We start from the raw sequence: 57,671 nt of genomic DNA, 5'->3' as shown, positions 1-57,671 counted from the left end.
GCGTCGACCGCGTCAGCGAGCCCTTCCCGACCGGGGCGCGCTTCACGCCCCGCGAGCTGCCGGGCGGTGACGCGGCCCAGATGCTGTCGCACTCGGCGGCGGGCTCCCGCGCGGAACACGAGCTCGACGTCACCTTCGCGGCCCCCGCCTCCTTCGTGGCGTCCCGCCTCCCCGACCACCTCGCCCCCACCCCGACGGGCCCGGACACCTGCCGCCTGCGCGCCCGCTCCGCCGACGCGGTGGAGTGGCTCGCGGTGCGACTGGCCCTGGTCGACTGCGAGTTCACGGTCCACGGGCCGGAGGCGTTGGCGTCGTACGTCGGAGACCTGGCGGCGCGGCTGGCGCGGTCGGTGGGCGCTGCGCCCTCTTCCGCCGCTACGCCGTAGGAGGTTCAGGTACGGCGGGCCAGACGGCAGGCCCGGCGGGTGTCCGCCTCATGGGCGCCGTGACGGCCGAGGCCGGTGATCGCAGGGGCACGGCGCCGGCCGCACCGGCACGATCTCCCGGCCGGTGAGGCCCATCGAGCTCGTGCCCGTGCAGGCTTCATGACTCCCGCCGAAGATGCGGGCACCGCAGCAGGGCTCGCACGGCAGGAGGAGGGTGCCCAGCACGAAAAGACGCTGCCCGGCGGGGGGTTCGGTCATCGCGGTCCGATCATGGCGTCGAGCTCCGCCGCGAGGGTGGCGTGCAGCAGCGCCGGGTCCGTGAGGCAGCGCGTCGTACTGAACGGCACGGCCCAGCGCAGGCCGGGGCCCTCCGTGCGCGTCACGGGCGGCACGGCGACGTACGTCGCCGTCCCCCGGACGGTCACGTAGGACTGCGGCAGCTCCCACGCGTCGGCGGCGCCGGGCCCCACGAACCAGTAGAAGGTGGCTCCGAACCCGTCCTCGATCACCGCGCCGCTGTCCTCGCCCAACCGCGCGAGGACGCTGACCCCGACGCACGAGGGCGCCCTCACGGCGTCCCACCAGCGACCGGCGGGCACCAACTCGACGTCGGGGCCCTGTGGTGGCGTCCACGGCTCCACGCGACTCGACGTCACCGCCCCGCCTCCAGGAGACCTCGCGCGCGTGCCCGCTCCCGCGGGTCGAGCACGTAGAGCCGTACCGGTACGGTCGCGGGCGGAGGGGCGTTGAAGGCCCGGCGCAGCCGCGCCCGGGTCAGGACGGCTCCCCATTCCTCCGGCGGCCGCCGCCAAGGCTGCGGGCCCGGCTGCTGCGCGGCGGGGCTGCTCTGCATGCCTGGCTTGGGCGGCCCGACCAGCAGCGCTCTCACCCGTTCGAGTGCTCGTGATAGGAAACGCACGTCGGTCTGCTCCGTTCAGATCGGCCACGCCCCGGGGCCGTTCGCGCGGTCGCCGGGGCCCTCGCATGGAATGAAATCGCTGCGGGAGAACTCCGGGAGGAGCCGGACAGGGGGCCAGGGAGGGGCCAGACTTGGCGGGGGAAGGGGGCTGCCATGGTGCGGGAGCGGAGGCGGCAGTTCGGCGCGTACCTGGCCCGGCTGCGGAAGCGCTCGGGGGTCAGTCAGCGCCGGTTGGCCGACATGCTGTGCGCCCTGTCCGGCGTCCAATCGGTCACGCGGAACGAGGTCTCCCGGTGGGAGCGCGGCGCACGTGTCCCGGAGGCGTGGCTGCCCTTCATCGCCCAGGCCCTGAGCGCACCGCTACCCGATCTTGCGCGGGCCGCCGCTTACGCCAGGGGCGAGGAGCACGGCCGCCTTGCCGGACCCACCGCGACCCTTGCCGAGCTGCTCCCTCCCGGCGACGCGCTCGAGTCGCTGAGGGCGCGCACCGGGCGTCGCATCGGCCGCGACGCCGTGAGCGTCCTCGCGGCGCGCGTTCACGGACTCAGGCTCGCCGACGACGTACTGGCGGGAGGTGACCTCATCGCGCCCGCGTTCCGCGAGCTGAGCGCCGCCGTACATCTGCACCGCGAAGCCACGTACACCGAGGAAACGGAGCGGGCCCTGCTCGTACAGGTGGGCGAGCTTGCCCAGATCGCCGGGTGGATCGCGTCCGACGCGGGGCGTCATGAGGAGGCCGAGCGCGCCTACACGCTCGGGATCTCCGCCGCACGCCAGGCGGGCAACGGACCGCTGGTCGCCAACCTGGCGGGCAGCCTCGCCTACCAGCATGCCAATACCGGTCGGGAGCGCGAGGGTGTCGAGCTGGCGCGTGCGGCCGTGACGGAAGCCGGCTCGGCCGCCCCGGCCAAGACCCGCGCCCTGTTTCTGGACCGCGTGGCCTGGGCGCATACCCGAGTCGGGGAGGCTCAAGAGGCGATGCGTGCGCTCGGCGAGGCACACGACGCCCTGACGGACGCGGACGGTGCGGAAGAACCGGCATGGGCCTACTGGGTGAGCCGTGAGGAACTCGAGGTCATGGACGCCCGCGTCCTCACAGAGCTGCGACGCCCCCTGCGTGCCGTGCCGCTCCTGAGCGGCGTACTCGGCCGTTACGACGCCACCCACGCCCGGGAACTGGCCCTGTACCGGTCATGGCTGGCTGTCGCCCTCGCCGACGCGAATGAGCCTGAGCAGGCAGCGGAGGAAGCACGGCAGGTCATCGAGGTGTCCGGCGACTTGGCGTCCGAGCGTACGGCCGAGCGATCACGCACCGTGCTGCGGCGCCTGCAAGGGTTCCAGGACGTACCGGAAGTCCGCGCCTTGTTCGACGACCACGGGCACCTACTGGTCGCCTGAGCGACCAGCCCGGCGGGGACCACCCCCGCGAGGGGGACGGGGGTGGAGCGTGGGGGGTGGTCGGACGTAAAACGACTGAACTCGCGCGAAGCGCGGTGAACGAGAGTCCGACCACCCCCCACCGGAACCCCCGGCACCCGACCCGCACCCACCGGACACGAGCCGCCCTCACGCCACCACCGGCGCCTCGCCCACGAACGTCGCCCACAGCCGGGCGTACCGCCCGCCCCTCGCCAGGAGCTCCTCGTGGGTGCCGTCCTCCGCCACGCGGCCGTGGTCCATGACGATCACGCGGTCCGCGCGGGCCGCCGTGGTGAGCCGGTGGGCGACCACCAGGGTGGTGCGGCGCCCGGCCAGGCGGTCGGTCGCGGCGTTGACCTGGGCCTCGGTCGCGAGGTCCAGCGCCGCCGTCGCCTCGTCGAGGAGGAGGACGTCCGGGTCGACGAGCTCGGCGCGGGCGAGGGCGATCAGCTGGCGCTGGCCCGCCGAGAGGTTGCGGCCGCGCTCGGCGACCTCGTGGAGGTAGCCGCCGTCGAGCGTGGCGATCATGTCGTGCGCGCCGACGGCCCGCGCCGCCGCCTCGACCTCCGCGTCGCTCGCCTCGGGGCGCCCGTACGCGATGGCGTCGCGGACGGTGCCCGGGAAGAGGTACGCCTCCTGGGGGACGACGCCGAGGCGGTGGCGGTACGCGGTGAGGTCGAGGTCGCGCAGGTCGGTGCCGTCGACGGTGACGCGGCCGGACGTCGGGTCGTAGAAGCGGGCGACGAGCTTGACGAGCGTCGACTTGCCGGCGCCGGTCTCGCCGACGAAGGCGACGGTCTGGCCGGCCGGGATGCGCAGGTCGACGCCGGTGAGGGCCTCTTCCTCGTCCCCGTAGGCGAAGGAGACCTTCTCGAAGGCGATCTCGCCCCGCAGCGCGGACACCTCCCGCGGCCGCGCGGGCGCGGCCGTCGACGTCGGCTCCCGCAGGAGCTCCTGGATGCGGCCGAGGGAGACCGCGGCCTGCTGGTAGCCGTCGAAGACCTGCGAGAGCTGCTGCACGGGCGCGAAGAACAGGTCGATGTAGAGCAGGTACGCGACGAGGGCGCCGGTGGTGAGGGTGCCCGCCTCCACGCGGCCCGCGCCCACGATGAGGACGGCCGCCGCGGCGACGGACGACAGGAGCTGGACGAAGGGGAAGTAGATCGAGATGAGCCACTGGCCCCGGACGCGGGCCTCGCGGTACGACGAGCTGCGCTCGGCGAAGCGCGCCGCGCCCGTGCGCTCGCGCCGGAACGCCTGCACGATCCGCAGCCCGGACACCGACTCCTGGAGGTCGCCGTTGACGGCGCTGATGCGCTCGCGCGCGAGCTCGTACGCCTTGACGCTCGACCGGCGGAAGAACACCGTCCCGATGACCAGCACGGGCAGGGTGGCGAAGACGACCAGGGCGAGCTGCACGTCGATCACGACGAGGGCGACCATGATGCCGAAGAAGGTCACCACGGAGACGAAGGCGGTGACGAGTCCGGTCTGGAGGAACGTCGACAGGGCGTCGACGTCGGTGGTCATGCGGGTCATGATGCGGCCGGTCAGCTCGCGCTCGTAGTAGTCGAGCCCGAGCCGCTGGAGCTGCGCGAAGATCTTCAGGCGCAGCGCGTACAGCACCCGCTCGCCGGTGCGGCCGGTCATCCGTATCTCGCCGGTCTGGGCCGCCCACTGCACGACGACGGTGAGCAGCCCCAGCGCCGAGGCGGCCCACACCGCGCCGAGGGCGAGCTGCTCCACTCCTTCGTCGATGCCGTGCCGGATGAGGATGGGCAGCAGCAGGCCCGCACCCGCGTCGAGGGCGACGAGCCCCAGGCTGACCAGGAGCGGCAGGCCGAAGCCGCGCAGCAGTCGGCGCAGCCCGTACGACTCCTCGGGCGTGACCGCCCGCGCCTCGTCGATGTCCGGGGTGTCGGCCGCCGGGGGCAGGGCTTCGACCTGCGCGAGCAGCTCGGGCGTGGCGCCGGGGGTCTCGGAGGCGGCGCCGGCCGGGTCGGCGTCGCGCTCCCAGAGGGCGGGCGTGATGCCGCGTTCCGCGTCGAACTCGGCGTCGAGCTCCTCGCGGACGGTGTGGTCCTCGGGGACGTCCACGGGGAGGGCGTGGCCGGGCGAGACGCCGCCGAGCTCGTCGGGGTCGGTGAGGAGCTGCCGGTAGAGCGCGGAGCGCCGCTGGAGCTCGTCGTGGGTGCCGATGTCGGAGAGCCGCCCGTCGTCGAGGACGGCGATCCGGTCGGCGAGGTTCAGGGTGGAGCGGCGGTGGGCGATGAGGAGGGTGGTGCGCTCGGCCATGACGGAGCGCAGCGCTTCGTGGATCTCGTGTTCGACGCGCGCGTCGACGGCGGAGGTGGCGTCGTCGAGGAGCAGGAGCCTGGGGTCGGTGAGGATGGCGCGGGCGAGGGCGATGCGCTGGCGCTGGCCGCCGGAGAGGGTGAGCCCGTGCTCGCCGACCTTGGTGTCGTAGCCGCCGGGGAGGTCGCTGATGAAGCCGTCGGCCTGGGCGGCCCGCGCGGCGGCGCGTATCTCGTCCTCGGTGGCGCCGGGTTTGCCGTAGGCGATGTTCGCGCGGACGGTGTCGGAGAAGAGGAAGCTGTCCTCCGGTACGAGCCCGATGGCGTCGCGCAGGGAGGCGAGGGTCAGCTCGCGCACGTCGTGCCCGCCGACCAGGACGGCGCCGTGCGTCACGTCGTAGAAGCGGGGCAGGAGCAGCGAGACGGTGGACTTGCCGCTGCCGGAGGAGCCGACGACGGCGACGGTCTCGCCGGGCCGGATCTCCAGCGAGAAGCCGTCCAGGACCGGGCGCCCGTCCTCGTACGCGAAGGACACGTCGTCGAACTCGACGCTCGCGGGCGCGTCGGCCGGGAGCTCCTTCGTGCCGTCCTTGATGACGGGCTCGGTGTCGATGAGCTCCAGGACCCGCTCGACGCCCGCGCGGGCCTGCTGGCCGACGGTGAGGACCATGGCGAGCATGCGGACCGGTCCGACGAGCTGGGCGAGGTAGGTGGAGAAGGCGACGAAGGTGCCGAGGGTGATCTGGCCGCGGGTGGCGAGCCAGCCGCCGAGCGCCAGCATGGCGACCTGCCCGAGGGCGGGCACGGCTTGGAGCGCCGGGGTGTACCGGGCGTTCATCTTGATGGTGCGCAGGCGGCCGGCGAAGAGCTTGCGGCTGGCCTCGCGCAGCTTCTGCGTCTCCTGCTCCTCCTGCCCGAAGCCCTTGACCACGCGGACGCCCGACACGGCGCCGTCGACGACGCCCGCGACGTGTCCGGCTTGGGCCTGGGCGTACCAGGTGGCGGGGTGGAGGCGGGTGCGGCTGCGCTTGGCGATGAACCACAGGGCGGGGCCGACGGCGATGGCGACGAGGGTGAGCGGGAGGGAGAGCCACGCCATGATGCCGAGCGAGATGAGGAAGAGCAGGATGTTCCCGATGGTCATCGGGAGCATGAAGAGAAGACCCTGAATAAGTTGCAGGTCGCTGGTGGCGCGGCCGACGACCTGGCCGGTGGACAGCTGGTCCTGCCGCCGCCCGTCGAGCCGCATGATCGTGTCGTACATCTCGGTGCGCAGGTCGTGCTGCACGTCGAGGGCGAGGCGTCCGCCGTAGTAGCGGCGGATGTACGTCAGGACGTAGACGACGACGGCGGCGGCGATGAGGAGCCCGGTCCATACCGCGAGGGACCGGGTTCCGGCACCGACGACGTCGTCGATGACGATCTTGGTGATCAGCGGGACGACGGCCATGACGGCCATGCCCGCGAGGGACGAACCGAGGGCGAGCACGACGTTGCGCCGGTATCGCCAGGCGTAACCGGCCAGCCGCCGTGCCCATCCTCGTTCCGCGGTCGTGTCCGCCGCCACCACTGGTGCCTCCCGTTGTCTGTTCCGCCGGAAGCACCAACACGCTGAAATGCGATTTTCATCCCGCCGGGTGGGCGGGTCCCGTTTCCGGTACCGGAGGCATGGCCTCCTGGGGGACGGCGGGCAGCTGGAAGGTCTTGCCCATCTTCGACGCGGTCGGGTTGAGGTCGCGGTGGACCACCCGGGAGACGGCCTGGATGGTGTTGATGCCGTCGTTCATCGTCTTGTTGTCGTGCGTGAGGACGGTGATCGAGTAGTTCGCGGTGCTGCTGGTGAAGAGGCCGATGCTGTGCACCCGCCAGCCGTGCGTGGCGCGCGACAGCCAGCCGTTCTTGACGTGGACGGTCGTGCCGGCGGGCGCGCCGGCGGGGGTCCCCCAGCGCTGGGAGGAGACGACGTTCCGCATGAGCTTGCGGATGTAGGAGCGGGAGCTGTCGGTCAGGACGGTGTTCTTCACGGTGACCAGGTCGAGCAGCTTGCGCTGGTCGCGGGCGGTGATCTGGGTGAGGCCCCAGTAGCCGCCGGAGCCGGGCACGGTCTGGGTCATGCCGGCGGCCCGCAGGAAGCCGTTGATCTTCGCCACGCCGAGCTGCTTCCACAGGGTGCTGGTGGAGGCGTTGTCCGACTTGGTGATCATGGCCGTGGTCAGGTTCACCTCGCGCTGGGTCAGCCCGCGGCCCTGCTTGCCCGCGTCCCACAGCAGGGCCGCGAGGACGGTCGTCTTCACGATGCTCGCCGAGTCGAACTTCTGCGTCGCGCGGAGCTCGCAGTGCGTGTTGGTGGTGCGGTCGTGCACGGCGACGGCCGTCATGGACGCGCGGCCCTTGAGGGCCGCGGCGATGTCCTGCGACAGCTTGGCGGCCAGTCCGGACTTGCCGGACGTGCACGTCACGGCCGGGGGCGCGGCGCTCGCGGGCGTCGCCGTGGCGACGACGGGCAGCAGCACCCCGAGGGCGAGGGCGGCGCGGAGCGCGCCGCGCCGGGGATGGCGGAGTATGGAGGTCACGCCTTTCCAGACGCGTGACGGGCCGGAAAGTTGTACGCGACGCTGAAGGCGCTGTGCGTGGTCGGCACGGGCCGGGAGAACCGCGGCCCCTCACGCGCCGGGCGTGACGGGCTCCGTGAGGTGCGTCGGCGCGAACATCCGCAGCAGTGCCGGCAGGACGACCACCGAGGGGCCGGGCGTGGCGAGGGACGCGGCGAGGTCCTCGCGCAGGGCGTCCGGTGTCGTGCGGACGGCCGGGACGCCGAAGGACCCGGCGAGGGCGACGAAGTCGGGGCGGGTCAGCTCCGTGCCGGTGGCCCGGCCGAAGGCGTCCGTCATGTACTCGCGCAGGATGCCGTAGCCGCCGTCGTCGACGATGAGCCAGGTGACGTCGAGGCCGTACTGCTGCGCCGTCGCGAGCTCGGCGAGGGAGTACATGGCGCCCCCGTCGCCGGAGACGGCCAGGACCGGGGTGGTCGGGTCGGCGACCGCCGCCCCGAGCGCCGCCGGGAAGGCGTAGCCGAGGCCGCCCGCGCCCTGGGCGGAGTGCATGGTGTTGGGGCGGCGGGCGTCGAAGGCGGACCAGGCCCAGTAGGCGAGGACCGTCATGTCCCAGAAGCTGGGCGCGTCGTCCGGCAGGGCCTCGCGTACGGCGCCGAGGACCCGCTGCTCCAGGGTCAGGTCCTGGGCCGCGAGCCGGCCTCGCACCTTGCCCAGCACCGTACGGACGCGCTCGGCGGCCGTGTCGTCCTCGCGCGGCGGAACCGCCTCCAGCGTCTCCAGCAGGGCGGAGAGCGCGAGCCGCGCGTCGGCGTGGATGCCCAGGGCCGGGTGGTTGGACTCCAGCTTGCCCAGGTCGGCCTCGATCTGGACGACCCGGCCGCGCGGGGCGAACGTGTGGTAGTTCGAGGACAGTTCGCCGAGCCCGGAGCCGACGACCAGCAGGACGTCCGCGTCCTCGAGGAAGTCCGTCATGTGGCGGTCCTCCAGCCAGGACTGGAGGGACAGCGGGTGCTGCCACGGGAAGGCGCCCTTGCCGCCGAAGGTCGTCACCACCGGCGCCTGGAGCCGCTCCGCCAGGGCCCGCAGCTTGCCGGACGCGTCGGAGCGTACGACCCCGCCGCCCGCGATGATCGCCGGGCGCTCGGCGTGCGCCAGCAGGTGCGCGGCGACGGCCGTGAGCTCCGGGCGGGGCACCAGCTCGTCGGGGAAGGCGTCCGGGGCGGTGACGACCGGCAGGGAGGTCTCGGCGAGCAGCACGTCCTGCGGGATCTCCACCCAGACCGGCCCGTGCGGCACGGTCAGCGCGGAGCGCCACGCGTCGGCGACCGCCGACGGGATCTGCGAGGCGGTACGGACCGTGTGCACCGACTTCACGACGTCGCGGAACGACGCCTGCTGGTCGCGCAGCTCGTGCAGATGCCCGCGGCGGCCCCCGCCCAGCCCGCCGACCGGCACCTGGCTGGCGATGGCGACCACGGGCGCGCTGGCCGCTGCGGCCTCCTGGAGCGCCGCGAGCGACATCAGGGCGCCCGGCCCGGTCGACAGCAGGAGCGGCGCGGCCTCGCCGGTGATCCTGCCGTACGCGTCGGCGGCGAAGCCCGCGTTGCTCTCCGTGCGCAGGCCCACGTACCGGAGCGTCGAACGGCCCACCGCGTCGAAGAGCGCCAGCGCGTGCTGGCCCGGCAGACCGAAGACCGTGGTGGCCCCCAGCCCGGCCAGCGTCTCCACGACGAGATCGCCGCCCGTGCGGCCCGCCGGGGGGTTGAGGGCGGCGGCCGTCTGCGCGGCGGTGGGCCTCAGCACCAGGTCGTGGTCGTGCGTCACGCGTCGTTCCTTTGCGAGGGCTCGGTTCGGCTCCGGCCCAGTCTCCCCGACACGGCCCGGACGCCCCGACCCGACCCGGGGGGAGGCGGGGGCGGGGCGTCCGGAGATTCGTCAGGCGCGGGCCGCGGCGATCTGGCGGGACATGATCGTGGTCAGCTCGTACGCCGTGTGCGAGGCGGCGACCGAGGTGATCTCGGCGTGGTCGTACGCCGGGGCGACCTCGACGACGTCGGCCGAGACGAGGTTGCAGGAGGCCAGGCCGCGCAGGATCTCCAGCAGCTCGCGGGAGGTCATGCCGCCCGCCTCCGGGGTGCCGGTGCCGGGGGCGTGGGCCGGGTCGAGGCAGTCGATGTCGATGGAGATGTACAGCGGGCGGTCGCCGATGCGCTGGCGCAGCTGGTCGGCGATCTCGTCGGCGCCGCGCCGGTAGACGTCGGCGGAGGTGACGATGCCGAAGCCCATCTTCTCGTCGTCGGTCAGGTCCTGCTTGCCGTACAGCGGGCCGCGGGTACCCACGTGGGAGAGCGCCTCGGTGTCGAGGATGCCCTCCTCGACGGCCCGGCGGAACGGCGTGCCGTGCGTGTACTCGGCGCCGAAGTAGGTGTCCCAGGTGTCGAGGTGGGCGTCGAAGTGGAGCAGGGCGACGGGGCCGTGCTTCTTGGCGACCGAGCGCAGCAGGGGCAGCGCGATGGTGTGGTCGCCGCCCAGCGTCATGAGGCGGGCGCCGGTGCCGAGCAGCTCGTCGGCGGCGGCCTCGACCGTCTCGACGGCCTCGTTGATGTTGAAGGGGTTCACAGCGATGTCGCCGCCGTCCGCGACCTGCGCGAGCGCGAAGGGGGAGGCGTCCTGCGCCGGGTTGTACGGGCGCAGCAGGCGCGAGGCCTCACGGATGGCGTTGCCGCCGAAGCGGGCGCCGGGGCGGTACGACACGCCGGAGTCGAAGGGCACGCCGATGACGGCGACGTCGGCGGTGCCGACCTCGTCGAGCCGCGGCAGCCGCGCGAACGTCGCGGGTCCGGCGTACCGCGGGATGCGGGACGAGTCGATGGGGCCGCGCGGCGTCTCGGGGGTGCTGCTGGTCATGTCGGTCGCCTTCTGCCTTCTGTTCGGACGTTCGGAGCTTCGGACGTTCGGATTTCGTACTCCTGGACCCGACAGTAGGTGGCTGGGAAGTCCGACAGAAGTGTACGTTTCCTCCACTACCCCACTTCCTGATGGAGCAAGTGTCCATGTCCGAGGCGAAGCCGACCCCGCCCGGCCCGGTCATCCCCCTGTCGGCGCTCCTCGCCCGCGAGAACCTGGGCCTGCGGCTGATCGCCGGGTCTCCGGAGGTGGAGATCCACTGGGTGCACACCTCCGAGATGGCCGACCCGTATCCGTACCTGCTCGGCGGCGAGCTGCTGCTGACGGCGGGTGTGCAGCTGACGGATCCGGAGCGGTACGTCGCGCGCGTGGTCGCGGCGGGCGCGGCGGCGCTCGGCTTCGGTGTGACGCCGGTCTACGACACGGTGCCGGACGCCCTGGTCGCGGCCTGCGCCCGGCATGGGCTGCCGCTGCTGGAGGTGCCGCCGAGGACGCCGTTCGCGGCGGTGGGGCGCGCGGTGTGGCGGCTCATGGCGCAGGCGCGCCACCACGAGCTGCGGCGCGTGACGGAGGCGCAGCAGTCGCTCGCGACCGCGGCGGCGCGGCCGGACCCGGTACCGGCGGTGCTGCACGCGCTGGCGTCCCGGCTGTCGGGCCGGGCCGCCCTGTACGCGCCGGACGGCACGGAGTACGCGGCGGCCGGGCGGCCCGTGGAGCCGGAGACCCGGGAGGCCCTGGAACGCCTGGCCGGGGTGCTCCGGGCCGGGCGCGGGACCGGGAGCCGGGCCGCCTCCGCGACCGACACCTCGGGCGGCGTCCACCTCGCGGCGTACGCGCTCGGCGGCGACCTGCGCCTGACGCTGGGGCTCGCCGCCCCGCGCCGCGAGCCCGGGGACCACACGATCGCGGGCGTCGCGGTGGTCCTGCTGTCGCTGCTGACCGCGCCGCACCAGGGCGCCGACGAGGCCGCGCGCTCCACCGCCCTGGTGCGCCTGCTGCTGGGGGCCGCGCCCGCCGACGTGGCTCCGCTGCTCGGCGAGGCCCCGTGGACCGTGGTGCACGCGCGCGGCGAGGGCCCGCCGCCCCCGCTGGGCACGCCGCTGCTGGACCTCGGGGAGCCGGGTGCCGTACGGGCCCTGCTGCCCGCCGGACGGGAGCCGGCGCCGCACCCGGGCTGGACGCTCGGAGTCAGCGCCCCGGCCGCCCCCGACGGGCTCGGTGAGGCGGACCTCCAGGCGGCCCGCGCCCTGCGCCGCGCCGAGGCCGGGCACGTACCGCTGGCGCGCCACCACCGGGAGGCGGGCCTGGCCGGGCTGGTGGCGCCCGAGGAGGCGGCCGCGTACGCCCGTACCGTCCTCGCCCCGCTCGCGGAGCCCCTGACCGAGACCCTGCGGGTGTGGCTGTCGCTGCACGGCAGCTGGGACCGTACGGCCACGGCGCTCGGGGTGCACCGCAACACCGTCCGGCAGCGGATCGCGCGGTGCGCGGCGCTGCTCGACGCGGACCTGGACGACGCGGAGGTGCGGATGGAGCTGTGGTTCGCGTTGCGGTGGCACTGAGTCGTTGTGACATGAACGACCCTGGACAGCCGCTATGACTGCCCGGTAACTTCCTCTGAGCAAGCGCTTAGCCAGACCGTACCCAGGACACAGGAGGCGTCGGTGCGCCGTACCGTATTCAACGAGGACCACGAGGCGTTCCGGGAGACCATCCGCGCCTTCATCGAGTCCGAGGTCGTCCCCGTCTACGACGAGTGGTTCGCGGCCGGCCAGGCGCCCCGCGACTTCTACTACAAGCTCGGCGAGCTGGGCGTCTTCGGCATCAACGTCCCCGAGGAGTTCGGCGGCGCGGGCCTGGACACGCACAAGTTCGAGGCCGTGATGTACGAGGAGACGGCGCGCGCGGGCGTGCAGTTCGGCGGCTCGGGCGTGCACGTCCTGCTCGCCCTCCCCTACATCAAGATGCTCGCCTCCGACGAGCAGAAGAAGCGCTACCTGCCGAAGTTCGTCACCGGCGAGGAGATGTGGGCGCTGGCGATGACCGAGCCGGGCACCGGCTCCGACGTCGCGGGCATGAAGACCACCGCCAAGCTCTCCGAGGACGGCACGCACTACGTCCTCAACGGCGCCAAGACCTTCATCACCGGCGGTGTGCACGCGGACCGCGTGATCGTCTGCGCCCGCACCTCCGCCCCCACCGCCGAGGACCGCCGCTTCGGCATCTCGCTCTTCGCGGTGGACACCAAGTCCGAGGGCTACTCGGTGGGCCGCAAGCTGGACAAGCTGGGCCTGAAGACCTCCGACACCGCCGAGCTGGCCTTCGTCGACGTCAAGGTCCCGGTCGAGGACCTCCTCGGCGAGGAGGGCAAGGGGTTCTCCTACCTCGGCCACAACCTGGCCTCCGAGCGCTGGGGCATCGCCTTCGGCGCGTACGCGCAGGCCGCCGCGGCCATCCGGTTCGCCCAGCAGTACGTCACCGACCGCACGGTCTTCGGCAAGCCGGTCGCGTCCTTCCAGAACACCAAGTTCGAGCTGGCCGCCTGCCAGGCCGAGGTGGACGCCGCGCAGGCGGTCGCCGACCGCGCCCTGGAGGCCCTGGACGCCGGCGAGCTGACCCCGGCCGAGGCCGCGAGCGCCAAGCTGTTCTGCACCGAGGTCGCCCACCGCGTCATCGACCGCTGCCTCCAGCTGCACGGCGGCTACGGCTACATGAACGAGTACCCGATCGCCCGCCTGTACGCCGACAACCGCGTCAACCGCATCTACGGCGGCACCAGCGAGATCATGAAGACCATCATCGCCAAGTCGATGGGCCTGTAAGCCAGGTGACGGAAGCGCTCGACTCCCTGCTCGATCTGCTCGACCTGGAGCGGATCGAGCAGGACATCTTCCGCGGCGAGTCCCGGTCGGCCCTCGTCCCGCGCGTGTTCGGCGGCCAGGTCGCCGCGCAGGCGCTGGTCGCGGCCGGCCGGACCGTCCCGGAGGACCGGCTCGCCCACTCGCTCCATGCGTACTTCCTGCGCCCCGGTGACCCGGGCGCGCCGATCGTCTACACCGTGGACCGCATCCGCGACGGCCGCTCCTTCACCACGCGGCGGGTCGTCGCCGTCCAGCACGGCCAGCCGATCTTCCACCTCTCGGCGTCGTTCCAGACGTACGAGGAGGGCCTCGACCACCAGGCGGCCATGCCGCCCGCGCCGGACCCCGAGACCCTCCCGACGGCCGCCGAGATCCTGCCGCGCCATCTCCCGGCCCCGGTCGCCGAGCGCCTGATCGAGGCCCGCGCGGCGGTCGACCTCCGGTACGCCGACACCCCGCCCTGGGGCAGCGTCGGCGAGCCGCGCGAGCCCCGGTCGCAGGTCTGGTTCCGCACCAACGGCAAGCTCGCCGACGACCCGCTGCTGCACGTCTGCCTCGCGACGTACGTCTCCGACATGACGCTGCTGGACTCGGTGCTCCTCGCCCACGGCCGCGGCGGCTGGGCGGTCGGCGACGTGGTGGGCGCGTCCCTGGACCACGCGATGTGGTTCCACCGCCCCTTCCGCGCCGACGACTGGCTCCTCTACGACCAGGAGTCCCCGTCCTCCGCGGGCGGCCGCGGCCTGGGCCAGGCCCGCATCTGGACGCGGGACGGCCGCCTCGCGATCTCGGTCATCCAGGAGGGCGTGGTGCGGGTGCCGCGGGGGTGAGGCGGTGGCGCGGTGCGTTCCGTCCCGGCGCGCGCGACCGGTCAGCCCACTCTGTGGGTGGCGCCCCGGGCACCCTGTGACGCCGGGGCGCGGTCAGACCAGCCCCGCCGCCCCCAGCAGGTACTCCGTCATCGGCTCGTAGAAGCGCGGGTCGAGGACGTGGTCGTCGAGCGGGATCGTGACCTGCATGGTGCCCTCCGCCTCGCCGATGAAGAGGGCGGGGTCGTTGCAGTCCGCGTACCCGATGGAGTCGATGCCGCGCTGGCCGGCCCGTCCCGCCCAGCCGTGGTCGGCGACGACGAGGTCGGGCTGTACGTCGAGCCGGTCCAGGATGGCGTTCATCGGCTCCGGCGAGTGCGTGTGCCACAGGCTCGCGCCGCGCTCGAAGACGGCGACGTCCGCGAACTGCACGACGTACCCCTCGTCGGCCGTGAGGCCGCCCGGGATCCGCACGATGTCGCAGCCGGCGGCCCGCAGCGCCGCCGCGGTCCTGCTGTGGACGTCGAGCAGCGACCCGGGGTGCCCGGTCGCGAACAGCACCCGCTGCTTGCCGGCGGCGGCCTTGCGCAGCCGGGCCGCCATCCGGTCGAGCCCGTCGACGGTGAGCTCGGGATCGATGGTGTCCTGCCCGGCCCGGTGCGACGGGTCATCGTTCACCCCGCACCGCTCGGCCATGACGGCGAGCACGTCCTGCTCGTCCGTCCACCGGTCGCCGAGCTCCAGCCCGAGCCAGTAGTGGCGGTCGCCGTTCGCGAGCTTGCGGTAGTGGGAGAGGTTGTTGTCGCGGGGCGTGGCGACGTCTCCCGCGATGCGGGTACGGACGAGGTGCTCGACGAGGGCGGCGCGGCTGGGTATCGGCATGGCCCCCATTGTGCCGTCAGGCACGGCCGGAAGGCCCGCCGTCCCGCATGCCGGAGCGCCGCGGCGGCCCGCCCAGCGTCACCGTGCGCAGCACCCACTCCACGGGGCCCTGGGCGAAACGCCGCAGCAGGCGGGAGCTGAGGAACAGCTGCGCCGCGTACAGGGCGAGGCCCGCCGCGACGGCGACGGCCGCCCCCACCCGGCCGTACAGGGCGAGCCCGTACCCGGTGAAGACCAGCGCCATGACCAGTGACTGGGACAGGTAGTTGGTGAGCGCCATGCGGCCCGCGGGCGCGAGCAGCGCGGCCACCCGGGCGCCGCGGGGCGTGCCGAACCACAGCATCAGCGCGCTCACGTAGGCGGCGGTGAGCGCCGGGGCGGCGGCCATGCCCAGGGCGAAGCACAGGAGCTCCCAGCGTTCCGGCAGGGGTGCGACGGTGCCCGCGGCCATGAGGAGCCCGCCCGGTACGCCCACGGCGAGACCGAGGGCGCGCGTGCGCCGCAGCCGGTCCGGGGTGACGACGCCGCCCGTGAGCAGCTGCCGCTTGCCCGCCCCGCAGCCCACCAGGAAGGCCGCGATGACCGAACCGCCCGCGAGTAGCAGCGCGCCCAGGGCGTCGGGCCAGGTGGCGAGGTTGGCGGCGATGACGTCGCCGGCGTCGCCGCGTATGCCGTCGGCGAGCCGGGCGGCTTCCCGGGCGGCGTCGGCCGCGGCCGACGGGTCGGGGGTGAACGTGGCGGCGACCAGCAGGCCCACGAGGAGCAGCAGGACCAGGGGGACGGCGAAGAACCAGCGCGCGGCCCGCCACAGCCGCTCGGCGGGCGCCTTGCGCGCGACGAGCAGGACGAGCCCCAGCACGGCGTACATGGTGAGGATGTCGCCGTTGTACAGCAGCGCCATGTGCGCGGCGCCCAGGAGCAGCAGTCCGGCCAGCCGGCGCAGCATCCGGGGGACGAAGGCGGCGCCCGCCCGCCGTGCCGACTCCATCTGGAGGGTGAAGCTGTATCCGAAGAGGAAGGAGAAGAGCAGGTAGAACTTGGTCTCGACGAGGGCGGTGACCAGCCAGTGGGCGACGAGGTCGGCGCCGGACCGGGCCGGGTCGACCGCCGTGGGGCCGAAGGTGCCCGACATCACCAGGATGTTCGCCAGGGCGATGCCGCCGAGTGCGAAGCCGCGCAGCGCGTCCACTTCCAGGACGCGCCTCCGTCCGGTGTCCCCCTGCCGCGTGTCGGGCTGGGCACCGGCCGCCGCCTGCTCCTGCGTCACGTAACGTCACGTCCCCGTCGTCCGATGGCGTCAACTCCGGTGACGAGCATGTCAGTCGGGGGTGGCGGGGGCATCACACCTGGGCAGGACCGCCGCTTCCGCCGCTCCGACCTGGGGTGGAGATACGGCTCCGACTCCCGGCAGGCCCCCCTACCCCCCGGCCCCTCAGTCCTCCGGCTCCCAGCGCAGCAGGTCCCCCGGCTGGCAGTCGAGCGCCTCGCAGAGTGCGGCGAGCGTGGCGAAGCGGACGGCCTTGGCGCGGCCGTTCTTGAGGACCGCCAGATTGGCGGGGGTGATGCCGACGCGTTCGGCGAGCTCGCCCACGGACATCTTCCGCTTCGCCAGCATCACGTCGATGTCGACGGTGATCGGCATCAGATCACCTCGGCCAGCTCGGCCTGCATCCGCGTCGCCTGGGCGAGCAGCATCCGCAGGACGAGCACGACGAGCGCGACCCCCAGGACCGCCAGGCTGGCCCCGCAGATGAGGAGCACGATCCCCGGTGCGACGGCCTCGCCCGGCGCCAGGACGACCGCGAGGGCGAACACCAGCAGGGCGGCCGCCACGAAGGCGCCGGTCACGACGTCCACGTACCGGAAGGCGGCGTGGGAGAACACCGTCCCGCGCCGCACCATCGTCACCAGGCGCCACACGCAGACCAGGACGACCTGGAACGCCACGACCCCCAGGAACATGATCGCGAGGAGCGGGGCCCGCAGGTACGCGTACTCCGGGGCCAGCTGCCTCAGATCGATGGCCAGCAGCGGCACCATCACCGCCTCCACGAACACCGACCCGGCGAGCAGCACCCCGAGCACGGCGCGCAGCGCGAGCACTGTCAGCTTTCCCATCGCCCCTCCTTCGATCGAATCACGATGGGAATCTATCGAAATTCGATAGGTGAAGGCAAGGGTGCGCGCGAGACCCTCGCCGGGAGGCGCCCGCGCCGGGAGCCGGGTTCAGCCGGTCAGCTCACTCCGCCGGCACCGACGCCAGCGCCCCGAACGCCCCGTGCGCCAGGCGGCGCAGCAGCGACTCCGTCGCCGCGCGGTCCAGGACCGCGCTGCCCGTGGAGGCGGAGCCCAGGTGCGGGGTGGAGTTCAGCAGGCCGAACACCGCGTGGACCGTCGCACGGGCCTCGGCCTCCGGGGGCGCGGGGTACAGGCGGCGCACCACCGCCACCCACAGTTCGACGTACTGGCGCTGGAGCTGGCGCACCCGTTTGCGGTCCGTGTCGCGGAGGCGGTCCAGCTCGCGGTCGTGCAGGGTGATCAGCGGGCGGTCGTCGAGCGCGAAGTCGATGTGGCCGTCGATGAGCGCGCCGAGCAGGTCCTGCGGGTCGCCGTCCGACTCCTCCACGCGCTGCCGGCCGCCGTCGAGCAGCCGCTCGCTGATGCCGACCAGCAGCTCCGCGAGCATCGCGTCCTTGCCGGGGAAGTGCCGGTACAGGCCGGGGCCGCTGATGCCGACCGCCGCCCCTATCTCGTCGACGCCCACGCCGTGGAAGCCGCGCTCGGCGAAGAGGCGGGCGGCCTCCTTGAGGATCTGTTCGCGGCGCGTCGGGGCGTCGGTCCTGGTGCTCATGGATTGATTCTAGACAAGGCGGTTAGCGGTCGTTAACCTGAAGCCCATACGTTAACGCTCATTAACTGGGGGCATGATGCAGCAGGCACCCGTGCTGACCAGCGCGGCTGATCCCGCCTCCGCGGCCTGGCAGGCCAACGAGGCCGCGCACCAGGAGCTCGTGGAGGATCTGCGCGCCCGGCTGGCGGCCGCGCGGCTGGGCGGTGGCGAGAAGGCCCGGGCGCGGCACACCGCGCGGGGCAAGCTGCTGCCGCGCGAGCGGGTCGACACCCTGCTGGATCCCGGTTCGCCGTTCCTGGAGCTGGCGCCGCTGGCGGCGAACGGCATGTACGACGACCAGGCTCCGGCCGCGGGCGTCATCGCCGGGATCGGGCGGGTCAGCGGCCGCGAAGTGGTGGTCGTCGCCAACGACGCCACCGTCAAGGGCGGCACGTACTACCCGATGACGGTGAAGAAGCACCTGCGCGCGCAGGAGGTGGCGCTCGAGAACCGGCTGCCCTGCGTGTACCTGGTGGACTCCGGCGGGGCCTTCCTGCCGATGCAGGACGAGGTGTTCCCGGACCGCGAGCACTTCGGGCGCATCTTCTTCAACCAGGCCCGCATGTCGGGCGCGGGGATCCCGCAGATCGCCGCCGTCCTCGGCTCCTGCACGGCCGGCGGGGCGTACGTCCCCGCGATGAGCGACGAGGCCGTGATCGTACGGAACCAGGGCACGATCTTCCTGGGCGGCCCGCCGCTGGTGAAGGCCGCGACCGGCGAGGTCGTGACGGCGGAGGAGCTGGGCGGTGGCGAGGTCCACTCCCGGGTCTCCGGAGTGACCGACCACCTCGCGGAGGACGACGCGCACGCGCTGCGGATCGTGCGGAACATCGTCTCCACGCTCCCTGCCCGGGGTCCGCTGCCGTGGTCGGTGGAGCCGGTCGAGGAGCCCAAGATCGATCCGTACGGGCTGTACGGCGCGGTGCCGGTGGATTCGCGCACCCCGTACGACGCCCGGGAGATCATCGCGCGGATCGTCGACGGGTCGCGGTTCCAGGAATTCAAGGCGGAGTTCGGGCAGACGCTGGTGACCGGGTTCGCCCGGATCCACGGTCACCCGGTCGGGATCGTCGCCAACAACGGCATCCTCTTCGCCGAGTCCGCGCAGAAGGGCGCCCACTTCATCGAGCTGTGCGACCAGCGCGGCATCCCGCTGCTGTTCCTCCAGAACATCTCCGGCTTCATGGTCGGCCGGGATTATGAAGCGGGCGGCATCGCCAAGCACGGCGCCAAGATGGTCACCGCCGTCGCCTGTACGCGCGTACCGAAGCTGACCGTGGTCGTCGGTGGCTCCTACGGCGCGGGCAACTACTCGATGTGCGGCCGGGCCTACTCCCCCCGCTTCCTGTGGATGTGGCCGAACGCCAAGATCTCCGTCATGGGCGGCGAGCAGGCCGCCTCCGTCCTCGCCACGGTCAAGCGCGACCAGCTGGAGGCGCGCGGCGAGCAGTGGCCCGCCGAGGACGAGGACGCGTTCAAGGACCCGATCCGCGCCCAGTACGAGCGGCAGGGCAACGCCTACTACGCGACGGCCCGGCTCTGGGACGACGGCGTGATCGACCCGCTGGAGACCCGGCAGGTGCTGGGTCTGGCCCTGACCGCCTGCGCCAACGCGCCTCTGGGTGACCCCCAGTTCGGCGTCTTCCGGATGTGAGGGACTGATGTTCACGACTGTTCTGGTCGCCAACCGGGGCGAGATCGCGGTCCGCGTCATCCGTACGCTGCGGGCCCTGGGCATCCGCTCGGTCGCCGTCTTCAGCGACGCGGACGCCGACGCCCGCCACGTACGGGAGGCCGACACGGCCGTACGGATCGGCCCGCCCGCCGCCACCGACAGCTATCTCCGCGTCGACCGGCTCCTGGAGGCCGCCGCCCGCACCGGCGCGCAGGCCGTCCACCCCGGGTACGGCTTCCTCGCCGAGAACGCCGCCTTCGCCCAGGCCTGCGAGGACGCGGGACTCGTCTTCATCGGGCCCCCGGCCCAGGCCATCGCCCTGATGGGCGACAAGATCCGCGCCAAGGAGACCGTGAAGGCCGCCGGCGTGCCGGTCGTGCCCGGCTCCTCGGGCAGCGGGCTGAGTGACGAGGAACTGGCCGCCGCCGCACGCGAGATCGGCATGCCCGTGCTGCTCAAGCCCTCGGCGGGCGGCGGCGGCAAGGGCATGCGCCTCACGCGGGTCGAATCGGCCCTGCTGGACGAGATCGCGGCCGCCCGGCGCGAGGCCCGCGCCTCCTTCGGCGACGACACGCTTCTCGTCGAGCGGTGGATCGACCGGCCCCGCCACATCGAGATCCAGGTCCTGGCCGACGGCCACGGCAACGTCGTCCACCTCGGTGAGCGCGAGTGCTCCCTCCAGCGCCGCCACCAGAAGATCATCGAGGAAGCGCCGTCCGTCCTGCTGGACGACAAGACGCGTGCGGCGATGGGCGAGGCGGCCGTCCAGGCGGCCCGCTCCTGCGGCTACCGGGGCGCGGGCACCGTCGAGTTCATCGTCCCGGGCGGGGACCCGTCTTCTTACTACTTCATGGAGATGAACACCCGCCTCCAGGTCGAGCACCCGGTCACCGAGCTGATCACGGGCCTGGACCTGGTGGAGTGGCAGCTGCGCGTCGCCGCCGGTGAGCCGCTGCCCTTCACCCAGGACGACATCACCCTCACCGGGCACTCCATCGAGGCCCGCCTCTGCGCGGAGGACCCCTCCCGGGGCTTCCTCCCCTCCGGCGGCACCATCCTCGCCCTGCGCGAGCCGACCGGCGAGGGCGTCCGGACCGACTCCGGCCTCAGCCAGGGCACCGAGGTCTCCAGCCTCTACGACCCCATGCTCGCCAAGGTCATCGTCCACGCCCCCGACCGCCCCACGGCCCTGCGCAAACTCCGCGCCGCCCTCGCCGACACCGTCACCCTCGGCGTCCCGACCAACGCCGGGTTCCTGCGCCGCCTGCTCGCGCACCCGGACGTCGTCTCGGGTGACCTCGACACCGGTTTGGTCGAGCGTGACGTGGACACCCTCGTCCCCGACGGCGTCCCGGAAGAGGTCTACGAAGCCGCCGCGGCCGTACGGGAAGCCGCGCTCGCTCCCCGCCCCGACACCGCCACCGGCTGGACCGACCCGTTCGACGTGCCCAGCGGCTGGCGCCTCGGCGGGCAGCCCGCGCCCCTGACGCACTGGCTGCGCGTAGCGGGACTCGAACCCGTTGCCCACCACACCCGGGGCACGGCCCGCGTCACGGACGACCGCGTCACCGTCACCCTCGACGGTCTGACCCACACCTTCCACCGCGCGGGCACCTGGCTCGGCCGCGACGGCGACAGCTGGAACGTCCTGGACCACGACCCCGTCGAAGCGTCCCTCAGCCGCGCCGCCCACTCCGGCGCCGACTCGCTCACCGCACCCATGCCGGGCACGGTCACCGTCGTCAAGGTCGCCGTCGGGGACGAGGTCACCGCCGGGCAGGGCCTCGTCGTCGTCGAGGCGATGAAGATGGAACACGTCATCTCCGCCCCGCACGACGGCACCGTCGCCGAGCTCGACGTCACGCCCGGCACCACCGTCGCCATGGACCAGGTACTGGCCGTCGTGGTCCCCAAGGAGGAGGCGCAGGCATGACCGAAGGACTTCCCATGACCGTCCCCGCGCCCGGGCTGCCCGCCCGCGTCCGGATCCACGAGGTCGGCCCGCGCGACGGTTTGCAGAACGAACAGGGCACCGTCCCCACCGAGGTGAAGGCCGAGTTCATCCGGCGCCTCGCCGCCGCCGGGTTCACCACCATCGAGGCCACCAGTTTCGTGCACCCCAAGTGGGTGCCCCAACTCGCCGACGCCGAGCAGCTGTTCCCGCTCGTCCGCGCCACCGGCGTACGCCTGCCCGTGCTCGTGCCGAACGAACGCGGGCTGGACCGGGCGCTGGCGCTCGGGGCCCGGGACGTCGCTGTGTTCGCCAGCGCCACCGAGTCCTTCGCGAAGGCCAACCTCAACCGCACGGTCGACGAGTCGCTCGACATGTTCGCGCCGGTCGTCACCCGCGCCATAGAGGCGGGCCTGTCCGTGCGCGGCTACCTCTCCATGTGCTTCGGCGACCCGTGGGAGGGCCCCGTCCCCGTCGAGCAGGTCGTCCGGGTCGCCCGCCGCCTGAAGGACATGGGCTGCGACGAGCTGAGCCTGGGCGACACCATCGGCGTGGCCACCCCCGGGCACGTCCAGCGGCTCCTCACGGCACTGAACGAGGCGCAGATCCCCACCAGCGCGCTCGCCGTGCACTTCCACGACACCTACGGCCAGGCCCTGGCCAACACGCTGGCCGCGCTCCAGCACGGCGTGACGACGGTCGACGCCTCGGCGGGCGGCCTCGGCGGCTGCCCGTACGCCAAGTCCGCCACCGGCAACCTCGCCACCGAAGACCTCGTGTGGATGCTCCACGGCCTCGGCATCGAGACCGGGGTCGACCTCGGCCTGCTCACCGCCACCAGCGTGTGGCTGGCCGGACACCTGGGCCGCCCGAGCCCCTCCCGTACCGTCCGCGCCCTCGCCGGCGCGGCCTCCCACAAGGAGTGACCGACCCATGTCCCTGGACCACCGGCTCTCACCGGAACACGAGGAACTGCGCCGTACCGTCGAGGAGTTCGCCCACGAGGTCGTCGCCCCGAAGATCGGGGACTTCTACGAGCGCCACGAGTTCCCGTACGAGATCGTCCGCGAGATGGGGCAGATGGGCCTGTTCGGCCTGCCCTTCCCCGAGGAGTACGGCGGCATGGGCGGCGACTACCTCGCGCTCGGCATCGCGCTCGAGGAGCTGGCGCGCGTCGACTCGTCCGTCGCCATCACCCTGGAGGCGGGCGTCTCGCTCGGCGCGATGCCGGTCTACCGCTTCGGCACCGAGGAGCAGAAGCGGGAGTGGCTGCCGCGCATGTGCAGCGGCGAGATCCTGGGCGCGTTCGGGCTGACGGAGCCGGAGTGCGGCTCGGACGCGGGCGGCACCCGCACCACGGCCGTGCGCGACGGCGACGAGTGGGTCATCAACGGCAGCAAGTGCTTCATCACCAACTCCGGTACGGACATCACCGGCCTGGTCACGGTCACCGCCGTCACCGGCCGCACGCCCGAGGGCAAGCCGCTGATCTCCTCGATCATCGTCCCGTCCGGCACGCCGGGCTTCACGGTCGCCGCGCCCTACTCCAAGGTCGGCTGGAACGCCTCGGACACCCGCGAGCTGTCCTTCTCCGACGTCCGCGTCCCGGCGGCGAACCTGCTGGGCGAGGAGGGCCGCGGGTACGCGCAGTTCCTGCGCATCCTCGACGAGGGCCGGATCGCCATCTCGGCGCTCGCCACCGGCCTCGCGCAGGGCTGTGTGGACGAGTCGGTGAAGTACGCCAAGGAGCGCCGGGCGTTCGGGCGGCCCATCGGCGACAACCAGGCCATCCAGTTCAAGCTCGCCGACATGGAGATGCGGGCGCACATGGCCCGGATCGGCTGGCGCGACGCCGCCTCGCGGCTCGTACACGGCGAGCCGTTCAAGAAGGAGGCGGCGCTGGCGAAGCTGTACTCGTCGACGGTCGCGGTGGACAACGCCCGGGAGGCCACCCAGATCCACGGCGGCTACGGCTTCATGAACGAGTATCCGGTCGCGCGCATGTGGCGGGACTCGAAGATCCTGGAGATCGGCGAGGGCACGAGCGAGGTGCAGCGCATGCTGATCGCCCGGGAGCTGGGCCTGTCCGCCTGAGCGGCCCGGACTCCGCCTGACGTCGTAGCCTGGCCCCTCGGCAGAACACCGGGGGGCACAGGTGAATGTGGCGTACGCGGTCCACACCATCGGCGTACTGGCGATCCCGATCGGCTTCGTGGCCCTGATCATCTGGATCGTCGTCAGGGTCACGTCCGGCAACCGCTGGGCGCGTGCGGCGGTCTTCCTGGCGCTGGGCACGGGGCTGCTCTTCCTCTGGGGCCTGGGCAGCATGTTCGTGCTGGACGTCGAGGAGACCTGCACGCTGTCGCGGGGTCAGGAGTACGCGCCCGAAGAGACCGGCGCGCAAACGCTGTTGCCGATGTCGTACAAGTGCAACGCGTCGTACGACCTGGTGCCGGGCTATGTGAATCCGGGCCTCGCGGTGGGGGCGGTGGGCACCGTGGTGTGCACGGTGCTGGCGGTGCGTCACACGTGGCGCCGGATAGCGCGCGAGCGCCGTGTGGCGGGGGCCACTCTGGACAACGGCTGAGGTTAGGCTAACCTACCCTCGAAGTTGCCCGGTGGCCGAAAACGGCCGTACGAAAGCGAACCCGCCATGCCCAGCACCGCCCGAGCCACCCATCTCACCCGTCGCGGCCTGCTCGCCGCAGGCGGTGCCCTCGGGCTCGGCGCCGCGCTCGTGGCCTGCGGCGGCAAGGACGAGAAGAAAGACGGCGGCAAGGACTCCGGTTCCGCCGCCGCCAAGTCCGGCCCCTTCACCTTCAAGGACGACCGCGGCGAGAGCGTCGAGCTGAAGTCCGCCCCGAAGAACATCGTCGCCTTCACCGGCATGGCCGCCGCCCTTCACGACTTCGGCATCGAGGTCAAGGGCGTCTTCGGCCCGACGTACGTCGAGGACCCGAAGACCAAGAAGCGCACGCCCGACGTCCAGGCCGGCGACCTCGACATCAACAAGGTCGAGATCATCGGCAACGTCTACGGCGAGTTCAACGTCGAGGCGTACCTCAAGCTCCAGCCCGAGGTGCTCATCACCGACATGTGGGACAAGGGCCAGCTCTGGTACGTGCCGGACGAGAAGAAGGACCAGATCCTCAAGATCGCGCCGAGCGTCGCCCTGTGGGCGGCCGACGCCACCATGCCCAAGGTGCTCCAGCGCCACGTCGAACTGGCCGAGGCGCTCGGCGCCGACGTCAAGGCGAAGAAGATCCAGGACGAGAAGGCCCGCTTCGAGAAGGCGGCCGCGCGGCTGCGGGCGGCCGCCAAGGCCAAGCCGGAGATCAAGGTCCTGATCGGTTCGGCCGCCGCCGACACGTTCTACGTCTCCGACCCGGCCCGTCCGTCGGACACGCTCTACTTCAAGGAGCTCGGCGTCACGCTGGTCACGCCCACCAAGCTGGACGAGGGCGGCTGGTTCCAGAGCCTCAGCTGGGAGGAGGTCGACACGTACAAGGCCGACATCATCCTCCTGGACAACCGTTCCTCCGCGCTCCAGCCCGAGGCCCTCAAGGCGAAGCCGACCTGGGCGCAGCTGCCCGCCGTCAAGGCCGGCCAGGTCGTGCCGCGCGTGACCGAGCCCGTCTACTCGTACGGCAAGTGCGCCCCCATCCTGGAGGCGCTCGCCCAGGCGCTCGAGAACGCCAAGAAGGTGGCCTGACCCGATGACGACAGCCGAGTCCGCCACCGTTCCGTTCCGCTTCTTCGCCCTGCGGGTCGCCCGGACCAGGCGGCTCGGCCCGTCGCTCGTCCGCGTCACCTTCACGGGGGTGCCGGAAGACGCGCTGAAAGGTTTCGCCTCCGGCGGCCGCGACCAGTCGCTCTCGCTCTTCCTGCCGCACCCCGGCCAGCCCGAGCCCGTCCTGCCGCCGCTGGACACCGAGGACCTGTACGCGGTCCTCGGCGCCTGGCGGGCCATGGACGACGACGTACGGGCCGTCATGCGCTCGTACACCGTGCGGGAGCAGCGCCGGAACCCGGACGAGGTCGACATCGACTTCGCCCTCCACGAGGATGGCGGCCCGGCGTGCCGCTGGGCCCAGCAGGCCTCCGAGGGTGACCGCGTGGTCGTCCTCGGCCCCGCCGTCGCCGACAACACCGGGGTGCGCTTCCGGCTCCCGGAGGACGCCGACGAGGTGCTGATCTGGGGCGACGAGACGGCCCTGCCGGCCGCCTCCGCCATCCTGGAGTCCCTGCCGGCCGGCCTGCCGGCCCGGGTCTGGCTCGAAGTGCCGTACGCCGCCGACCGCCTGGAGCTGTCGACGGAGGCGGACGCGACCGTCACCTGGCTCGTACGGGAGGAGGGCGCGCCCGCCGCCGTCGACGCCGTGCGCGCCGCGGACCTGTCCGGCTCGTCCCCGTACGCCTGGATCGCGGGCGAGTCGGGTTCGGTGAAGGCGCTGCGCCGCCACCTGGTGAACGAGCGCCACATCGACCGCCGCCGCGTGACGTTCGTCGGCTACTGGCGCAAGGGCATGAGCGAGGACGCGCTGCGCGAGACCCCGGAGACCTCCGAGGACGAGGCGTAGAGCCCGCTCACCCCGCCACGGCGGCTTGCGTCCGGGGGGCATCCCGTCCCCGGGAAGGCGCAGGCCGCCGTGGCGTAGCACGCCCACGCGTCGCTGTGGCCCTTGAGACCCCTGAGACCCCTGTGGCCATTGGTATTTGAACTTAGGTTAGGCTAACCTTACTAACCACACGGCCCCTCGCCCCTCCTGTCCCCTGAGGGCCGATCAAGTCCCCGCACCCGGGAGGACATTCCATGCGCTCGCACCTGCTCAATGACGCTACCGCCGAGCAGTACCGGCGTTCCGTCACCGAAGGAGTCGAGCGGGTGGCGAACCGACTCGCCTCCACCCGGCGGCCGTTCACCGGCGTCACGCCGGACGAGCTGGCCCCGCTGATCGCGGCGGTCGACCTCGACCAGCCGCTCGGCGACGCCACCGCCGCCCTCGACGAGCTGGAGAGCGTCTACCTCCGCGACGCCGTCTACTTCCACCACCCCCGCTACCTGGGGCACCTCAACTGCCCGGTGGTCATCCCGGCCGTCCTCGGCGAAGCCGTCCTCTCGGCCGTCAACTCCTCCCTCGACACCTGGGACCAGAGCGCCGGCGGCACCCTCATCGAGCGCAAGCTCATCGACTGGACCAACGGCCGCATCGGCCTCGGCCCCGCCGCCGACGGCGTCTTCACCAGCGGTGGTTCGCAGTCCAACCTCCAGGCCCTGCTCCTCGCCCGCGAGGAGGCCAAGACGGACGACCTGGCTGCCTTGCGCGTCTTCACCTCCGAGTGCAGCCACTTCAGCGTCCAGAAGTCGGCCAAGCTGCTCGGCCTCTCCCCGCAGGCCGTCGTGGCCATCCCGACCGACCGCGACAAGCGCATGCAGTCGGTCGCCCTCGCCGCGGAGCTGGAGCTGTGCGCCGCCCAGGGCCTGACGCCCATGGCGATCGTCGCCACCGCCGGCACCACCGACTTCGGCTCCATCGACCCGCTCCCCGAGATCGCGGAACTGGCCGCCCAGTACGGCGCCTGGATGCACGTCGACGCCGCGTACGGCTGCGGCCTGCTGGCCTCGCCCACCCGCCGCCGGCTCCTCGACGGCATCGAGCGCGCCGACTCGGTCACGGTCGACTACCACAAGTCCTTCTTCCAGCCGGTCAGTTCCTCGGCCCTGCTGGTACGGGACGGGGCCACCCTGCGCCACGCGACGTACCACGCGGAGTACCTCAACCCGCGGCGCACCGTCGAGGAGAGGATCCCGAACCAGGTCGACAAGTCGCTCCAGACGACCCGCCGCTTCGACGCGCTGAAGCTGTGGATGACGCTGCGCGTCATGGGCGCCGACGGTGTGGGGCAGCTCTTCGACGAGGTCTGCGACCTGGCCGCCGCCGGCTGGGACCTGCTCGCCGCCGACCCGCGCTACGACGTCGTCGTCGAGCCGTCGCTGTCGACCCTGGTCTTCCGCTACATCCCGGACGCCGTCACCTCCCCCACGGAGATCGACCGCGCCAACCTCTACGCCCGCAAGGCGCTGTTCGCCTCGGGCGAGGCCGTTGTCGCCGGTACGAAGGTCGACGGCCGCCAGTACCTGAAGTTCACCCTGCTCAACCCCGAGACGACCGTGCACGACATCGCCGCCGTCCTCGACCTGATCGCCGGCCACGCCGAGCAGTACCTTGGAGAGAACCTTGTCCACGCCTCGTGACATCCACGACTTCATCGGTATCGGACTGGGTCCGTTCAACCTCGGCCTCGCCTGCCTCACCGAGCCGATCGACGAGCTGAACGGCGTCTTCCTGGAGTCGAAGCCGGACTTCGAGTGGCACGCGGGGATGTTCCTGGAGGGCGCCCACCTCCAGACGCCCTTCATGTCGGACCTGGTCACCCTCGCCGACCCGACGTCGCCGTACTCCTTCCTCCAGTACCTCAAGGAGAAGGGCCGGCTGTACTCGTTCTACATCCGCGAGAACTTCTACCCGCTGCGCACCGAGTACAACGACTACTGCCGCTGGGCCGCCGCCAAGCTGAGCAGCATCCGGTTCGACACCACGGTGACGACGGTCGAGTACGACGACGAGGCCGGCCTCTACACGGTCCGCACCGAGGGCGGCGAAACGTTCCGCTCCCCCCGCCTCGTCCTGGGCACCGGCACCCCGCCGTACATCCCGGAGTCCTGCCGGGGCCTCGGCGGCGACTTCATCCACAACTCGCGCTACCTGCCGAACAAGGAAGCCCTGCAGAAGAAGAAGTCGATCACGCTCGTCGGCAGCGGCCAGAGCGCCGCCGAGATCTACTACGACCTGCTGAGCGAGATCGACGTCCACGGCTACCGGCTGAACTGGGTCACCCGCTCCCCGCGCTTCTTCCCGCTGGAGTACACCAAGCTCACGCTGGAGATGACGTCCCCGGACTACATCGACTACTTCCACGCCCTGCCGGAGAGCACCCGCTACCGCCTGGAGGCGCAGCAGAAGGGCCTGTTCAAGGGCATCGACGGCGAGCTCATCGACGCGATCTTCGACCTGCTGTACCAGAAGAACCTCGGCGGCCCGGTCCAGACCCGCCTGCTCACCAACGCGTCGCTGAACTCGGCGGCGTACGAGAACGGCACGTACACCCTGGGCCTGCGCCAGGAGGAGCAGGGCAAGGACTTCGAGCTGGAGACCGAGGGCCTGATCCTGGCCACCGGCTACAAGTACGTCACCCCCGCCTTCCTGGAGCCGGTCAAGGACCGCATCCGCTGGGACGGGCAGGGCCGCTTCGACGTCGCCCGCAACTACTCCATCGACACGACCGGCCGCGGCATCTTCCTCCAGAACGCCGGCGTGCACACCCACTCGATCACCAGCCCCGACCTGGGCATGGGCGCCTACCGCAACGCGTACATCATCGGCGAGCTGCTGGGCTCCGAGTACTACCCCATCGAGAAGTCCATCGCGTTCCAGGAGTTCGCCGTATGAGCACCACCAGCACCATCAGCACCGCCCGGTCGGTCGGGAGCTTCTCCTTCCGGCCGCTCGACCCCCTCGCCGACGCCGAGCTCGTGCACGGCTGGGTCACCCACCCCAAGGCGGCCTTCTGGCTGATGGCCGAGCACTCCGTCGCGGACGTGCGGCGCGACTACGCGGCCATCGCGGCCCACCCGCACCACGACGCCTTCATCGGCCTCCACGACGGCGAGCCCGCCTTCCTCATGGAGCGGTACGACCCCTCGAAGGTCGAGCTGGTCGGGCTGTACGACGCCCAGCCCGGTGACGTCGGCATGCATTTCCTCGTCGCCCCGAGCGACACCCGGATCCACGGCTTCACCCGCGCCGTCATCACCGCCGTGATGGCGGAGCTCTTCCGCGACCCGGCGACCGCGCGGGTCATCGTCGAGCCCGACGTCCGCAACAAGGCCGTCCACGCGCTCAACGAGGCCGTCGGCTTCGAGATCGTCGAGAAGATAGCCAAGCCGGAGAAGGACGCCTACCTGAGCGTGTGCACCCGCGAGCGCTTCTTGAAGAGTCGCAGCCACGCCGCCGTGGGAGCCGCCCGATGAGCACCACGCACCCCATGAACCCCGTCGCGCACCTCACCCCCGAGCGCTGGGCCCTGGCCAACCGCCTCCTCATCCGCAAGGGCCTCGCCGAGTTCACCCACGAGCGCCTGCTCACCCCCGAGCCTCTCGGCGAGGACCGCTACCGCGTCCTCACCGACGACGGCACGGCCGAGTACCGCTTCACCGCCCGCCGCTACGCCCTGGACCACTGGCAGGTGGACGCCGACTCCATCAGCCGCCACCAGGACGGCGAGGAGCTCCCGCTCGACGCGCTGCGCTTCATCATCGAGCTGCGCGGCTCGCTCGGCCTGAGCGACGAGATCCTCCCGGTCTACCTGGAGGAGATCTCCTCCACCCTCTCCGGCACGGCGTACAAGTCCGCCAAGCCGCAGGTCCCGGCCGCCGAGCTCGCCAAGGCCGACTTCCAGGCCGTCGAGACCGGCATGACCGAGGGCCACCCCTGCTTCGTCGCCAACAACGGCCGGCTCGGCTTCGGCATCGACGAGTACCACGCGTACGCGCCGGAGGCCGCGAGCCCGCTGCAGCTGGTGTGGCTGGCCGCGCGCCGCGACCGCACCACCTTCACGGCGGGCGCGGGCATCGACTACGAGACCTTCGTCCGCGCCGAGCTGGGCGACGCGGCCGTCGACGGCTTCGCCAAGACCCTCGCCGACCTGGGCCTGGACTTCGCCGACTACCTGCTGGTGCCGGTGCACCCCTGGCAGTGGTGGAACAAGCTGTCCGTCACCTTCGCCGCCGAGATCGCCCAGCAGCGGCTGGTCTTCCTCGGCGAGGGCGACGACCGCTATCTGGCCCAGCAGTCGATCCGCACCTTCTTCAACACCAGCGACCCGGCCAAGCACTACGTGAAGACGGCCATCTCCGTCCTCAACATGGGCTTCATGCGCGGCCTGTCCGCCGCGTACATGGAGGCCACCCCGGCCATCAACGACTGGCTGGCGAACCTCATCGCCGGGGACGACACCCTCCGGTCCGTGAACTTCTCGATCATCCGCGAGCGCGCGGCGGTCGGCTACCGGCACCTGGAGTACGAGGCCGCCACCGACCGGTACTCGCCGTACCGCAAGATGCTCGCCGCGCTGTGGCGCGAGAGCCCGGTGCCGACCATCGCCGAGGGCCAGCGCCTCGCCACCATGGCGTCGCTGCTCCACGTCGACCACGCGGGCGCGTCGTTCGCGGGCGCGCTCATCGCCGAGTCGGGGCTCACGCCGACCGCGTGGCTGCGCCGCTACCTTGACGCGTACCTGCTGCCGATCCTGCACACCTTCTACGCGTACGACCTCGCGTGGATGCCGCACGGCGAGAACGTCATCCTCGTCATCGAGGGCGGCACGGTCCAGCGCGCGATCTTCAAGGACATCGCCGAGGAGATCGTGGTGATGGACCCGGACGCGGTGCTGCCGCCGGCGGTCGAGCGCATCCGGGTGGACGTGCCGGACGACACGAAGCTGCTGTCCGTCTTCACGGACGTCTTCGACTGCTTCTTCCGCTTCCTGGGCGCCACGCTCGCGAGCGAGGGCGTCCTGGACGAGGACGACTTCTGGCGCACGGTCGCCGAGTGCGTGAAGGCGTACCAGGCGTCGAAGCCGGAGCTGGCGGAGAAGTTCGCGCAGTACGACGTCTTCGCGGACGAGTTCACGCTGTCCTGCCTGAACCGCCTTCAGCTGCGCAACAACAAGCAGATGGTGGACCTGGCGGACCCGTCCGCCGCGCTGCAGTTCGTCGGCACGCTGAAGAACCCGATCGCGCGGTTCGCGTAACCGCGCCCACGCGATCCGGCCGGGGCGCTGAACGGAGTACGGTCCTCCGCTCGGCGCCCCGGCTCCTTTCCTACCGCGTCCGCCACTCCACCTGCGGCGACCGGTGGAAGTCGACGCCCAGCGCCTCCAGCCGCGGCCCCTGTCCCGCCAGCCGCTGCCGGTACGCCTCCCAGTCGTGCGAGGCGCCCGGCGACCAGCCCAGCTCCGCCGCGCCCAGCACGCGCGGGAAGGCCATCTGGTCGATGTGCGCGCTCGACGCGATGGTCTCCGTCCACAGCGGCGCCTCGACGCCCGCGACGGCGGCCGGCGGGACCCCCGGCAGGTAGGTGCCCGGGTCCCAGTCGTAGGAGCGCCGCACCTCGACGTACCCGGCCCAGGACAGGCCCAGCGGGGTGTCCTTGGTGTACTTCATGTCGAGGTAAAGCCGGTCGGCGGGCGACAGGACGATCCCGGTCCCGTTCCGCGCGGCGGCCGCCACCCGCGCCTTCTCGGCGTCGCTCGTCCGGTCCAGGCCCCAGTACTGCGCGAGCGCGCCCTTCGCCGGGACGGCGCCGGTCAGCTGGTGCCAGCCGATGACGGTCTTGCCGTACTTCCCCACGATCGCCTGCGTCCGGTCCATGAAGGCGACGTAGTCCGCGTGGCCGGTGGAGTGGGCCTCGTCGCCGCCGATGTGGACGTAGCGGCCCGGGGTGAGCGCGGCGAGCTCGCGGATCACGTCGTCCACGAAGTCGTACGTGACCTCCTTGCCGACGCAGAGGCTGCTGAAGCCGACGGCCGTGCCCGTGTAGAGGGGCGGGGCGACGCCGTCGCAGTTCAGCTCGGCGTACGAGGCGAGGGCGGCGTTGGTGTGGCCCGGCATGTCGATCTCGGGGACCACCTCCAGGTGGCGGGAGGCGGCGTACGCGACGATCTCCCGGTACTGCGCCTTGGTGTAGTGGCCGCCGGGCCCGCCGCCGACCTGCGTGGAGCCGCCGTAGGCCGCGAGGCGCGGCCAGGAGTCGACGGCGATGCGCCAGCCCTGGTCGTCGGAGAGGTGCAGGTGCAGCTTGTTGATCTTGTAGAGGGCGAGCTGGTCGAGGTAGCGCTTGACCTGCTCCACGGTGAAGAAGTGCCGGGAGACGTCGAGCATGGCGCCCCGGTACGCGTACCGGGGCGTGTCGACGATCGTGCCGCCCGCGACCGTCCAGGGCCCCGGCTGTCGCGTCTCCCTCTCCACGGCCGCCGGGAGCTGCTGGCGGAGCGTCTGCACGCCGCGGAAGAGCCCGGCGGGCGTGCGCGCGGTGAGGACGACGCCCTGGCGCCCGGACTCCATCCGGTAGCCCTCCTCCCCCAGCGCCTGCTCGCCCCGGCTCAGCCGCAGCCGGATGCCGTCGCGCCCCTCGCCGTCGTCGTCGGTGACGGGCAGCGCGTACCCGGTGGACGGCCGCAGCACCTCCGCGAGGTACGCGGCGACGCGCAGCGCCTCGGGCGAGCCGTCGTCCGCGTGGACGCGGGTGCGGGCCGTGAGGGTGTACGGGCCGCCCGAGGGGCGTACGGAGGCGGGTACGGGCACGATGTCGCCGAGCGGCCGCGCGGCGGGCGCGGCGCTGGCGGCTCCGCCGGGCGCGGCCCCTGCCCCGGCGACTGCGGCGGCCATGACGAGCAGCAGCGGGCCGAGGAGCCGGAGGCGGGGGAGGGAGCGGGAAAAGGTTCTGTGCTGTCTCACGAGCTGGTCCCTTCGACGGGGGTCGCAACCGTGGAGCCGGGCAACCGCGCGGCGCGTGCCCAATGCCAGAATCGACCGCATGGCGGAAATCATCCAGAAGGACGGCACCTGGAGTTTCGACGGGGACGTCATCCGCATAGTGCCGGGGACCGACAAGAGCGTGGGGCTGCTGCGCCGGACGCTCGGCGAAATCACCGTCCCCCTGAGGGCGTTGGCGGGGATCTCGTACGAGCCCGGGAAGAAGGCCGGGCGGCTGCGGCTGCGCCTGCGGGACGGCGCCTGCCCTCTGCTCCAGATCACCGGCGGCCACCTGGAGGAAGGCTCCGACCCCTACCGGCTGACCGTCGCCGGGGACCGCTCCGGCGTCGCGGAGTACTTCGTGGACGAGGTGCGGAACGCGCTGCTGCTGGAGCAGGTGGAGAGCGGGCCCGTCGACGCGTACCTGATGCCGGGCCCGGCCCTCCCCCTCACCGTCGGCGCGGGCGACGGCACCGCCACCTTCGACGGCGAGCGCATCCGCCTGGAGTGGAACTGGAAGACGGAGGACTCGAAGTCCTCCGGCGGGGCCCGCACCATCGCGCTGACCGAGGTGGAGGCGGTCGAGTGGCTGCCGTCCATCGGCCTGGAGAACGGCTACCTCCGCTTCCGGACGGGCTCGACGGCGGCCGCGCCCCCGGCGCCCAAGTACGATCCGCACGCCGTCGAGCTGTGGGGCTTCCGCAAGGACCCCCTGATGGCGCTGGTCGGAGCCGCCGTCGTGGCCCGCCTGCCGCACCCGAACGCGGCCCGGGGCGTCGAGCCGCCGGAGGACCGGGTACCCGCTGTCGCACCGGCGCCGGTGCCCGCGCCGGCCGACCACGACGTACTGCTGCGCCGGCTGCGCGAGCTCGGGGAACTCCACCAGGCGGGGATCCTGACGGACGAGGAGTTCGCCACGGCCAAGCAGGCGGTACTGCGCCAGCTCTAGGGGGTGCCGGAACCGTCGATCATGAAGCTCCTGCCCGATATCGGGCAGGAATCTTGCGAAGGCACCCTCTTAACCCTCAGTATCTACGGGTGCTCGAACGCCGCCCGTCGCATGACGACCTCATCGACCACCTGGTCCGCAGCACCGCGCTCCAGCGCGGTGAGGCCGCCCGGGTGGTGCTCGACGTGCTGGCGTACTTCGACGAGACGACCGAGGAGTTCGTCCGCCGCCGCCACCGCGAACTGCAGTCCGGCGGCGAAGTGAACTCCGCGATCTTCGAGCGCATCGCGGCCGAGCTGCCGCACCGCGCCGTGGCGCCGCCGGAACTCTCGCTCCGGCAGCTGCGCCGCATCGTCTACGGCTGATCCAGAGCCGGGCACACCCGCAATCACTCGGAGGGGCAGAACTTTATGTGCGGAATTGTCGGTTATATCGGTAAGCGCGATGTGGCTCCGCTGCTGCTGGAGGGCCTGGCGCGGCTGGAGTACCGGGGGTACGACTCCGCGGGCATGGTCATCACCAGCCCGAAGACCCCCGGCCTGAAGATGGTCAAGGCCAAGGGCCGGGTCCGCGACCTGGAAGCCCGCGTCCCCAAGCGCTTCACCGGCACCACCGGCATCGCCCACACCCGCTGGGCCACGCACGGCGCCCCGAGCGACATCAACTCGCACCCGCACATGGACCCCGAGAACAAGGTCGCGGTCGTCCACAACGGCATCGTCGACAACGCCGCCGAGCTGCGCGCCAAGCTCGAGGCCGACGGCGTGGTCTTCGCCTCCGAGACCGACACCGAGGTCCTCACCCACCTGATCGCCCGCTCCCAGGCGGACACGCTGGAGGAGAAGGTCCGCGAGGCGCTCAAGGTCGTCGAGGGCACGTACGGCATCGCCGTCATGCACGCCGACTTCAACGACCGCATCGTCGTCGCCCGCAACGGCTCCCCGGTCGTCCTCGGCATCGGCGAGAAGGAGATGCTCGTCGCCTCCGACATCGCCGCGCTGATCGCCCACACCCGGCAGATCGTCACCCTGGACGACGGCGAGATGGCCACCCTGAAGGCCGACGAGTTCCGCACGTACACCACCTCGGGCACGCTGACCACCGCCACGCCCGAGACCGTGGAGTGGGAGGCCGCCTCGTACGACATGGGCGGCCACGACACGTACATGCACAAGGAGATCTCGGAGCAGGCCGACGCGGTGGACCGCGTCCTGCGCGGCCGCATCGACGACAAGTTCTCCACCGTCCACCTGGGCGGCCTGAACCTCGACGCCCGCGAGGCCCGCGGCATCCGCCGCGTGAAGATCCTCGGCTGCGGCACCTCGTACCACGCGGGCATGATCGGCGCCTCGCTGATCGAGGGCCTGGCCCGCATCCCGGCCGACTCCGAGCCGGCCTCCGAGTTCCGCTACCGCAACCCGGTCGTCGACCCCGACACCCTGTACATCGCCGTCTCCCAGTCCGGCGAGACGTACGACGTGCTCGCCGCGGTCCAGGAGCTCAAGCGCAAGGGAGCCCGCGTCCTGGGCGTCGTCAACGTCGTGGGCTCCGCGATCGCCCGCGAGGCCGACGGCGGCGTGTACGTGCACGCCGGCCCGGAGGTCTGCGTGGTCTCCACCAAGTGCTTCACCAACACGGTCGTCGCCTTCGCGCTGCTCGCCCTGCACCTCGGCCGCATCCGCGACCTGTCGGTCGCCGACGGCAAGCGGATCATCGAGGGCCTGCGCAAGCTGCCCGAGCAGATCCAGGAGATCCTCACCCTCGAGGACGACATCAAGAAGCTGGCCGCCGACTACGCGAACGCCAAGTCGATGATGTTCATCGGCCGCGTCCGGGGTTACCCGGTCGCCCTGGAGGCCTCCCTGAAGCTCAAGGAGATCTCCTACATCCACGCCGAGGCCTACCCGGCCTCCGAGCTCAAGCACGGCCCGCTGGCGCTCATCGAGCCCGCGATGCCGACGGTCGCGATCGTCCCGAACGACTCGCTGCTGGAGAAGAACCGCGCCGCGATGGAGGAGATCAAGGCCCGCAGCGGCAAGATCCTCGCCGTGGCGCACGCCGAGCAGGAGAAGGCCGACCACACGATCGTCGTCCCGAAGAACGAGGACGAGCTGGACCCGATCCTCATGGGCATCCCGCTCCAGCTCTTCGCGTACCACACGGCCCTGGCCCTGGGCCGGGACATCGACAAGCCGCGCAACCTGGCGAAGTCGGTCACCGTGGAGTAAGTCCGACACCGGACAGCGGGCGACCCCCGGCGCGTGCCACCAACGCGCCGGGGGTCGCCCTTTTCGTACGGCCGGTGCCGCCCGCGCACCGGCCTCCGTGGCCGTGTCTCAGCCCGTGGCCGTCACACCCGGGCTCCGGCCCGCGGACCTGCTCGGCAGCGTGGGCCACTTGGCGACCGTCGCCGTCGCGCCGTACCAGGCCGCCAGGCCCGCCAGCGCGGCGGCCCAGCCGCCGGCCTTGGTCAGGACGCCCGCCTCCGCGAAGGCGCCGACGCCGGACGAGAGCAGCGACAGGAACAGCAGGCCGTACACGCCCTGCCCCATCAGGCCGGTGCCCCTCGCCGAGGCGGTCAGCGTGAGCGCCAGGAGCGACCACACCAGCAGGAACAGGCCCGAGGCCTCGGCCGAGGCCCCGCCGCCGACGGCGGTGCCCCAGGTGAACCAGAAGGCGCCGAGCCCGGCGAAGGCCGTGCCCTCGCCGCCGTTGCCCGCGCGCAGCGCCAGCAGGCCGGTCGTGAACAGGGCGACTCCACCGACCCAGGTGGCGAGCGCGGCGGTGTCGGCCGCCGCGACGTGGTCGATCACACCGGTGTTGCCGAGGCCGAAGGCCAACAGGGTCAGTCCGAGCGCGAGATGGCCGAGAGTGGAGGTGGTGGTGCTCCCCGCAGAGACGTCGTTGTCCACGGCGGGCTCCCTTCGTGTATGTGCCGAGCACTGGATCCCAGCCACCTGGATATACCCTTCACAAGCGCGCAATCCACCTGTGGGGGCGGCTGAATTCCACCGGTACGGAGGGAAGTTGACGGAGCCTCACCAGCGATAACGCCGGGGCAACGGCCGGATCACGACCCGGCTACGAGGGCCTGCGCCAGGATAGGCGGCGGTTACGGGATGACGACAACCGGCCGCTGCGCGCGCCGCGCCAGCCGTCCGGCCACCGAGCCGAAGATCCGCCCGACGATGCCGTGCGTCGAGCCGACCACGATCGCGTCGGCGGAGTACTCCCGGCCGACCTCCTCCAGCTCGTGACAGATGTCACCGCCGCGCTCGACCAGGATCCACGGCACCTCGGCGAGGTAGTCGGCGCACGCCAGCTCCAGGCCGAGCACCTCGGTGCGGTGGTCCGGTACGTCGACGAAGACGGGCGGCTCGCAGCCCGCCCAGACGGTGGTGGGCAGCCGGTTGGCCACGTGCACGATGATCAGGCCGGAACCGGACCGCCGGGCCATGCCGATGGCGTACGCCAGGGCGCGCTCGCTGGAGGTCGAGCCGTCGAAGCCGACGACGACGCCGTGGAGGAAGGCGGGGTCGCAGGCGTGGCGCGTCTGGTCCACCGCGAGGGGGTCGACCGTGGAGTCGGCGACCTGCCTGCGGTCCGCGGGTTCAGGGAATTCGTGACCGGCCATCGGAGTCTCGGCGAAGACAGTCCTCGTGAGAAGGGACGGGGGAACAACGGTTGGCGGCGTGTCCGGGAATCATCTTCCCAACCCCATACCCCCAAGGGTACGGCGACACTCCTGCCCTGCCCAGTGCCCGCCGCCCTGCCCACGGCGCTCACAGGCGTTCCAGGGAGCATGCCCGAGCCCGCCCGGGTTGGCAATGCCGGTTGTGTCGTACAGACGCCCTTCGGACACGGTCCGTGACGGCCGAGTGACCTGCCGGACACGTGCGCGGCGTGGGTGACCGGAGCACCGCCCTGTCGTTTGGCCACACGTCCGGACCGCCGACCCGCCCAGGGAGTCCCTCGTGCCCGTCCCCCCGCCCGGCCCCACGACCGCCTCCGGAACGACCCCCTCCGGAGCCTCCGAGTCGGCGAGCGAGGTGGTGCGCTGGGCCGCCTTCAGCTGCGCCCTGGTCCCCGTGGTGCTCGTCGCCGGCGGGACCTCCCCCGGCGGCGCGGTCACGACCGCGCTCGGCCTCACGGCGGTGACCGCCGCCTGCCGGGCGCTGCTGCGCCGCTCGGAGCGGCTGGCCGCCCGGGCGCCCGCGGAGCCGTACGCGCCGTACCGGGGCCGTCACTCGCGTACGGGGACGCGCACCGGTACGCGTGCGGGCGCGGGGGCGCACCGGGGCGGCCGTCGCGGGGGACGGTGTACGCCCGCGGACTGAGGGTTTCGCACACCTGCGCCCGTACGTTTTCAGCCAACTTCAGGGAGGTGGCGAGTCCTTGCCAAAATGGCCTGCCAACCCCCTTGTCACCAGGGAAAAAAGCCTCGCCGGGGTCGCGGGAACCCTATGCGGATGGGCCATGCACGCGAGGCGCACTTCCCTGCGGGCCCCGCGAGTGGAAACCTTCGTGATCGAATGCTTCGCGCCAAGTTGCCTTGTCGACATAGTCCCGGATGCGGAACTTGTCACGCCGGCGCCACGGGACACAGTAGATTCGATCATGAGTATCGAAGACTGGGGACTCGTGCAAAACCGAGGGGAAACGTGCAGGAGCGACAGGACCTAGGAGACGCGAACACCGAGGGGGGCTTAGCGTCATGAGCCAGGACTCCGCCGCACCGGAGAACGGACGCAAACTGTCCGGACGCCGTCGTCGCGAGGTCGTCGCGGTGCTGCTGTTCAGCGGCGGCCCCATCTTCGAGAGTTCCATTCCTCTCTCCGTGTTCGGGATTGACCGCCAGGACGCCGGAGTGCCCCGCTACAGGCTGCTGGTCTGTGCGGGCGAGGAAGGACCCCTGCGGACCACAGGGGGGCTGGAACTCTCCGCACCGTATGGCCTGGAGGCCATCAGCAGGGCCGGCACCGTCGTCGTACCGGCGTGGCGGTCGATCACATCGCCGCCACCGCCCGAGGCGCTCGACGCGCTGCGCCGCGCGCACGAGGAAGGCGCCCGCATCGTCGGGCTGTGCACCGGTGCCTTCGTGCTCGCGGCGGCCGGTTTACTCGACGGCCGCCCGGCGACCACGCACTGGATGTACGCGCCGACGCTCGCCAAGCGCTACCCGTCGGTCCACGTGGACCCGCGGGAGCTCTTCGTCGACGACGGCGACGTACTGACGTCCGCCGGGACGGCGGCCGGAATCGATCTCTGTCTGCACATCGTGCGGACGGACCACGGGGCCGAGGCGGCCGGGGCGCTGGCCCGGCGGCTGGTGGTGCCACCGCGGCGCACCGGCGGCCAGGAACGGTACCTGGACCGCTCGCTGCCCGAGGAGATCGGCTCGGACCCGCTGGCCGAAGTGGTCGCGTGGGCGCTGGAGCACCTCCATGAGCAGTTCGACGTGGAGACGCTGGCCGCCCGGGCGTACATGAGCCGGCGGACCTTCGACCGGCGCTTCCGTTCGCTGACGGGCTCGGCGCCGCTGCAGTGGCTGATCACCCAGCGGGTGCTCCAGGCGCAGCGGCTGCTGGAGACCTCCGACTACTCGGTCGACGAGGTGGCGGGCCGCTGCGGCTTCCGCTCGCCGGTGGCCCTGCGCGGCCATTTCCGCCGCCAGCTGGGCTCGTCGCCGGCCGCGTACCGGGCCGCCTACCGGGCCCGGCGGCCGCAGGGCGACACGACCTCCTCCTCCCCGCCGCCGACGGCGGTCGTGGAGGCGGTCCTGCCGGGCGCCAGACGGGCCCCGGGAGGCCCCGGGGAGCCGGGCAGACCGCACGTGGCCCTGCCGGGCCAGCGCAGCGCACCGTGACGATGGGCCGCGGCGGAGGGGGTGCACGACCACACCCCCTCCGGCGCGGCCCATCTAAGGTAGGACGCATGAACGACCGCATGGTGTGGATCGACTGCGAGATGACCGGGCTCTCGCTGACGGACGACGCACTCATCGAGGTGGCCGCACTGGTCACCGACTCGGAACTGAACGTACTCGGCGACGGCGTGGACATCGTGATCCGCCCGCCGGACGCCGCGCTGGAGACCATGCCCGAGGTGGTGCGCCAGATGCACACGGCCTCCGGCCTCCTCGACGAGCTGGCCGCGGGCACGACCCTCGCCGACGCCGAGGAGCAGGTCCTGGCGTACGTACGCGAGTACGTGAAGGAGCCCGGCAAGGCGCCCCTGTGCGGCAACTCCGTCTCCACGGACCGCGGCTTCCTGCTGCGCGACATGCCGACGCTGGAGGACTACCTCCACTACCGGATCGTCGATGTCTCCTCGGTCAAGGAGCTGGCCCGCCGCTGGTACCCGAGGGCGTACTTCAACAGTCCGGAGAAGAGCGGCAACCACCGTGCGCTCGCCGACATCCGCGAGTCCATCGCCGAGCTCCGCTACTACCGCGAGGCGATCTTCGTCCCCCAGCCCGGCCCGGACTCCGAGACCGCCCGCGCGATCGCCTCCCGCCACGTCCTCCCGGCGGAACCGGCCGCCTGACACCCCCGCCGACCCGCCACCCGAAAGGCGGGAGCGAGCACCCTCTCGGACCCTGTACACTTTTTCTCGGCCGGTCGGGAAAAAGACCGGTCGTGGTGGGTATAGCTCAGCTGGTAGAGCACCTGGTTGTGGTCCAGGATGTCGCGGGTTCGAGTCCCGTTACTCACCCTGATTGATCAAGGGCTGACCTGTGGAAACAGGTCAGCCCTTCGTCATGTCGTCGCCGCTCGCGAGGTAAGCCGAGCGGCGTGTGACCCACCTCACACTTCCGGGAGTACGGCGCGTGGGCCCCCGCCGGCCCAGCTTCGCGCCGACGGGCTGTGGCTCGGTATCGCGGGCAACCAGACCGTACGGACAGCCGGCATCCTGCGACAGCTTCTCACTGGCGACGTGGAACCGATCAGCACCTCGGACGACTGGGGCGCCGGAAAGCCCGACCCGGAATTCTTCGTCCGAGACGCGGAAGCGGTCCCGTACCGGCCGGAAGAGATCCTCTACGTCGGCGCCCGCGGGGTCGCCCTGCGGCGGCCACCGGCCGGAACGAACGCAGCCTCGCCTTCGAGCGGGAGGGGCGCCTTCGCGCGTTCGGCGCTCTGTCGCGGCCAGCTCCTGCCGCTACGGTGCGCCGCACGCACCCGACCTAAAGGGGGACCCATGGCCAGGCGACTGCGCAAGGTCGGCACCAACTCAGGGAACAACGGCTGCCCAACGCTGCACGAGACGCCGTCCGGGGCCTACGCGGTTCAGGGCGGAGCCCATGCGCGTGCAGCAAATGATCGGCCTCGAGGAGTTCGACGGCGTGTTCACCAGCCTCCGCCACTCGGTCTGGAGGCTGGAGACGCGCCGCCGCTGCGCCTCTGATGAAGCCACCGAGACCTACGCCCAGTTCGCCGCCGGTCGGCCTGTGCAGTGGGACCTGGACGACCTCTGGTGCCGAGAGCGGCGTGAACAGGTAGCGCTCGGGAAGCGGTTCGAGCGGGTGCGGATCCTCGATGAGCCGCCCACGGCCGGGCAGCGCTACCTCCTCGACAACGCCCGCCGGAACACGGCGGCGGGTGAGGACATCCGCATTCTCACCCGGTCGAAGGCCGACGAGCTGCGCCTGCCTGCGGAGGATTTCTGGATCTTCGACGCGCGGGTAGTCGCGCTCGGCCGCTGCGCCTGACGCAGTCGATCGGCATCGTCACGAAACGGTCGCGACGGCTCCACATCCGCTCCACACAGCGCATGATGTGTCTCTGATCACGAACAACGCCTGGGGGGACCATGCGCCGCACCACCACCATCACCCTGACCGCCCTCGTCTGCCTGGGCGTCCTCACCGCCTGCGGCGGCCCGCAGTACGGCGGCAGTGCGCCGGAGGTCAAGGCGTCCGCCGATTCGGGCGGGGAGAGCGCGGCGGCGGCGGAGAAGCCGAAGGCCGAGAAGCCGAGCGTCGCGAAGGTCGGTGACACGGTCACCCTCAAGGGCATGGAGGACGGCGAGCAGCTCGCCGTGACCCTCAAGAAGATCGAGGACCCGGCGAAGTCGAAGGACGAGTTCTTCGCCCCCGAGGACGGCAGCCGGTGGGTGGGCGCCCAGTTCGAGTTGGTCAACACCGGGACCAAGGTCTACGCGGACAGCCCGGGGAACGGCGCGCAGGTCGCGGACGCCGACGGGCAGCGGTTCGGCACCACGCTCGCCGACATCACCGCCGGGCCGTCGATGACGTCCGGTGCCAATGTGCCGCCCGGCGAGAAGGTGCTCGGCTGGGTCGTGTTCGAGGTGCCCAAGGCGTCGAAGCTCGCCACGGTGCAGTTCGCGATGAACTCGGGCTTCGCCGACCAGACCGGGCAGTGGAAGCTCGACAAGTGACCCATACATGGTGGGACCTGCTCCCGGCCGGCATCCGGGAACAGGTCGACGGCTACGTCCTCCAGGACGCCCGCCTGCGGGCCGTCCGCGTCGTCTTCGAGGCCGGCCGCGCCCGCGGGGTGGGGCTCCACGAGGCCCAGCTCGTGGTCCACGACCGCTACCTGCACCACGGCGACCGGGTCGCCCGCACGCCCGACAGCCCGCTCGACCTGGAGTCCCTGGCCGCCCTCGCCGCCGGGGCGCCCGGCCAGGTGGTGGCGGTCGAGGCCGTGTGGGACGGCGACACCGTCCACGACTGGTTCGTGGACCTGTTGGCCGTCACCGCCGATCCCGCGGGCGAGTACCCGCTCGCCACCGTCTACCGGGGCACCGCCGTGCGGTACCTCGGGGGCGAGGACGTCGGCGGGCGCCACCCGTCGGCCGTGGCCGCCGACCGGGCCGGCCGGGAACTGGCCGCCCACCTCGCGGTGCCGTTCCACTTCGGGAGCCCGGAGACCCCGGACGACGAGGCCCCGCGTTACGTGCGGGCGGACCCGCCCAGCCCGCGCCGGTAGCCTGCGGGCATGACCATCCGTCGCGCCGCTGACCGGCGGCAGCCCAGCGGGCCCATGCCCGAGATCACCGAGACCGACTGCGAGCGGTGCGGCACCCGGATCGCGGGCTTGACGGGACGTTACGCGTGCGGCGCGTGCGGGTGGGTCAACCACTGGTCGCAGGGGCACACGGACCTGCCCAGCGCCCGGGACGACCTGGACTACGCGCGCCGCCGCTGACCACCGGCCGGTCCGGGCAACTTCCCGCCCCTCCGCGGCGACTGTGAGGTACGTAACACGGCCCTCTCCCCCACAGGAGGAAGCGTGTACCACCTCAGATCCGCCCTCGGAGTTCCCCTCATGGCCGCCGCCGCGGCCTGCGCCCTGCTCGGCCCTCCCGCCCGCGCCGGCGAAACCGCCGCCGCCGCGCGGCAGGTGGAGCGGCTCGACCGGGGGCTCGTCAGCGTCCACACCGGGACCGGGAACCTCGTCAGCTGGCGCTGGCTCGGGACCGACCCGGACGGCGTGGCGTTCAACGTGTACCGAGCCGGTACGAAGGTGAACGCCGACCCGATCACCAAGGCCACCACCTACTTCCACTCCGGCGCCCCCAGCCACGCCGACTACACCGTCCGCGCGGTCGTCGGCGGCGTCGAGCAGGGCGACTCGCCGCACGCCGTGCAGTTCCGCGCCGGGTACAAGGACGTGCCGCTCACCCCGCCGCAGGGCGGGACGACACCCGACGGCGTGGCGTACACGTACGAGGCGAACGACGCGTCCGTCGGCGACCTCGACGGGGACGGCGCGCTCGACTTCGTCCTGAAGTGGCAGCCCACCAACGCCAAGGACAACTCCCAGTCCGGCTACACCGGCACCACCGTCCTCGACGGCATCAGGCTGGACGGCACCCGGCTGTGGCGGATCGACCTCGGGCGCAACATCCGTTCCGGGGCGCACTACACGCAGTTCCAGGTGTACGACTACGACGGCGACGGGCGCGCCGAGGTCGCCGCCAAGACCGCCGACGGGACCGTGGACGGGGCCGGGAGGGCCATCGGGAGCGCGAGCGCCGACCACCGCAACAGCGGCGGGTACGTGCTCGCCGGGCCCGAGTACCTGACCATGTTCGACGGGCGTACGGGCGCGGCCCTCGGCACCACCGACTACGTGCCCGCGCGGGGCACGGTCTCCTCCTGGGGCGACGGCTACGGCAACCGCGTCGACCGGTTCCTCGCCGGGACCGCGTACCTCGACGGCGTACGGCCCTCGCTCGTCATGGCGCGCGGCTACTACACGCGGACCGTCGTCGCCGCCTGGGACTGGCGCGACGGGCGGTTCACGCGGCGCTGGACCTTCGACTCCAGCGCGTCCACCAACGCCGGCAAGGGGTACGACGGGCAGGGCAACCACAGCCTGTCGGTGGCGGACGTGGACGGCGACGGGCGGGACGAGATCGTCTACGGGGCGATGACCGTCGACGACAACGGCGGCGGGCTGTGGACGACGCGCCTCGGGCACGGGGACGCCGGGCACGTCGGGGACCTCGACCCCGCCCGTGCCGGGCTGGAGTACTTCAAGGTGTCCGAGGACGGCTCCAAGCCGGGCTCCTGGATGGCCGACGCCCGCACCGGGCAGCTGCTGTGGCAGACGGCCGCGGGCGGCGACAACGGCCGTGGCGTCTCCGCCGACATCCACCCCGGCTCCCCCGGCGCCGAGTCGTGGTCGGCGACCGACACCACGCTGAGGTCGCCGACCGGGGCGTCCGTCGGCCGCGAACCGTCCAGCGTCAACTTCGTCACCTGGTGGGACGGCGACCTCAGCCGCGAGCTGCTGGACGGCACGCGTATCGACAAGTACGGCACGGACGGCGAGACCCGGCTGCTGACCGGGGCGTCCGTGGCGTCGAACAACGGCACCAAGGCCACCCCGGCCCTCTCCGGTGACATCCTCGGCGACTGGCGCGAGGAGGTCGTGTGGCGCACGGCGGACAACCGGGCGCTGCGGATCTACTCGTCCCCGTACGAGACGGGGACGAGAATCACGACCCTGCTGCACGACACCATGTACCGGACGGCGCTGGCCTGGCAGAACACCGCCTACAACCAGCCGCCGCACCCGAGCTTCCCCATCGGGGCCGGGATGCGGACCGCACCCCGGCCCGCGATCACTACACCGTAGGCGTACAGGTGACCGTGGTCGGGGGCGCGTTCGTCCCCGACCACGAGCCGGTGAGGCCGAAGGTGGTCGAACCGCCCGCCTGGACGCGGCCGTTCCAGGTGGTGTTCCTCGCCGTGACGGCGGCGCCGGTCTGGGTGTGGGTGGCGTTCCACATCTGGGTGATCCGCTGGTCGCCGGGGAAGGTCCACCCCGCCGACCAGGAACTCCACGCCGCCGCGCCCGTGTTCTTGAGGGTCACCTCGGCCTGGAAGCCGCCCTGCCACTGGTTGGTGATCTTGTACGTGGCCGCGCACGGCCCCTCGGCGGGGGGCGGGTCCGTCGGGCCGGGCCCGGGCCCGGGCCCGGTGTCGCCGCCCGCCGTGTCGCCGTAGACGATGCCGCGGCCGTTGGTCGACACGTACACCCGGCCGTAGACGCGCGGGTCGCCGGTGATGGCGGCGCCGGTCCAGCCCCACTGGTGGGCGTCGTCGTTGATCCGCACCCAGCTCGCGCCCGCGTCCGTGGAGCGGAAGATGCCGCGTACGCCGCCGACCTTGGCGCTGGAGTAGAGCGCCGGGTAGGAGGCGCCGGGGGCGGCCTTGCCGAAGCCGATGGTGTCGGCCTGGTCGACGCCCTGGACCTTGGTGAAGGTGGCGCCGGAGTCGGTGGAGTGCCACAGGCCGTAGGCGCCGTCCGGGTCGCCGCCCGCGAGCCAGATGTCGCCGCCGCGGCCGGAGACTGCCTTGAAGCGGACGTTGCCCTCGGCCGGCAGGCCGGTGGCCTTGGAGGCGGTGAAGGTGGCGCCGCCGTCCGTACTGACGTAGAAGACCCCGCCCTTGAAGCCGTAGAACTTCTTGGCGTCTACGCGATCGGACTCGACCACCGCGCCCGCCGGGATGCCCCGGGAGGCCGTCCACGAGGTGCCGAAGCCGGAGGCGGTGTGGACGCCCGCGCCGTCCGGGCTCCACACGAAGCGGCTGCCGTCCGCGGCCGCCGCGACCGTGCCGCCGCCGGTGACGCCCGAGGGCTCGGTGCCGGGGAACCAGTTGGCGCCGTTATCGGTGGAGAAAGCGACGCGCGGACCGCTGTCGAGGTTCCCGGCGCGTACGACGACGTCGGGCTTGGTCTCGGCGTAGTCGACGCTCGTGGTGGAGGTGAAGTTCGGCGAGGTGAACATCATCGACGGCACCTTGGTCAGGTCCGTGTGGCGGAAGCCGCCGATGTCGCCGAGGGCGCTGATGAGGGGCGCGCCGGAGGGCGGGGATGCGAGGTCCAGGACGGCGGTCTCCTCCAGGCCCTGCACCATCGGCTTGATGGTGATCTTGCCGCCGCTGTCCCACTGGCCGAGGTTCTCGGTGCCGTAGATCGTGGCGCCGGTGCCGTACATCATCCGCTGGGAGTCGAAGGGGTCGATCTCGAGGGCCTCCGTCATCCAGCCGAGCTTCGGGGTCTGCTCGGGCGGCGCGGGGTGGGCGCCCCAGGTCAGCCACGGGGACGAGGAGACGTCCATGGTGTAGCGGTTGGAGCGGTCGGGGTACGAGGTGAAGTCCCACGCCCGCGTCCAGCTCGCGCCGCTGTCGGTGGTGCGGAAGATCTGCGTGTCGGGCCACCAGGAGCTGTAGCCGCTCACCATGACGGTGCCGGGCTTCTGCCGGTCGACGGACAGGCCGCTGAAGCCGTAGTACGCGTCGGCGGCGGGGGTGATGTCCTTCCAGGCGCCGGAGGTTCCCGCCTTGGTGTCGTACCGCCACACCGCGCCCTTGGAGCCGTCGTACGGGCCGCCCGTGTCGCTGTACGCGAGGTAGAGGTGGCCGTTGGCCGTGTCGAGAACGCCCTTGTGGGCGAGGAGGCCGGTGGGCTGGCCGGGCAGCCGGGTCCAGGTGGCACCGGCGTCCGTGGAGCGGTAGACGGCGTTCTCCTTGTCGGCGACGCCGACGTAGATGGTCTTGGTGGCGGTGCCGGAGGTGCCGGTCGTCTCGTCGAAGGTGACCCAGACGATGCCCTGGTTGTCGGAGGCGTAACCGCTGGTGTCGGAGGGGTCCTGGGCGTAGTTGCCCGGGTTGGGGAAGGCGGTGACCTGCGACCAGGTGGCGCCGGAGTCGGTGGAGCGCCACAGGCCCTTGCCGCTGGGCGCGCCCAGGTACAGCACGCTGTTGCGGTGCGGGTCGATCGCGAGGCGTTCACCCATGCCGCGCCCGGGCATGTTGCCGCCGAGCTTGAAGGGCAGGTCGGCCTTGCGCCAGGTGGCGCCGCGGTCGGTGGAGCGCAGGACGGCGCCGTTGCCGGGGTCCCAGCTGTTGGTGTACGTGCCGACGGCGGCGTACACGCGGTTGGGGTCGACGGAGTCGGTGGCGAGGCTGACGACGCCGGTGTGGCCCCAGTCGTCCCAGCCGATGTGGTCGAGCAGCGGGGTCCACGTCTTGGTCGACTGCTGCCAGCGGTAGGCGCCGCCGATGTCGGTGCGGGCGTAGGCGAGGTTCTTCTCGGTGCGGTTGAAGACGATGCCGGGGACGAAGCCGCCGCCGTCGACGCGGACGTTCTTCCAGGTGTACGCCTCGGCGGCTTGTGGTTTCACGGCCGGTTCGCCCGCCGTCGCGGGTGGCGCGGCGGTCAACAGGCCGGCGGCGAGCGCCAGCCCGAGGAGCAGATGTCGTGTTCTGCGCACGGTGCTTCCTCTCGGTGGGGGACGAGCCGGGCCGGCCGCGGACAGCGCGGCCGGCCCGGTAGTGCGTACGTACGCGGAGCCACGCGGGGCTATTCGAGGAGCTCCGCGTACGAACCCATGGCCAGGGCGATGTCCGCCTGGGCCCAGAAGCGGTGGTACGTGAAGACCGGCGCGGCGCCGCCCTTCAGATAGGCCTCGACCTTCGACCAGGCCGGGTCGTCCTCGTAGAAGGAGCGGATCGAGGCGAAGGTGGAGGACGAGTTGACCGGGTCGCCGTTCGGCATCACGCCGGTCCAGGTGCTCGGCACGTGGACCGGGTCGTCGAAGCGGTTGTAGTCGGCGCGGGTCTCCGGGACGGCGATGCCCAGCGGGTCCTGGTGGTGGTCCCACATGCCGTCGAGGAGCGCCTTGGCGACCCGCTTGGCGTCGGCGTCGCCGGACTTGGCGGCGTAGTACGTCAGGGTCTTGGCGTACGCGGCGGCCACGCCGACGTCGTTGGTGTAGTCGGCGACGGTGACGTGCAGCCCGGTGTTCGCGCCGGGCGCGGACGGGTTCCAGGTGTCGGGCTGGCCGGACCACTGGAGCGTGGACGGGATGCGGAAGGTGCCGTCGGGGTTGATGGTGGTCTTGGAGATGGCCCAGTCGACCCACTTGTCGAGGACGCTCTTGGCGAGGGCGTCACCGTTCTGGTGGTAGTACTCGGCGACCCGCTCCATGGACCACGCCTGGAAGCCGAACCACTGGTTGGACGGCGGGTCGTGGTAGACGGGCTTCTCGTCGTAGTACAGGCCGTAGAAGGTGGAGGTGCCGGCCGGCGGGGTGGCGTAGCGGCCCTGCCAGCTGTTGGTGGCGCCGCCCGCGATGGCGCCCTCGGAGGACTGGAGCCACTTGTAGAACTCCACCTGCCGGTCGAGGCTGGTCGCCCAGTCCTGCACGCCGGTGGCCGACTTGGGCTTCAGCGGCGCGTACTCGCTGAGCGCGTACGCCGCGAGCGGGTTCTGGTAGCCGCCGTGGGCGTGGCTGGAGCCGATGCGCCAGGCCCAGCCGGCGCTGGTGTCGGTGGCGCCGCCCCAGGCGTAGTACCAGCTCAGCAGGTAGTGCGCGCTGTTCTTGCCGGTGCCGGCGGGGCAGGTGGTGGGGCCGACGCAGTTGCCCGACTTCTTGAAGTACTTGTCGAACAGGGCGTACCGCAGGTAGTCGCCCATCTTGGCGGCCTTGGCGACGGTCGCCGTGACCTGCGCGCCCTTGCCCTGCTGCTTGGCCCAGATGTCGGCCCAGTAGGCGGCCTGGACGGCGCGGGCGTCGGCGTCGGGGGCGTTGGTGAACTTCCACTGCTTGGCGTAGGAGGCGTCACCGGTGAACAGGTCGAGGAAGCCGTTGCGTCCGCCGTAGGTGAAGTTGTCGCAGGTGGGGTGGGTGACGGTCTCCCAGACGGACTCCTGGGGGCCGCGCTGGAAGGTGTTGATGTACGACGGGCCGGTGGCCGTCGGTCCGGCGGAGCACTTGCCCGGCTCGTTGCCGAAGCCGTAGACGTTGTCGACGTCCTGGATCCAGTGCATGCCGTAGATCTCGTCGGTGCCGTACGCGCTCTTCAGCTCGCCCGCGATGGGGTCGGCGCCGGTGGACACGCCGGAGTCGAGCCGGGACGGGTACTGGGTCGGCGAGTCGTGCTCGGGGGCGTACGTGGCCGGCTTGGAGGCGTTGTAGAAGGAGTTCGTCGGCTGGTCGGCGCGGGTGGGGATCATGAACTTCTCCATGGTGTCCCACGCGCTGTTGAACTTGGTCCAGTCGCCGGTGATCTTCCCGTACATGGCCTGGAGCCAGATCAGATAGCTGTACGCCTCCGACGTCGTCTCGTGGCCGTGGTCCGGCGCCTCGACGATGAGCGTCTCGACCGAGTGGTACGGGATGCCCTCCGGCGAGAAGTAGCCGTTGGCCGGGTTGGTGATCCGAGCGTGCAGGTCGAGGAAGCGGGCGTCGTACGTCGAGTCGGCGGCCAGCTGCGTGGCGGTGACCTCGGCCTTGGTGTGGCCGGGTGCGGTGGCCGTGAAGACGGCCGAGCCGGTGCCGGTGGACGCGGCGGTGACGGTCACCTTCTGGGCGGTGTTCCAGTTCGCCGGGGTGAAGGTGAGAGTGGCGGGCGCGGCGGTGAGGCCCGTGTTGCCGGAGGTGCGGGCGACGGTCACCGTGACGTTCGCGGACGGCTGGGTGGAGAGCTTCAGGTCGAACGTGCCACTGGTGCCCTGGCGTACGCCGAGCTGGGCGGGGCTCGCCACGAGCGCGGCACCGGCGGCGACGGTGATGCCGACGGGCGCGGACTCGGCGGAGGCGCCCTGGTTGTCGTACGCCTTGGCGTAGAGCGAGTGGGAGCCGGCGGCGAGGCCGGTCGCGCTGTGGGTGAACGGCGCGGTGGTGTCCGTACCGAGGAGGGTGGTATCGCGGTAGAACTCCACCTTGGTGACAGTCGCCCCGTCGGCGGCCGCGGCGGTGGCGGCCATCGGGACGGGGTCGCCCGCCGTGAAGACCGCACCTGGGGCCGGGCTGGTCAGCACGGCGACGGGTGGCTTGTGCGCCCCGGCGCAGGGCTCGCCGTTGACGGCGAAGGCGGCGGGGGCGGTGTTGGCGCCGGTGTAGGTGAACTGCCCGCCGGCGGTGACGGCCGCGCCCGCGGCGACGGTCCTGTTCCAGTCGGCGTTGCGGAGGGTGACGGTCTTGCCGGACTGCGACCAGACGCCGTTCCAGCCGTTGGTGAGCTTCTGGTTGCCGGCCTGGTCGTAGGTGACGGTCCATCCGGTGAGGGGCGCGGTGCCCCGGTTGGTGAGCGTGACCTCGGCGGTGAAGCCGGAGCCCCAGTCGTTGGCGACCTTGTAGTCGACGGTGCACTGGACGGCGGCGGCCTGGGCCGCCTCGGCGGGGCTGGGCGCGCCGACGGCGGTCATGCCCAGCGGCAGCGCGAGGGCGGCGACGAGGGCGGCGGCCAAGCGGGGCTTCGTCCTGCCTCTGATCCTGGTTCTGGTTCCCGGTGACATGTGCTGGCTTCTCCTCGCGGCTCGGGGAGGGGTCGGGGATGAGCACAAGCGGTGAACAGGTGGGAGCGCTCCCACTATGGGGAGGGCGGCGGAAGGGGTCAAGGTGCGGGAAGAGTCGAAGAAATTCGACAGCGGTCCGACGCTGGGCGGCGGGCCCGGGGGGCGCGGGGCTCCGGGGGCGGGGGCTCCGGGCTCCGGGCTCCGGGGACCGGGAGGCTCCGGCGGACGCGGCGAGGGAGGCGAGCGCGCGCTTGGGCGCGGGGGGCTCAATTGCCGGGAGGGGAGCTCCGCCGGGCACGGCGCCCCCCTCCCTCCGTCAGCGGATCTGGAAGAACGGCGGACTGCCGTACAGGCTCACCCTGTTCGCCACGACGTACCCGCCGGGCACCGCCAGCAGCTCCATGTCCGTGCTCAGCGGCAGCTTCTTGCCGGTCACGGGCAGCGGCGCGTGGACGTCCGCGCCGGTGCGCGGGTCCTTGACCCACACGTTGGCGTCGTCGGAGTCGCTCGCGAGCACCGCCAGCCGCCCGTCGGGACGCAGCACCACGCCGGCCACGGCCTGGTGGATGCGCCGCATCCACAGGCGTTCGCCGTCGCGCAGCCGGAACGCCGCCACCCAGTACGCCGACGACTCGCCCGGCACGCTCACGGGCGTGATCAGGGTGTCGGCGGTGAAGAGCGCCGGCTCCGGGCGGGTGCCCGCCTCGGCCGCCGGGGGCAGCGTGCCGAGGGGGCCCTCCAGCGGGATGCTCGCCCCGGCGCGGCCCGCGGCGTCGAAGGCGAGGACGGCCTTGGTGCCGCGCGGGTCGATCTCGTCCAGCTCGACGACCGCGGGCTCGGTGGAGAGGATCCGCATCGCCTCCAGGCGCGTCTCGGTGGGCAGCTTCGCCGCCCACAGCTCCTTGCCGGTCGCGGCGTCGAGGGCGATGAGCCGGTGCGTGGCCTCGTCCTCCAGGATCTCGGGCCGGCACTCCTCGACCAGCAGCGCCCGGCGCGCCGAGGCGTCGACCGCGAGGGCCTCGCAGTCCTCGGCGACCTTCCGCTTCCAGCGCTGGGCCCCGCTGTCGGCCGCCAGGCCGCGTACCGCGTCCTCCTCGACGACGACGGCGGCGGTGTCGGCGAGGGCGATGCGGCCCGTGCGGGCGAAGGCGTATCCGTCGGCCCGGATCGCGGCGCGCCACGCCTCCTTGCCGGTGTCGAGGCGTACGGCCACGACCGTGGCGCACGGCTTGTCGTGCCTCCCCAGGCCGAGGAGCCCGACGCCGCCGACGGTTCGGGTGCTCATGGCGCAGACCTGGTGGCGCGTGGGCGCCGTGTACGTCCAGCGCAGGGCGCCGTCCCGGGTGCCGAAGCCGGTGAGGCCGTCGGCCCGGGCGCGTACGACGGTCCCGTCGGCCTGCCAGTTCCCGAGTCCCTCGGTCGTCTCGGGCCGGTCCTCGTCGGCGCGCCAGCCGACGGCGTACGACGGCCCGGCCAGCCCCTGCTGCACGGCCCGGGCGGGCCACAGCGCGGCCAGGATCCCGGCCACCAGGAAGACGGGCAGCCAGCGCGCCCGGAAGCCGGGCTCCGCCACCGAGGCGACGACCATGCCGACGAGGGCGGCGATGAACCCGACGACGCCCAGGCCGACGGACCAGCTCTCCACCGTGTCGTAGCCGGGCAGGCAGCCCGTCGTGCAGTCCCCGCCGCGCCTGGCCATCTGCCTGGCACCGATGACGAACATCACCGAGGAGCCGATCAGGCCCCCCGCACCGACGACGGCGGCCCCTTTGGCCACCAGTAGCGCACGCACGCATGCCCCCCACGGACGATCAACTCCGAACGATTGTGGGCGGAATGTATCGCGTGACGATCACACCCGGCGGGTTACCGTCAGGTGATCAGCCCTTGGTGAGAACGTCGGCGGCCCTTTTGCACCTATCCGCGGTCGCGATGCGGCGCTCGGCGTCCGTCGCCGTCTCGGTCCTGCTCCACGCGGGGTCGTTGTCGGCCGCCCAGGGGTCGTCGTAGTCGTGCCCGGCCTGCGCCCTACTCGGAGTAACCCGTCCGCCGCACACCGTCGGTGACGCGGGCTTACGTCGACTCCCGCACCACCAGCTCCGTCGGCAGCACCACCTGACGCGGTTGCGCGGCCGTGCCCGTGACCTCCTGGAGGAGGATGCGGGCCATCCGGCGGCCCATCTCCTCGATCGGCTGGCGCACGCTCGTGAGCGCCGGGTCCATCAGGCGCGCCACCGCCGAGTCGTCGACGCCGATGAGCGCCACGTCGTCCGGCACGCGGCGGCCCGCGTCCCGCAGGACACCCCGCGCGCCCGCCGCCATGACGTCCGACGCGGCGAAGACGCCGTCGAGGTCCGGGCAGCGTTCCAGCAGCTCGCGCATGGCCCGGCGGCCGCCCTCCTCGGTGAAGTCGCCCGCGGCCACGAGCCGGTCGTCCGCCGGGAGGCCCGCCGCCTCGATGCCCTGGCGGTAGCCGTCGAGACGGCACTGCGCCACGTACATGTCGAGCGGGCCCGTGATGGTGGCGATCCGGCGGCGGCCCCGCGCGGCGAGGTGGTCGACCGCCGAGCGGCCGGCGCCGACGTTGTCGGAGTCGACGTACGCGCCCGGCTCCGCCTCGGAGCGGCGGCCGTTGAGCACGGCGGGCAGTCCGAGCTCCTGGACCAGGTCCGGCAGCGGGTCGTCGCCGTGGACGGAGACCAGCAGGACGCCGTCCACGCGCTGCGCGGCGAGGTACTGCTCGAAGCGCTGGCGCTCCTTGCTGGAGCGGATCAGCGTGAGCAGCAGCTGCATGTCCGCGTCCGCCAGCTCCGCGCTGACACCCCGGATGATGTCGAGGAAGTACGGCTCGGCGAAGAGCCGCGCCTCGGTCTCCGGGATCACGAGGGCGATGGCGTCCGTGCGGGCGCCCGCGAGCGCGCGGGCCGCGCGGTTGGGGACGTACCCGAGCTCGGCGATGGCCTGGCCGACCGCCTCCTTCGCGCGGTCGCTCACCCGCGGCGAGCCGTTGATCACCCGCGACACGGTGCCGCGCCCGACACCCGCCCGGGCCGCGACCTCCTCCAGCGTGGGCCTGCCGGTCTGCCGTCCGCTCACCGCCATCGGCCTCCCATCGAACGTTTCCGCCTCACCTGAGGTAGTGACCCAGTCAACCTAGAGGGTGCCCCCTGTACGGCCCGAAGGGGGAGTACCGGTTTCACCCTTACGATCTTGGGAGCGCTCCCACCGTAGGGCAAGAGACGGCCATGGCGCCAGCCACGTCCCCCGCCCCCGTCACCCTGAAGCCGCCGCAACCCCGCCCCGGCCCCGAACTGAGGCCGGGACGGAGACGAGGCGAGGCGAGGCGAGGCGGGACGGAGACGTCAGGCCCGGTAGGCGTCAGGTGCGGTAGGCGTAGTACAGCGCGTCCGGGTAGGAGGCGATGAGGCTCGCCACCGACTTCCGGTACGTGTTGGTCGAGTGGTACGTCAGGTACGGCGTCCCGTAACGGCTCCGGTACGTGGTCATCATGGTGTGGTCCTTCGACCCGTCCCGGTCGAAGTCCACCTGGAGCACGTCGCCTATGCCCATGTCGTAGACGTTGCCCAGGTTGGTCGTCCGCTTGCTGTGCAGCGCGAACCACGACCACTCGTTGGCGCCCACGAAGGACAGCGAGGCGCCGAGGGTGGGGTCGTACCACCAGTTGCGGTAGTCCGAGTAGAGGCCCGGGTCGTGCTTCCAGCCGCCCGCCTTCAGGGCCTGGCTGATGAAGTTGGTGCAGTCGCCGCCGGCGCTGTTGTACGCCGGGTAGGCGGGGTTGTAGTTGCTCCAGTACTTCTCGGCGTACGCCGCCATGGCCGCGTAGTCGTACCCGGCGGTGCCCGGCGGCTTCTGCGTCTGCCGCGAGGGCCGCCGCGTGGCGGCGGGCGTCGCCGTCGGTACGCCCTCCTCCGCCGCGTCCACCGCCACCCGGGCCGTGAAGGGCTCGTTGACGGCCACGGGCCCCTCGTCCGTGGACCTCATGCCCGTCAGTTCCCACGTGCCGCCCCGCGTGAAGGCGAAGTTCAGCTCGTGGTGGGCCTCGAATCCGGTGGTCGTCGGCTCGTCACCGCGGATCTTCTTGTACGTCAGGGTCGTGGTCTCGGTGACCCGGACCGTGGCACGGTCGCCCTTGACGCGCGTCTTGTCCACGCGTACGTCCGTGCTGGCGGCGGTGTACACCTCGCCCAGCGCGGCGAGCCGGCCCTTGCGGGACCGCAGCGAGGACACGGCCTCCTTCTCCGACCGCGCCCAACCGGCGGACAGGCCGGCCCGCTTGTCCGTCGTCGGCGTGGAACGCCGCGCCTTGCCGCTGTCCAGAAGGGCCGCCGTACGCTGCGTCAGTACGGCGTCGGCCAGGCGCCCGAAGGACGCCGTCGTCGCACTGTCCACCGTCGGCTTCGCGGCCGCCTCGGTCTCCGAGTCGCTTCCGGCGAAAGCGGTGGGCAGCAGGACGGCCGATGCGGCGACTGCCAATACGGCCCCCAGGGCGGATCTGAACGTCGATCGCTTCACGAAGTCTTCCCCTTGTCACCCGGTCCCGCGCGGGCCGGGCGACGGGATCTTCGCATGATCTGCCGATATGTGGGGCGGTGATGAGTGTTGCAGGATTGCCACAAACACACCGCCCACGTCACCGCGGTTCAACGCCACGGCACTCGGGGCCGGGAAGCGGTCCGCCGGCAAGCACACGGACCTGCGGGCGCCCGGGCGGACTGACGCGTCGGCACGCAGGAAACCGGTGGCCGCCCCTCCGCGCACGGAGCCGTCTCAATTCGCGCCCATCCCTTGACACTCACCCCCGCAAGCCACATCGTGGGAGCGCTCCCACAGACGACGAGGAGAGTGGAATGCGCCCTTCCAGCACGTCCCGCGGCACGTCCCGCCGCACCCCCGGCGGCAGAACGCGCGCCGGAGCGCCCGGCCGCCGCCCCGGGTACGCCGCGGCCGCCGCACTCGCGGCCTTCGCGGTCCTGCTCACCGGCTGCAGCGACGACGGCGGCGGCTCCGGCCAGGCCGCCGGCAACGAGAAGATCACCCTGCGCATCGGAACCTTCGGTTCCTTCGGCTACGACAACAAGAACGGGGCCAAGCTCTACGCCGAGTACGAGAAGCTCCACCCGAACATCAAGATCGAGGAATCGAACGTCGCGGACGGCCAGAAGTACTGGGACACGCTGAAGCTCCGCCTCTCCCGCAACAGCGGCCTCGCCGACATCCAGGCCATCGAGGTCGGCTACATCGCCGAGGCCATCGGCCCCACCATGGCGAACAAGTGGGTGGACCTCTCCAAGACCGGCGGCGCCGACACCTCCGCCTTCCTCGACTGGAAAGTCAAGCAGGCCACGACCGCCGACGGCAAGGTCATCGGCCTCGGCACCGACATCGGCCCGATGGCCATCTGCTACAACAAGGACCTCTTCGCCAAGGCCAAGCTGCCCACCGACCGCACCCAGGTCGCGCAGCTCTGGGCCGGCGACTGGGCGAAGTTCGTCGCCACGGGCAAGACGTACCAGAAGAACGCCCCCGCCGGGACCGCCTTCCACGACTCCGCGAGCGGCCTGTTCAACGCCGTGCTCTCCAGCCAGCCCCTCCAGTACGCCGACGAGAAGGGCGAGCTGGACTACGAGAACAGCCCCGGCGTGAAGAAGGCCTGGGACCTCGCCGTCGAGGCCGCCGAGAGCGGCATCACCGCCAAGCTGCGGCAGTTCGACGAGAAGGGCACCTGGAACGCTGGCTTCAAGAACTCCAAGTTCGCCAGCGTCGCCTGCCCGAGCTGGATGACCGGCATCATCAAGGACCAGGCCGGACCGGCCAACCAGGGGAAGTGGGACATCGCCGCACCGCCGGTCGCGGGCAACTGGGGCGGCTCCTTCCTCGCCGTACCGAAGTCCGGCAAGCACGCGGAGGAGGCCGCCAAGCTCGCCGCCTGGCTGACCGCGCCGGAGCAGCACGCCAAGGTGTTCGGGGTCAACGGCAACATCCCCTCCACCAAGGACACGCTCGCCTCCGCCGCCGTCCAGAACGCCAAGATCCCGTACTTCGGCGACACCCCGGTCGGCAAGATCTACTCCGAGGCCGCCGCCGGCATCACGCCCGCGCCGGTCAGCCGCTACGACGGCCAGGTGAAGACCTTCATCACCGACAACGGCATCCTCGACATCGAGCAGCGCGGCACCGCGCCCGATGCCGCCTGGGAGAACGTCAAGAAGCTGATCGACGACAAGATCGATCAGTAGCGGGGCGCCCCCGGGAGTGTCGTCACAGGAGCGTCGTCCGCCCGCCGGCCTGGGGGCACCTCCCAGCGGGAGCTGGGCGGGGACGTCGACGACACGACCCAGGCCGCCCGGCGCTCCCCCGCCGGGCGGCCACCCCGCCCCGTACCGACCTGGAAGGAATGCCCCTCGTGGCCACCTCCGTCCGTGCGGCGGCCGATGGCGGCACCGCGCCGCCGCCGCCCACGCCCTCGCCGCCGCCCCGCGCCGTACGCGCCGGCAGCGGCTGGCGCAGCCGCCTCTACCGCTGGGACCTCAAGGCGACCCCGTACGCCTTCGTCTCGCCGTTCTTCCTCTGCTTCGCGGCCTTCGGGCTCTTCCCGCTGATCTACACGGGCTGGCTGTCGCTGCACCGCGTGGAGCTCGGCGGTGAGGCGGAGTGGCGCGGCTTCGACAATTACACGGGCCTGTGGGACAGCGAGTTCTTCTGGCGGGCACTCGCCAACACCTTCACCATCGGGGTCATCTCGACCGTTCCGCAGCTGCTGATGGCGCTGGGGCTCG

General features: G+C 72.0%; 48 protein-coding genes, 1 tRNA gene and 1 pseudogene (2 of these 50 only partly in view). 31 read left to right on the top strand and 19 right to left on the bottom strand.

What is annotated here, in order from left to right; all coding sequences use genetic code 11:
- On the top strand, window positions 1-386 hold the 3' portion of the coding sequence (locus tag ABZX67_RS03390; protein WP_355353748.1) for a transcriptional regulator. The gene continues 598 nt to the left of window position 1, outside the view; only the last 386 of its 984 coding nucleotides appear in the window; the start codon falls outside the window, past its left edge; its stop codon occupies window positions 384-386.
- A gap of 254 nt (window positions 387-640) precedes the next feature.
- Here ABZX67_RS03390 and ABZX67_RS03385 read toward each other — a convergent pair whose 3' ends face one another.
- Entirely contained in the window at window positions 641-1,042 is a 402-nt protein-coding gene (locus ABZX67_RS03385) for a hypothetical protein (protein ID WP_355353745.1), read from the bottom strand.
- Complete coding sequence (locus ABZX67_RS03380) at window positions 1,039-1,239, bottom strand: hypothetical protein (protein ID WP_355353742.1); 201 nt, start codon at window positions 1,237-1,239, stop codon at window positions 1,039-1,041. Before ABZX67_RS03380 ends, ABZX67_RS03385 begins: the two co-directional genes overlap by 4 nt.
- Window positions 1,240-1,458: 219 nt before the next feature.
- Between ABZX67_RS03380 and ABZX67_RS03375 the strand changes: the two genes are divergently transcribed.
- A complete protein-coding gene (locus ABZX67_RS03375; protein WP_355353739.1) occupies window positions 1,459-2,703 on the top strand; it encodes a helix-turn-helix transcriptional regulator in 1,245 nt (414 codons plus the stop codon).
- A 168-nt stretch (window positions 2,704-2,871) separates the two neighbouring features.
- Here ABZX67_RS03375 and ABZX67_RS03370 read toward each other — a convergent pair whose 3' ends face one another.
- The 4 genes from ABZX67_RS03370 to speB all read right to left on the bottom strand — a co-directional run bounded on the left by ABZX67_RS03370 (window position 2,872) and on the right by speB (window position 10,480).
- Window positions 2,872-6,585, bottom strand: coding sequence for an ABC transporter ATP-binding protein (locus tag ABZX67_RS03370; protein WP_355353736.1), 3,714 nt, complete (start codon window positions 6,583-6,585; stop codon window positions 2,872-2,874).
- A 58-nt stretch (window positions 6,586-6,643) separates the two neighbouring features.
- Window positions 6,644-7,531 carry a serine hydrolase gene (locus ABZX67_RS03365; protein ID WP_355354102.1) on the bottom strand — a complete coding sequence of 296 codons (888 nt, stop codon included), beginning with the start codon at window positions 7,529-7,531 and terminating at the stop codon, window positions 6,644-6,646.
- Window positions 7,532-7,681: 150 nt separating this feature from the next.
- A complete protein-coding gene (locus ABZX67_RS03360) occupies window positions 7,682-9,397 on the bottom strand; it encodes a thiamine pyrophosphate-binding protein (protein WP_355353733.1) in 1,716 nt (571 codons plus the stop codon).
- Window positions 9,398-9,508: 111 nt separating this feature from the next.
- Window positions 9,509-10,480 (bottom strand): agmatinase, encoded by a 972-nt coding sequence (gene speB / locus ABZX67_RS03355; RefSeq protein WP_355353730.1) that lies wholly within the window; start codon window positions 10,478-10,480, stop codon window positions 9,509-9,511.
- 146 nt (window positions 10,481-10,626) lie between these two features.
- Between speB and ABZX67_RS03350 the strand changes: the two genes are divergently transcribed.
- From ABZX67_RS03350 to tesB, 3 genes are all read left to right on the top strand, one after another.
- Complete coding sequence (locus ABZX67_RS03350; protein WP_355353727.1) at window positions 10,627-12,039, top strand: PucR family transcriptional regulator ligand-binding domain-containing protein; 1,413 nt, start codon at window positions 10,627-10,629, stop codon at window positions 12,037-12,039.
- 102 nt (window positions 12,040-12,141) lie between these two features.
- Window positions 12,142-13,299, top strand: coding sequence for an acyl-CoA dehydrogenase family protein (locus ABZX67_RS03345; protein WP_355353724.1), 1,158 nt, complete (start codon window positions 12,142-12,144; stop codon window positions 13,297-13,299).
- A 5-nt stretch (window positions 13,300-13,304) separates the two neighbouring features.
- Complete coding sequence (gene tesB, locus ABZX67_RS03340; RefSeq protein ID WP_355353721.1) at window positions 13,305-14,168, top strand: acyl-CoA thioesterase II; 864 nt, start codon at window positions 13,305-13,307, stop codon at window positions 14,166-14,168.
- A 93-nt stretch (window positions 14,169-14,261) separates the two neighbouring features.
- Here the strand turns inward: tesB and ABZX67_RS03335 are convergent, their stop codons facing one another.
- The 5 genes from ABZX67_RS03335 to ABZX67_RS03315 form a co-directional block, all read right to left on the bottom strand.
- Entirely contained in the window at window positions 14,262-15,029 is a 768-nt protein-coding gene (locus tag ABZX67_RS03335) for a phosphatase (protein ID WP_355353718.1), read from the bottom strand.
- A 16-nt stretch (window positions 15,030-15,045) separates the two neighbouring features.
- Window positions 15,046-16,296, bottom strand: coding sequence for a DUF418 domain-containing protein (locus tag ABZX67_RS03330; RefSeq protein ID WP_355353715.1), 1,251 nt, complete (start codon window positions 16,294-16,296; stop codon window positions 15,046-15,048).
- Window positions 16,297-16,461: 165 nt separating this feature from the next.
- Entirely contained in the window at window positions 16,462-16,671 is a 210-nt protein-coding gene (locus ABZX67_RS03325) for a helix-turn-helix transcriptional regulator (RefSeq protein ID WP_355353712.1), read from the bottom strand.
- Complete coding sequence (locus ABZX67_RS03320) at window positions 16,671-17,147, bottom strand: DUF2975 domain-containing protein (protein WP_355353709.1); 477 nt, start codon at window positions 17,145-17,147, stop codon at window positions 16,671-16,673. Before ABZX67_RS03320 ends, ABZX67_RS03325 begins: the two co-directional genes overlap by 1 nt.
- A gap of 121 nt (window positions 17,148-17,268) precedes the next feature.
- Window positions 17,269-17,880, bottom strand: a complete 612-nt coding sequence (locus tag ABZX67_RS03315; protein ID WP_355353706.1) for a TetR/AcrR family transcriptional regulator — start codon at window positions 17,878-17,880, stop codon at window positions 17,269-17,271.
- Between the two features lie 76 nt (window positions 17,881-17,956).
- Between ABZX67_RS03315 and ABZX67_RS03310 the strand changes: the two genes are divergently transcribed.
- The 11 genes from ABZX67_RS03310 (at window position 17,957) to ABZX67_RS03260 (ending at window position 31,418) form a co-directional block, all read left to right on the top strand.
- On the top strand, window positions 17,957-19,573 hold the full coding sequence (locus tag ABZX67_RS03310) for a carboxyl transferase domain-containing protein (protein WP_355354099.1): 1,617 nt from the start codon (window positions 17,957-17,959) through the stop codon (window positions 19,571-19,573).
- 7 nt (window positions 19,574-19,580) lie between these two features.
- Entirely contained in the window at window positions 19,581-21,527 is a 1,947-nt protein-coding gene (locus tag ABZX67_RS03305) for an acetyl/propionyl/methylcrotonyl-CoA carboxylase subunit alpha (protein WP_355353703.1), read from the top strand.
- Window positions 21,524-22,471 (top strand): hydroxymethylglutaryl-CoA lyase, encoded by a 948-nt coding sequence (locus ABZX67_RS03300; protein WP_355353700.1) that lies wholly within the window; start codon window positions 21,524-21,526, stop codon window positions 22,469-22,471. The genes ABZX67_RS03305 and ABZX67_RS03300 overlap by 4 nt, the downstream gene beginning before the upstream one ends.
- A gap of 7 nt (window positions 22,472-22,478) precedes the next feature.
- Entirely contained in the window at window positions 22,479-23,639 is a 1,161-nt protein-coding gene (locus ABZX67_RS03295; protein ID WP_355353697.1) for an acyl-CoA dehydrogenase family protein, read from the top strand.
- A gap of 61 nt (window positions 23,640-23,700) precedes the next feature.
- A complete protein-coding gene (locus ABZX67_RS03290) occupies window positions 23,701-24,132 on the top strand; it encodes a hypothetical protein (RefSeq protein ID WP_355353694.1) in 432 nt (143 codons plus the stop codon).
- A 66-nt stretch (window positions 24,133-24,198) separates the two neighbouring features.
- Window positions 24,199-25,257 carry an ABC transporter substrate-binding protein gene (locus ABZX67_RS03285; protein WP_355353692.1) on the top strand — a complete coding sequence of 353 codons (1,059 nt, stop codon included), beginning with the start codon at window positions 24,199-24,201 and terminating at the stop codon, window positions 25,255-25,257.
- A gap of 4 nt (window positions 25,258-25,261) precedes the next feature.
- The gene (locus ABZX67_RS03280) at window positions 25,262-26,125 is read left to right on the top strand and encodes a siderophore-interacting protein (protein ID WP_355353689.1); all 864 of its coding nucleotides are present in this window, start codon (window positions 25,262-25,264) and stop codon (window positions 26,123-26,125) included.
- A 233-nt stretch (window positions 26,126-26,358) separates the two neighbouring features.
- Window positions 26,359-27,801, top strand: a complete 1,443-nt coding sequence (locus ABZX67_RS03275; protein ID WP_355353686.1) for an aspartate aminotransferase family protein — start codon at window positions 26,359-26,361, stop codon at window positions 27,799-27,801.
- Window positions 27,785-29,056: a SidA/IucD/PvdA family monooxygenase gene (locus tag ABZX67_RS03270; protein ID WP_355353683.1), complete on the top strand. Its 1,272-nt coding sequence runs from the start codon at window positions 27,785-27,787 to the stop codon at window positions 29,054-29,056. The genes ABZX67_RS03275 and ABZX67_RS03270 overlap by 17 nt, the downstream gene beginning before the upstream one ends.
- The gene (locus ABZX67_RS03265; protein ID WP_355353680.1) at window positions 29,053-29,637 is read left to right on the top strand and encodes a GNAT family N-acetyltransferase; all 585 of its coding nucleotides are present in this window, start codon (window positions 29,053-29,055) and stop codon (window positions 29,635-29,637) included. Before ABZX67_RS03270 ends, ABZX67_RS03265 begins: the two co-directional genes overlap by 4 nt.
- Complete coding sequence (locus ABZX67_RS03260; protein WP_355353677.1) at window positions 29,634-31,418, top strand: IucA/IucC family siderophore biosynthesis protein; 1,785 nt, start codon at window positions 29,634-29,636, stop codon at window positions 31,416-31,418. The genes ABZX67_RS03265 and ABZX67_RS03260 overlap by 4 nt, the downstream gene beginning before the upstream one ends.
- A 70-nt stretch (window positions 31,419-31,488) precedes the next feature.
- Here ABZX67_RS03260 and ABZX67_RS03255 read toward each other — a convergent pair whose 3' ends face one another.
- Complete coding sequence (locus ABZX67_RS03255) at window positions 31,489-33,054, bottom strand: beta-N-acetylhexosaminidase (RefSeq protein ID WP_355354097.1); 1,566 nt, start codon at window positions 33,052-33,054, stop codon at window positions 31,489-31,491.
- 148 nt (window positions 33,055-33,202) lie between these two features.
- On the opposite strand from ABZX67_RS03255, the gene ABZX67_RS03250 reads away from it, so the two are divergent.
- From ABZX67_RS03250 to glmS, 3 genes are all read left to right on the top strand, one after another.
- Complete coding sequence (locus ABZX67_RS03250; RefSeq protein WP_355353674.1) at window positions 33,203-34,090, top strand: DUF4429 domain-containing protein; 888 nt, start codon at window positions 33,203-33,205, stop codon at window positions 34,088-34,090.
- Between the two features lie 89 nt (window positions 34,091-34,179).
- Window positions 34,180-34,455 (top strand): hypothetical protein, encoded by a 276-nt coding sequence (locus tag ABZX67_RS03245; RefSeq protein WP_355353671.1) that lies wholly within the window; start codon window positions 34,180-34,182, stop codon window positions 34,453-34,455.
- A 45-nt stretch (window positions 34,456-34,500) separates the two neighbouring features.
- A complete protein-coding gene (gene glmS, locus ABZX67_RS03240) occupies window positions 34,501-36,318 on the top strand; it encodes a glutamine--fructose-6-phosphate transaminase (isomerizing) (RefSeq protein WP_355353668.1) in 1,818 nt (605 codons plus the stop codon).
- 108 nt (window positions 36,319-36,426) lie between these two features.
- Here the strand turns inward: glmS and ABZX67_RS03235 are convergent, their stop codons facing one another.
- Both ABZX67_RS03235 and ABZX67_RS03230 read right to left on the bottom strand, forming a co-directional pair.
- A complete protein-coding gene (locus ABZX67_RS03235) occupies window positions 36,427-37,002 on the bottom strand; it encodes a GPR1/FUN34/YaaH family transporter (protein ID WP_355353665.1) in 576 nt (191 codons plus the stop codon).
- A gap of 200 nt (window positions 37,003-37,202) precedes the next feature.
- Window positions 37,203-37,724 (bottom strand): universal stress protein, encoded by a 522-nt coding sequence (locus tag ABZX67_RS03230; protein WP_355353662.1) that lies wholly within the window; start codon window positions 37,722-37,724, stop codon window positions 37,203-37,205.
- A 340-nt stretch (window positions 37,725-38,064) separates the two neighbouring features.
- Here ABZX67_RS03230 and ABZX67_RS03225 point away from each other — a divergent pair, with 340 nt between their 5' ends.
- The 10 genes and pseudogenes from ABZX67_RS03225 (at window position 38,065) to ABZX67_RS03180 (ending at window position 45,201) form a co-directional block, all read left to right on the top strand.
- Complete coding sequence (locus tag ABZX67_RS03225; protein ID WP_355353659.1) at window positions 38,065-38,427, top strand: hypothetical protein; 363 nt, start codon at window positions 38,065-38,067, stop codon at window positions 38,425-38,427.
- 377 nt (window positions 38,428-38,804) lie between these two features.
- Window positions 38,805-39,956, top strand: coding sequence for a helix-turn-helix domain-containing protein (locus tag ABZX67_RS03220; protein WP_355353656.1), 1,152 nt, complete (start codon window positions 38,805-38,807; stop codon window positions 39,954-39,956).
- Window positions 39,957-40,024: 68 nt separating this feature from the next.
- Window positions 40,025-40,636 carry an oligoribonuclease gene (gene orn / locus ABZX67_RS03215; protein ID WP_355353653.1) on the top strand — a complete coding sequence of 204 codons (612 nt, stop codon included), beginning with the start codon at window positions 40,025-40,027 and terminating at the stop codon, window positions 40,634-40,636.
- A gap of 95 nt (window positions 40,637-40,731) precedes the next feature.
- A tRNA-His gene (locus ABZX67_RS03210) sits at window positions 40,732-40,804 on the top strand.
- 129 nt (window positions 40,805-40,933) lie between these two features.
- Window positions 40,934-41,146, top strand: a pseudogene (locus ABZX67_RS03205) (haloacid dehalogenase); the annotation flags it as partial.
- A 247-nt stretch (window positions 41,147-41,393) separates the two neighbouring features.
- Window positions 41,394-41,801 (top strand): DUF6879 family protein, encoded by a 408-nt coding sequence (locus ABZX67_RS03200; protein ID WP_355353650.1) that lies wholly within the window; start codon window positions 41,394-41,396, stop codon window positions 41,799-41,801.
- Between the two features lie 101 nt (window positions 41,802-41,902).
- On the top strand, window positions 41,903-42,490 hold the full coding sequence (locus tag ABZX67_RS03195; RefSeq protein WP_355353647.1) for a DUF4352 domain-containing protein: 588 nt from the start codon (window positions 41,903-41,905) through the stop codon (window positions 42,488-42,490).
- On the top strand, window positions 42,487-43,044 hold the full coding sequence (locus tag ABZX67_RS03190) for a hypothetical protein (RefSeq protein ID WP_355353644.1): 558 nt from the start codon (window positions 42,487-42,489) through the stop codon (window positions 43,042-43,044). Before ABZX67_RS03195 ends, ABZX67_RS03190 begins: the two co-directional genes overlap by 4 nt.
- 9 nt (window positions 43,045-43,053) lie before the next feature.
- The gene (locus ABZX67_RS03185) at window positions 43,054-43,263 is read left to right on the top strand and encodes a hypothetical protein (protein WP_355353641.1); all 210 of its coding nucleotides are present in this window, start codon (window positions 43,054-43,056) and stop codon (window positions 43,261-43,263) included.
- Window positions 43,264-43,383: 120 nt separating this feature from the next.
- Complete coding sequence (locus ABZX67_RS03180) at window positions 43,384-45,201, top strand: rhamnogalacturonan lyase (protein WP_355354094.1); 1,818 nt, start codon at window positions 43,384-43,386, stop codon at window positions 45,199-45,201.
- Here the strand turns inward: ABZX67_RS03180 and ABZX67_RS03175 are convergent.
- The 5 genes from ABZX67_RS03175 to ABZX67_RS03155 form a co-directional block, all read right to left on the bottom strand.
- Window positions 45,191-47,845, bottom strand: coding sequence for a cellulose binding domain-containing protein (locus ABZX67_RS03175; RefSeq protein WP_355353638.1), 2,655 nt, complete (start codon window positions 47,843-47,845; stop codon window positions 45,191-45,193). The genes ABZX67_RS03180 and ABZX67_RS03175 overlap by 11 nt on opposite strands.
- Window positions 47,846-47,934: 89 nt before the next feature.
- The gene (locus ABZX67_RS03170) at window positions 47,935-50,874 is read right to left on the bottom strand and encodes a glycoside hydrolase family 48 protein (protein ID WP_355353635.1); all 2,940 of its coding nucleotides are present in this window, start codon (window positions 50,872-50,874) and stop codon (window positions 47,935-47,937) included.
- A 316-nt stretch (window positions 50,875-51,190) separates the two neighbouring features.
- On the bottom strand, window positions 51,191-52,666 hold the full coding sequence (locus ABZX67_RS03165; RefSeq protein WP_355353632.1) for a PQQ-binding-like beta-propeller repeat protein: 1,476 nt from the start codon (window positions 52,664-52,666) through the stop codon (window positions 51,191-51,193).
- Window positions 52,667-52,947: 281 nt separating this feature from the next.
- Window positions 52,948-53,976 carry a LacI family DNA-binding transcriptional regulator gene (locus ABZX67_RS03160; protein ID WP_355353629.1) on the bottom strand — a complete coding sequence of 343 codons (1,029 nt, stop codon included), beginning with the start codon at window positions 53,974-53,976 and terminating at the stop codon, window positions 52,948-52,950.
- Between the two features lie 276 nt (window positions 53,977-54,252).
- Window positions 54,253-55,368: an amidase domain-containing protein gene (locus ABZX67_RS03155; protein WP_355353626.1), complete on the bottom strand. Its 1,116-nt coding sequence runs from the start codon at window positions 55,366-55,368 to the stop codon at window positions 54,253-54,255.
- 374 nt (window positions 55,369-55,742) lie between these two features.
- On the opposite strand from ABZX67_RS03155, the gene ABZX67_RS03150 reads away from it, so the two are divergent.
- Window positions 55,743-57,131, top strand: a complete 1,389-nt coding sequence (locus ABZX67_RS03150; protein ID WP_355353623.1) for an ABC transporter substrate-binding protein — start codon at window positions 55,743-55,745, stop codon at window positions 57,129-57,131.
- 167 nt (window positions 57,132-57,298) lie between these two features.
- Window positions 57,299-57,671: the start of a sugar ABC transporter permease gene (locus tag ABZX67_RS03145; protein ID WP_355353620.1), read on the top strand. It continues 650 nt past the right edge of the window; only the first 373 of its 1,023 coding nucleotides appear in the window; it begins with the start codon at window positions 57,299-57,301; the stop codon falls past the right edge of the window.

The organism is Streptomyces sp. NPDC003036, from assembly GCF_040611175.1.
Lineage (GTDB): Bacteria > Actinomycetota > Actinomycetes > Streptomycetales > Streptomycetaceae > Streptomyces.
Note: the sequence above shows the minus strand (reverse complement) of the source record. Positions and strands in the feature narration are given on the sequence as shown.

Excerpts from the sequence above, each read along its gene's own strand:
- ABZX67_RS03380 (WP_355353742.1), bottom strand. The coding sequence starts at position 1,239 with ATGCAGAGCAGCCCCGCCGCGCAGCAGCCGGGCCCGCAGCCTTGGCGG.
- ABZX67_RS03375 (WP_355353739.1), top strand. The coding sequence starts at position 1,459 with ATGGTGCGGGAGCGGAGGCGGCAGTTCGGCGCGTACCTGGCCCGGCTG.
- speB (WP_355353730.1), bottom strand. The coding sequence starts at position 10,480 with ATGACCAGCAGCACCCCCGAGACGCCGCGCGGCCCCATCGACTCGTCC.
- ABZX67_RS03350 (WP_355353727.1), top strand. The coding sequence starts at position 10,627 with ATGTCCGAGGCGAAGCCGACCCCGCCCGGCCCGGTCATCCCCCTGTCG.
- ABZX67_RS03335 (WP_355353718.1), bottom strand. The coding sequence starts at position 15,029 with ATGCCGATACCCAGCCGCGCCGCCCTCGTCGAGCACCTCGTCCGTACC.
- ABZX67_RS03325 (WP_355353712.1), bottom strand. The coding sequence starts at position 16,671 with ATGCCGATCACCGTCGACATCGACGTGATGCTGGCGAAGCGGAAGATG.
- ABZX67_RS03320 (WP_355353709.1), bottom strand. The coding sequence starts at position 17,147 with ATGGGAAAGCTGACAGTGCTCGCGCTGCGCGCCGTGCTCGGGGTGCTG.
- ABZX67_RS03315 (WP_355353706.1), bottom strand. The coding sequence starts at position 17,880 with ATGAGCACCAGGACCGACGCCCCGACGCGCCGCGAACAGATCCTCAAG.
- ABZX67_RS03310 (WP_355354099.1), top strand. The coding sequence starts at position 17,957 with ATGCAGCAGGCACCCGTGCTGACCAGCGCGGCTGATCCCGCCTCCGCG.
- ABZX67_RS03305 (WP_355353703.1), top strand. The coding sequence starts at position 19,581 with ATGTTCACGACTGTTCTGGTCGCCAACCGGGGCGAGATCGCGGTCCGC.
- ABZX67_RS03300 (WP_355353700.1), top strand. The coding sequence starts at position 21,524 with ATGACCGAAGGACTTCCCATGACCGTCCCCGCGCCCGGGCTGCCCGCC.
- ABZX67_RS03295 (WP_355353697.1), top strand. The coding sequence starts at position 22,479 with ATGTCCCTGGACCACCGGCTCTCACCGGAACACGAGGAACTGCGCCGT.
- ABZX67_RS03285 (WP_355353692.1), top strand. The coding sequence starts at position 24,199 with ATGCCCAGCACCGCCCGAGCCACCCATCTCACCCGTCGCGGCCTGCTC.
- ABZX67_RS03280 (WP_355353689.1), top strand. The coding sequence starts at position 25,262 with ATGACGACAGCCGAGTCCGCCACCGTTCCGTTCCGCTTCTTCGCCCTG.
- ABZX67_RS03275 (WP_355353686.1), top strand. The coding sequence starts at position 26,359 with ATGCGCTCGCACCTGCTCAATGACGCTACCGCCGAGCAGTACCGGCGT.
- ABZX67_RS03265 (WP_355353680.1), top strand. The coding sequence starts at position 29,053 with ATGAGCACCACCAGCACCATCAGCACCGCCCGGTCGGTCGGGAGCTTC.
- ABZX67_RS03260 (WP_355353677.1), top strand. The coding sequence starts at position 29,634 with ATGAGCACCACGCACCCCATGAACCCCGTCGCGCACCTCACCCCCGAG.
- ABZX67_RS03255 (WP_355354097.1), bottom strand. The coding sequence starts at position 33,054 with ATGGCCGCCGCAGTCGCCGGGGCAGGGGCCGCGCCCGGCGGAGCCGCC.
- ABZX67_RS03250 (WP_355353674.1), top strand. The coding sequence starts at position 33,203 with ATGGCGGAAATCATCCAGAAGGACGGCACCTGGAGTTTCGACGGGGAC.
- glmS (WP_355353668.1), top strand. The coding sequence starts at position 34,501 with ATGTGCGGAATTGTCGGTTATATCGGTAAGCGCGATGTGGCTCCGCTG.
- ABZX67_RS03230 (WP_355353662.1), bottom strand. The coding sequence starts at position 37,724 with ATGGCCGGTCACGAATTCCCTGAACCCGCGGACCGCAGGCAGGTCGCC.
- ABZX67_RS03220 (WP_355353656.1), top strand. The coding sequence starts at position 38,805 with ATGAGCCAGGACTCCGCCGCACCGGAGAACGGACGCAAACTGTCCGGA.
- orn (WP_355353653.1), top strand. The coding sequence starts at position 40,025 with ATGAACGACCGCATGGTGTGGATCGACTGCGAGATGACCGGGCTCTCG.
- ABZX67_RS03200 (WP_355353650.1), top strand. The coding sequence starts at position 41,394 with ATGCGCGTGCAGCAAATGATCGGCCTCGAGGAGTTCGACGGCGTGTTC.
- ABZX67_RS03195 (WP_355353647.1), top strand. The coding sequence starts at position 41,903 with ATGCGCCGCACCACCACCATCACCCTGACCGCCCTCGTCTGCCTGGGC.
- ABZX67_RS03185 (WP_355353641.1), top strand. The coding sequence starts at position 43,054 with ATGACCATCCGTCGCGCCGCTGACCGGCGGCAGCCCAGCGGGCCCATG.
- ABZX67_RS03180 (WP_355354094.1), top strand. The coding sequence starts at position 43,384 with ATGGCCGCCGCCGCGGCCTGCGCCCTGCTCGGCCCTCCCGCCCGCGCC.
- ABZX67_RS03170 (WP_355353635.1), bottom strand. The coding sequence starts at position 50,874 with ATGTCACCGGGAACCAGAACCAGGATCAGAGGCAGGACGAAGCCCCGC.
- ABZX67_RS03160 (WP_355353629.1), bottom strand. The coding sequence starts at position 53,976 with ATGGCGGTGAGCGGACGGCAGACCGGCAGGCCCACGCTGGAGGAGGTC.
- ABZX67_RS03150 (WP_355353623.1), top strand. The coding sequence starts at position 55,743 with ATGCGCCCTTCCAGCACGTCCCGCGGCACGTCCCGCCGCACCCCCGGC.